At 44.2% G+C, this 57,671-nt stretch carries 40 protein-coding genes and 1 tRNA gene (1 of these 41 running past the window's edge); 19 read left to right on the plus strand and 22 right to left on the minus strand.

Features of this window, described 5'->3' with window-relative positions; all coding sequences use genetic code 11:
* Nucleotides 1–460: 460 nt before the first annotated feature.
* From PseudUWO310_RS11345 to PseudUWO310_RS11370, 6 genes are all read right to left on the minus strand, one after another.
* Nucleotides 461–1,588, minus strand: a complete 1,128-nt coding sequence (locus PseudUWO310_RS11345; RefSeq protein ID WP_142601254.1) for an ABC transporter permease — start codon at nt 1,586–1,588, stop codon at nt 461–463.
* Between the two features lie 114 nt (nt 1,589–1,702).
* Nucleotides 1,703–2,548: an ankyrin repeat domain-containing protein gene (locus tag PseudUWO310_RS11350; protein WP_142601256.1), complete on the minus strand. Its 846-nt coding sequence runs from the start codon at nt 2,546–2,548 to the stop codon at nt 1,703–1,705.
* Between the two features lie 63 nt (nt 2,549–2,611).
* The gene (locus PseudUWO310_RS11355; protein ID WP_142601257.1) at nt 2,612–3,718 is read right to left on the minus strand and encodes an ABC transporter permease; all 1,107 of its coding nucleotides are present in this window, start codon (nt 3,716–3,718) and stop codon (nt 2,612–2,614) included.
* 1 nt (nt 3,719) lies between these two features.
* A complete protein-coding gene (locus PseudUWO310_RS11360; RefSeq protein WP_142601260.1) occupies nt 3,720–5,693 on the minus strand; it encodes an ATP-binding cassette domain-containing protein in 1,974 nt (657 codons plus the stop codon).
* 5 nt (nt 5,694–5,698) lie between these two features.
* Nucleotides 5,699–6,445 carry an SMI1/KNR4 family protein gene (locus PseudUWO310_RS11365; protein ID WP_142601262.1) on the minus strand — a complete coding sequence of 249 codons (747 nt, stop codon included), beginning with the start codon at nt 6,443–6,445 and terminating at the stop codon, nt 5,699–5,701.
* A gap of 30 nt (nt 6,446–6,475) precedes the next feature.
* The gene (locus PseudUWO310_RS11370) at nt 6,476–7,807 is read right to left on the minus strand and encodes an HlyD family secretion protein (protein WP_142601265.1); all 1,332 of its coding nucleotides are present in this window, start codon (nt 7,805–7,807) and stop codon (nt 6,476–6,478) included.
* An 84-nt stretch (nt 7,808–7,891) separates the two neighbouring features.
* Here PseudUWO310_RS11370 and PseudUWO310_RS11375 point away from each other — a divergent pair, with 84 nt between their 5' ends.
* A complete protein-coding gene (locus tag PseudUWO310_RS11375) occupies nt 7,892–8,515 on the plus strand; it encodes a TetR/AcrR family transcriptional regulator (protein ID WP_142601267.1) in 624 nt (207 codons plus the stop codon).
* A 185-nt stretch (nt 8,516–8,700) separates the two neighbouring features.
* Here the strand turns inward: PseudUWO310_RS11375 and PseudUWO310_RS11380 are convergent, their stop codons facing one another.
* A complete protein-coding gene (locus PseudUWO310_RS11380) occupies nt 8,701–9,357 on the minus strand; it encodes an HAD family hydrolase (protein WP_223805630.1) in 657 nt (218 codons plus the stop codon).
* Between the two features lie 588 nt (nt 9,358–9,945).
* Here PseudUWO310_RS11380 and PseudUWO310_RS11385 point away from each other — a divergent pair.
* The 8 genes from PseudUWO310_RS11385 (at nt 9,946) to PseudUWO310_RS11420 (ending at nt 16,641) form a co-directional block, all read left to right on the plus strand.
* On the plus strand, nt 9,946–10,626 hold the full coding sequence (locus PseudUWO310_RS11385; protein ID WP_142601272.1) for a response regulator transcription factor: 681 nt from the start codon (nt 9,946–9,948) through the stop codon (nt 10,624–10,626).
* Between the two features lie 39 nt (nt 10,627–10,665).
* Entirely contained in the window at nt 10,666–12,243 is a 1,578-nt protein-coding gene (locus tag PseudUWO310_RS11390; RefSeq protein ID WP_142601274.1) for a sensor histidine kinase, read from the plus strand.
* Between the two features lie 333 nt (nt 12,244–12,576).
* Nucleotides 12,577–13,833, plus strand: a complete 1,257-nt coding sequence (locus PseudUWO310_RS11395; protein ID WP_142601277.1) for a metallophosphoesterase family protein — start codon at nt 12,577–12,579, stop codon at nt 13,831–13,833.
* Between the two features lie 400 nt (nt 13,834–14,233).
* A complete protein-coding gene (locus PseudUWO310_RS11400) occupies nt 14,234–15,001 on the plus strand; it encodes a DUF4337 domain-containing protein (RefSeq protein ID WP_142601279.1) in 768 nt (255 codons plus the stop codon).
* Entirely contained in the window at nt 14,998–15,201 is a 204-nt protein-coding gene (locus PseudUWO310_RS11405; RefSeq protein WP_142601282.1) for a DUF751 family protein, read from the plus strand. Before PseudUWO310_RS11400 ends, PseudUWO310_RS11405 begins: the two co-directional genes overlap by 4 nt.
* 93 nt (nt 15,202–15,294) lie before the next feature.
* Entirely contained in the window at nt 15,295–15,582 is a 288-nt protein-coding gene (locus PseudUWO310_RS11410; protein WP_142601284.1) for a DUF6464 family protein, read from the plus strand.
* Nucleotides 15,583–15,632: 50 nt separating this feature from the next.
* Nucleotides 15,633–16,016 carry a 30S ribosome-binding factor RbfA gene (rbfA, locus tag PseudUWO310_RS11415; RefSeq protein ID WP_009627305.1) on the plus strand — a complete coding sequence of 128 codons (384 nt, stop codon included), beginning with the start codon at nt 15,633–15,635 and terminating at the stop codon, nt 16,014–16,016.
* Entirely contained in the window at nt 16,009–16,641 is a 633-nt protein-coding gene (locus tag PseudUWO310_RS11420; protein WP_142601287.1) for a MotA/TolQ/ExbB proton channel family protein, read from the plus strand. Before rbfA ends, PseudUWO310_RS11420 begins: the two co-directional genes overlap by 8 nt.
* Nucleotides 16,642–16,683: 42 nt before the next feature.
* Here PseudUWO310_RS11420 and PseudUWO310_RS11425 read toward each other — a convergent pair whose 3' ends face one another.
* The 7 genes from PseudUWO310_RS11425 to PseudUWO310_RS11455 form a co-directional block, all read right to left on the minus strand.
* Complete coding sequence (locus PseudUWO310_RS11425) at nt 16,684–17,151, minus strand: chemotaxis protein CheW (protein WP_142601289.1); 468 nt, start codon at nt 17,149–17,151, stop codon at nt 16,684–16,686.
* A 45-nt stretch (nt 17,152–17,196) separates the two neighbouring features.
* Complete coding sequence (locus PseudUWO310_RS11430) at nt 17,197–20,652, minus strand: hybrid sensor histidine kinase/response regulator (RefSeq protein WP_190315989.1); 3,456 nt, start codon at nt 20,650–20,652, stop codon at nt 17,197–17,199.
* Between the two features lie 28 nt (nt 20,653–20,680).
* Nucleotides 20,681–23,275: a methyl-accepting chemotaxis protein gene (locus tag PseudUWO310_RS11435; RefSeq protein WP_142601294.1), complete on the minus strand. Its 2,595-nt coding sequence runs from the start codon at nt 23,273–23,275 to the stop codon at nt 20,681–20,683.
* Nucleotides 23,276–23,580: 305 nt separating this feature from the next.
* The gene (locus tag PseudUWO310_RS11440) at nt 23,581–25,944 is read right to left on the minus strand and encodes a methyl-accepting chemotaxis protein (RefSeq protein WP_142601297.1); all 2,364 of its coding nucleotides are present in this window, start codon (nt 25,942–25,944) and stop codon (nt 23,581–23,583) included.
* A 91-nt stretch (nt 25,945–26,035) separates the two neighbouring features.
* Complete coding sequence (locus PseudUWO310_RS11445; RefSeq protein WP_142601299.1) at nt 26,036–26,563, minus strand: chemotaxis protein CheW; 528 nt, start codon at nt 26,561–26,563, stop codon at nt 26,036–26,038.
* A 248-nt stretch (nt 26,564–26,811) separates the two neighbouring features.
* Nucleotides 26,812–27,177, minus strand: a complete 366-nt coding sequence (locus tag PseudUWO310_RS11450; protein WP_009627313.1) for a response regulator transcription factor — start codon at nt 27,175–27,177, stop codon at nt 26,812–26,814.
* Nucleotides 27,178–27,277: 100 nt separating this feature from the next.
* Nucleotides 27,278–28,468 carry a response regulator gene (locus PseudUWO310_RS11455; protein ID WP_223805631.1) on the minus strand — a complete coding sequence of 397 codons (1,191 nt, stop codon included), beginning with the start codon at nt 28,466–28,468 and terminating at the stop codon, nt 27,278–27,280.
* A gap of 1,367 nt (nt 28,469–29,835) precedes the next feature.
* Between PseudUWO310_RS11455 and PseudUWO310_RS11460 the strand changes: the two genes are divergently transcribed.
* Entirely contained in the window at nt 29,836–34,305 is a 4,470-nt protein-coding gene (locus PseudUWO310_RS11460; RefSeq protein WP_190315991.1) for a PAS domain S-box protein, read from the plus strand.
* Nucleotides 34,306–34,456: 151 nt separating this feature from the next.
* On the opposite strand, the gene PseudUWO310_RS11465 is transcribed toward PseudUWO310_RS11460, so the two are convergent.
* Both PseudUWO310_RS11465 and PseudUWO310_RS11470 read right to left on the minus strand, forming a co-directional pair.
* A complete protein-coding gene (locus PseudUWO310_RS11465; RefSeq protein ID WP_142601306.1) occupies nt 34,457–35,842 on the minus strand; it encodes a UDP-N-acetylmuramoyl-tripeptide--D-alanyl-D-alanine ligase in 1,386 nt (461 codons plus the stop codon).
* A 127-nt stretch (nt 35,843–35,969) separates the two neighbouring features.
* A complete protein-coding gene (locus PseudUWO310_RS11470; RefSeq protein ID WP_009629559.1) occupies nt 35,970–37,070 on the minus strand; it encodes a hypothetical protein in 1,101 nt (366 codons plus the stop codon).
* Nucleotides 37,071–37,484: 414 nt separating this feature from the next.
* Between PseudUWO310_RS11470 and PseudUWO310_RS11475 the strand changes: the two genes are divergently transcribed.
* A complete protein-coding gene (locus PseudUWO310_RS11475) occupies nt 37,485–38,309 on the plus strand; it encodes an MOSC domain-containing protein (protein WP_142601309.1) in 825 nt (274 codons plus the stop codon).
* 178 nt (nt 38,310–38,487) lie between these two features.
* Here the strand turns inward: PseudUWO310_RS11475 and PseudUWO310_RS11480 are convergent, their stop codons facing one another.
* Both PseudUWO310_RS11480 and psb28 read right to left on the minus strand, forming a co-directional pair.
* Nucleotides 38,488–39,003 (minus strand): molybdenum cofactor biosynthesis protein B, encoded by a 516-nt coding sequence (locus PseudUWO310_RS11480; protein ID WP_142601311.1) that lies wholly within the window; start codon nt 39,001–39,003, stop codon nt 38,488–38,490.
* A 14-nt stretch (nt 39,004–39,017) separates the two neighbouring features.
* Complete coding sequence (psb28, locus tag PseudUWO310_RS11485; RefSeq protein ID WP_142601313.1) at nt 39,018–39,359, minus strand: photosystem II reaction center protein Psb28; 342 nt, start codon at nt 39,357–39,359, stop codon at nt 39,018–39,020.
* Nucleotides 39,360–39,986: 627 nt separating this feature from the next.
* On the opposite strand from psb28, the gene PseudUWO310_RS11490 reads away from it, so the two are divergent.
* Both PseudUWO310_RS11490 and PseudUWO310_RS11495 read left to right on the plus strand, forming a co-directional pair.
* Nucleotides 39,987–41,012 carry an MBL fold metallo-hydrolase gene (locus PseudUWO310_RS11490; RefSeq protein WP_142601316.1) on the plus strand — a complete coding sequence of 342 codons (1,026 nt, stop codon included), beginning with the start codon at nt 39,987–39,989 and terminating at the stop codon, nt 41,010–41,012.
* Nucleotides 41,013–41,097: 85 nt separating this feature from the next.
* On the plus strand, nt 41,098–41,991 hold the full coding sequence (locus tag PseudUWO310_RS11495) for a M23 family metallopeptidase (protein WP_142601318.1): 894 nt from the start codon (nt 41,098–41,100) through the stop codon (nt 41,989–41,991).
* 238 nt (nt 41,992–42,229) lie between these two features.
* Here PseudUWO310_RS11495 and PseudUWO310_RS11500 read toward each other — a convergent pair whose 3' ends face one another.
* A complete protein-coding gene (locus tag PseudUWO310_RS11500) occupies nt 42,230–43,069 on the minus strand; it encodes a prepilin peptidase (RefSeq protein WP_142601320.1) in 840 nt (279 codons plus the stop codon).
* Between the two features lie 356 nt (nt 43,070–43,425).
* Between PseudUWO310_RS11500 and PseudUWO310_RS11505 the strand changes: the two genes are divergently transcribed.
* From PseudUWO310_RS11505 to PseudUWO310_RS11515, 3 genes are all read left to right on the plus strand, one after another.
* On the plus strand, nt 43,426–44,211 hold the full coding sequence (locus tag PseudUWO310_RS11505; protein ID WP_142601322.1) for a TrmH family RNA methyltransferase: 786 nt from the start codon (nt 43,426–43,428) through the stop codon (nt 44,209–44,211).
* A gap of 397 nt (nt 44,212–44,608) precedes the next feature.
* Nucleotides 44,609–45,292, plus strand: coding sequence for a two-component system response regulator RppA (gene rppA, locus PseudUWO310_RS11510; protein ID WP_142601324.1), 684 nt, complete (start codon nt 44,609–44,611; stop codon nt 45,290–45,292).
* 528 nt (nt 45,293–45,820) lie between these two features.
* The gene (locus PseudUWO310_RS11515) at nt 45,821–50,935 is read left to right on the plus strand and encodes a translocation/assembly module TamB domain-containing protein (protein WP_142601327.1); all 5,115 of its coding nucleotides are present in this window, start codon (nt 45,821–45,823) and stop codon (nt 50,933–50,935) included.
* A gap of 252 nt (nt 50,936–51,187) precedes the next feature.
* Here the strand turns inward: PseudUWO310_RS11515 and PseudUWO310_RS11520 are convergent, their stop codons facing one another.
* Genes PseudUWO310_RS11520 through PseudUWO310_RS11530 form a run of 3 tightly spaced genes read right to left on the minus strand, consistent with a single transcriptional unit; the run spans nt 51,188 to nt 54,170 of the window.
* Entirely contained in the window at nt 51,188–51,451 is a 264-nt protein-coding gene (locus PseudUWO310_RS11520; RefSeq protein WP_142601330.1) for a hypothetical protein, read from the minus strand.
* Nucleotides 51,452–51,477: 26 nt separating this feature from the next.
* Nucleotides 51,478–53,712 (minus strand): heavy metal translocating P-type ATPase, encoded by a 2,235-nt coding sequence (locus tag PseudUWO310_RS11525; RefSeq protein WP_142601345.1) that lies wholly within the window; start codon nt 53,710–53,712, stop codon nt 51,478–51,480.
* A gap of 44 nt (nt 53,713–53,756) precedes the next feature.
* Entirely contained in the window at nt 53,757–54,170 is a 414-nt protein-coding gene (locus tag PseudUWO310_RS11530; protein WP_190315992.1) for a heavy metal-responsive transcriptional regulator, read from the minus strand.
* 669 nt (nt 54,171–54,839) lie between these two features.
* Between PseudUWO310_RS11530 and PseudUWO310_RS11535 the strand changes: the two genes are divergently transcribed.
* From PseudUWO310_RS11535 to atpD, 3 genes are all read left to right on the plus strand, one after another.
* Nucleotides 54,840–54,912: transfer RNA gene (locus tag PseudUWO310_RS11535), tRNA-Ala, on the plus strand.
* Between the two features lie 57 nt (nt 54,913–54,969).
* Nucleotides 54,970–56,346 (plus strand): hypothetical protein, encoded by a 1,377-nt coding sequence (locus PseudUWO310_RS11540; protein WP_142601332.1) that lies wholly within the window; start codon nt 54,970–54,972, stop codon nt 56,344–56,346.
* Nucleotides 56,347–56,541: 195 nt separating this feature from the next.
* Nucleotides 56,542–57,671 carry the 5' portion of a F0F1 ATP synthase subunit beta gene (gene atpD / locus PseudUWO310_RS11545; protein WP_055076116.1) on the plus strand. The gene runs 304 nt beyond the window's last position, so the window shows 1,130 of its 1,434 coding nt (coding positions 1–1,130); it begins with the start codon at nt 56,542–56,544; its stop codon lies beyond the right edge, outside the window.

The following is a 57,671-nucleotide window of genomic DNA, read 5'->3' on the forward strand; positions in this document are numbered from 1 at the left end:
GTTCTGGATAGCTTTGCCATCTTGGTGGTGATGTTTGCCATTTTTGATGATCTTTTGGCTCTGGCAGTGGGGGCATTTCATTGCTTTCTCCTTGTCTCTGCCTCTATTTTCTCACATCACTAATTTACTGACCAGTGCCTGAATTCAAAACCAAACCCATTAAGGTTTTGAGATTCCCAAAATGGCGTTGCCATTTTGGGAATTGGTATAATACCAATTACCAAAAGTGTGGCTACACTTTTGGTAATTGAAAACAAAACCCAGTAAGGGTTTTAAAATCCCAAAATAGCGTTGCCATTTTGGGAATTGGTATAACGTGAGTTCGGGATAATTTGAAGCGGGCTTTGAGAAAGGGCTTGCACAGCAAACCCTTTCTCAAAGCCCCAAAATAAAAGCCTTGCGTAGCAAGGCTTTTATTTTGGGGCTTTTTTAAAATTTGCCAGCTTAACCCGAACTGACGTTAGCTTAGTTGGCTGCGGAATTTTCTGGCACTGATAGTTAGCAAGAGGACAGCAAAAATTGCAAGGGAAACCACATGCATCCATAGGGCTTCTAGCCCAACTCCTTTGAGCAAAATGCCACGCACGATCGCTACATAGTGTCGTAGGGGATTAAACCATGAGAGATAGTAAAAAAATTCAGGCATCGTCTCGACAGGGGCGATCGCTCCTGACAACTGCACCATAGGTAAATTAATGAAGAATGTAGTGAGTACCACTTGCTGCTGTGATTGGCATACGGTGGCTAGCATGATCCCCACACCAATACCCACAAAGAGATAAAGCCCTGACAAGATCAAGAAGAGTAAAAAGCTCCCTTGAAAGGGAATCCCAAACACAAATCTTCCTAAACCAAGGGCAAGAAAGACATCACCCATCAATAATACAAATAATGGCACAATTTTGGATAGGAGAATCTCCCAAGGCTCTGAGGGAGTCATGAGCAATTGTTCCAGCGTTCCCGTATCCTTTTCCCGCACAAGGGTTATGGAGGAAACAATCGAACCAATCAAGGTTAGTACCAGTCCGATTACGCCAGGAACAAAGAACCAGCTACTTGCTAAGCCAGGATTGTAGAGAAATGTAACATGGGAGTCAATTGGTGGTGTGGAGGATTGCCCTGATAGTTTGGCGCTATACTGACGGACGATTTGACTGACATAACCATTGGCAATCCCCGCCGTATTGGCATCGACACCGTCAATGAGTACTTGGATTTCTGAGGGATGATCTTTGGCAAGATTCCGATTTAATTCGGGGGGAATGACGATGCCTACGGTGAGTTTGCCGCGTTCTACTTGCTGTCCTAACTCCTTTTCACTAGATAGAACCTGCGCTAACGTGAAAATCCGATTTTCAGTAAAGGCGGATATTAGCTCTCGACTTTCATGCGATCGCGCATAATCCACGACACCCATTTTTAGAAAATGCACATCAGGATTGAGGGCAAATCCGTAGACTAGTAATTGAATTGTTGGCGGAAAAACCAATAAAATAATTAACTGTTTATTCCGTAAAATTTGATTGATTTCTTTCCGTACCAAAGCCCAAAAGCGACTTTCAAAGAACCAGCTAAAACCTATATTCATATATTTGGATTGTATTAAAGTTAGGACTCAAGAAGCTTGATAAGTTTTTGGAGTAAACGACTTCATTCGTCGTGCTATAAAAATATCTCTTTGTTGTTGCTTTGCGCTATAGTGTTAGTCTTCATTTTTGGCTCCAGCAGCAATTAAGAGTGCAGTAATGTCGTCTCTTCTAAAATAGTCTAGAGGCAAGTAACCCACATCATTTGCCTGATTTGGATCTGCTCCTGCTCTCAATAGCATAGAAACTATTTCCAAGTTGTTTTTGCAGACTGCTATATTTAAAGCGGTATTTCCAACTTCGTCGAAACCATTAACATTTACACCCTTTTCTAGGGTTTCCCTAATTCCATTTAGATCTTCATTATGAACAAAATCTGACAATTCTCTCACAAGTGGATCGACATTTTCTTCTAGCTCTCTTTCATGAATACCCAAAGGGAGGATCCTTTCAGCTTCAATTCGTAACTCTGGGCTAGTTAAAGGAGCTAAATAGTTGAAGACTTCTATATGTCCACTACCTGCTGCTGCATCTAGTGCATATTCTCCTGAACTTCGAGATATTTGATTAACATTTGCGCCAGCTTCGACTAAAAGCTTAACCATGTCCATATCGCCTTTACTAGCAGCTTCTGCTAAGGGATGAGAGACCTCTCCATATTCTGGCAAAGACATATCTGCCCCAGCTTCAATCAACATACGGGCAATTTCAATATGTCCTTCAGTAACGGCTTCTGTTAAAGTAGTTCCACCGCCATAATAATTATTAACATCAGCGCCTGAATCAATTAATATCCGAACCATTTTCTCCTGCCCATAACTAGCTGCAATTGATAGTGCATACGAAAGATCTTTCAGACTTACCAATTTTTTGGAGATCAGTGAGCATACTATATCTATATTGTTCTCACTGACTGCATCCTGTAGTGCCAACCTAGTAGTCTTCTCAGGTTTTTCAATCACTATGTTATCCTCCTGTTTTTACTTGCTTAAGGGAAAAATCAATAACTTGGAATTCAATAATCTTTAATCTGGAAGTTGCATTCTGCTTAAAACTCTTCGAGCGATATTAAAGAACACCATCCCGATCGCAAAAATCATAATCTCGGCAAACCAGACTCCAATCCAACCAGTGCCGCGCACATAGGCATCTCGAGTAATTTCAATAAAATATCGAGCAGGGATGACATTAGGCAGTAGAGAAAGCGGAAAAGGTATATTACTCAAAGGATAGATAAAGCCAGATAGGAGCAAAGCTGTTAAAAACCCGACAAGGGCAACCCCCTGTACGGCGGCGTTTTGATTGTTCGTTCGCGTACCTAACATTAATCCAAACATAACACTAGCCCATAGGTAAGTGGGAATGGCAAATAGTAAAGGGGTAGGATCTCCCGCAAAGCTTAAGCTAAAGACGATCGCCCCAATAGTCATTACCAAGAGCGCGATGCCCATACTGATGATCAGGTAGGCTAAGCCTTTGCCTAAAATTAATTCCGTAGAACTCATGCTCGAAGCATAAACCTGCAAAATCGTTTGACGCTCCTTTTCGCGAACCATGGCGATCGCCGATAGCAGGGAAGGGAAAATCCATAACACTACCGCATAGACTCCAGGAACGATGTAGAGAGATTCCTGTCTGCCAGGATTGAACCATAGACGAGAGCTAGTGGTTAGCAAATTATTGTCAGGAATTAAACCCTCGGCTTGCATAAAATCACTAGTTGTCGCCTTGATGCTATTTTTGATAACTCTGGCATTGTTGCTATCGGTTCCATCGACAAGGACTTGGACATCGGCAATTTTTCCTGCGGCAATGCGGCGACTGAACTCAGGGGGAATAATTACACCTGCCTTAGCGATCGCGTGATCAAGGGCTATTTCTACCGAGTCATTCACATTCCAAGGCACAAAGATAAATTGATTGGTGGCAAATAGCTTCGCGACATAGCGTTGACTAATCGGACTGCGATCGTAATCTTGAATCACAAGGGGAATATTCTTCGCTTCTAGACGTATGGCAAAGCCGAAAATAAATAGCGTAATCAATGGCAGTAAAAATGCTAAAGCCAAGGTCAAGCGATCGCGCTTAAATTGCGATAGTTCCTTACTACATTGAGAGAGAATTCTTTTCATATTATTCTGATAAATGAGATATCCCTGCCTCCGATCGCTGTACCGTGCCAATAAAAGCATCTTCAAGAGAGAACGGCACGGGACGATCGCTAAAAATTTGAATGTCATGCTCGGCAAGATGCGATCGCATTTGTGGCAACTCGACCAATGGATCGTCTAGCACCACATGGAGGCGATCGCCAAAGATGGAGACGCGCCAAGGTTCCAGAATTGTTTTTAGATAATTAGCGGCTTGTTGATTGCGATCGACCTTCAGTTCGATTAACTGCCCGACTTGGGCGGCTTTGACCTCCGTAGGCGAACCTTGCAAGACCACCTCACCCGCTACCATAAAGCCCATGCGATTACATTGTTCCGCTTCTTCTAGATAATGCGTGGTCACTAAAATCGCCGTTCCCTGCCGTGCAAAATCATTAATCGTGCGCCAAAACTGCCGCCGCGCCAAAGGATCGACTCCAGAAGTCGGCTCGTCTAAAAAGAGAATTTCTGGCTCATGCATCACCGAAGCCCCAAAGGAGACACGCTGCTTCCATCCCCCCGGAAGCTTACCCGTCAGCATATTTTCCCGCCCCATAAGTCCACAGGTTTCTAAGACCCAAGCAATTTTTTGTTGGCGTAAATGTTGAGGAACTTCGTAAACGCCACAATAGAATTCTAAATTCTGAAGGATGCTGAGATCGTCATAGAGCGTGAACTTTTGGCTCATATAGCCGATCCGTTTCCGTAACGCACTACTGCGCAAATTCTGACTCTGTCCTGCTAAGGTCATTTTGCCGCTCGTCGCTTCCAGCAAGCCACAGAGCATTTTAATCGTCGTGGTTTTACCTGCGCCATTCGCGCCCAGCAGTCCGTAAATCTCGCCATAGCGAATTTCCAGATTCACCTCTTTCACAGCGCGAAATTTGCCAAAGGTCTTTTGGAGATTTCTAGCAGCGATCGCCACATTATCCATTCTCGCCTCACTCAAATTCTGGGCTTTAGAGCGCGGAAACGGCAGGAATAAGGGATCAGAGCCTTGCTGTCGCAGTCTGGTGACAAAGACATTTTCAAGGGTTGCGTCGCTGGCTTGAATGCTATCAATCGGGACTAAACTCTCACTAAACGCCTGTCTCACGGCTCGCTCGTCCGCTTCTAGATTTTCTACCAGCACATCTAAGCGATCGCCAAAGGTCTGCACATCCGCAATACTCGATCGCCCCCTTGCCGTTTCTAAAAGCACTTCTTCCGCCGCCGCCAGTGCCGATGTGCGTACCTCTAAACGCTGCAATCCCAGATTGGCGCGTAATTGCGGTAATGTGCCGATTTCGCTAATTTGTCCTTCATACATCAGGGCGATGCGATTACATCGCTCGGCTTCATCGAGATAGGGTGTTGCTACGACAATGGTCATCCCATCATCGGCAAGGGCAGCTAACACATCCCAAAACTCACGGCGCGATACGGGATCGACTCCTGTAGTCGGTTCGTCTAGCAATAGCAAACGAGGCTGGGACACCAAGGCACAACAGAGAGCCAGCTTTTGTTTCATCCCACCCGATAATTGACCTGCAAGGCGATCTCCAATCCGCTCCAGACTCATCAACCGCAAATACTTATCGCGTCTTTGCTCAAATTGTTCTTCGGGAACCTGTCGCAGTCCTGCACTGTAGCGCAGGTTTTCATCAATACTTAAGTCTAAATAGAGCGAAAATTGCTGCGTGAGATAGCCAATATTTAAGCGAGCAGTGCGCGGAGTTTCTCCTAATACCAATACTTCGCCACCAGAAGATTCCATTACGCCACCTAAGATATGGAAGCAAGTGGTTTTCCCTGCGCCATCGGGACCAATCAAGCCAAATATTTCTCCCTGTTGAACTGCAAAATCGATACCTTTAATTGCTAAGAAATCTCCATAGCGCTTCGATAGATTTCGTACTGAGATTACAGAATCAAAAGAGATAGAATTTTCAACTGAGGGATTAGAAGTAAGCAACATTGTTTTTAGGGAGTATTTATAATTCGATCGCACTCATCCAAAAAGATTGAGGTAAATTCTTGGAGCATTTCAACTCTGGCTGAATTGTCCGAAGTTCCTCGAATTGCATTGAATAGTTCAGCTATATCTTGCCAAACAAATCTTTTCATACTCTTATATCCACAGGAAATGTGATTAAGTCGATTTTCTTTTACAGTTCTCAGTTGTTCAGTCAAGGAAATGATAATATCAGGATCTTTTCTCCACATAATCTCTAGGAATTTTTTATTGTCAGTTACTAAGTCATCATTATCAAAGTAATAGGCTCCCGTTTCATATGCCTCAGCAATACTCTCCATCATTTTTGTTAGACTTGTCCATAATATTTCAGTGCTTGTATCTTCCCAAAAGATATACCAAACAGGAGAGTCTTCTTTATTGCAGTCTACAAAGAGAAATTCAATTTCATCAAAGATAAAAGGAGAAAAGAAACTTAGTTCCCATGAGTCAGGAAAAGTAGATAATATCTCATACATTTCTACTGCGTCCTGTAATGAACTGATGTAATAATAATTATCCCAAATCGGACTATAGCCAGAGCCATTGTGCCATTTGTACAATTCACGTACTTCCTTGGAAAGAACACAAGGAATATCTTTAACCAAATCATTAATTTGTTCTTCGTTCAAACCTTCTCCTAATTTCGCAAACTGGGTGGGATAATTTTGAGATAGAAAAGTATCGATTCTTGATAGAGCATTAGTAAGTGACATAAAATATTGCAACTCTTTCAGTTAAATTAATTACTTCAAATCAATCTCAGCATCCGCAGGCATACCCGACTTTGCAAAGCCTTCAGGCTGATCGATCGCTAACTTCACTCCAAATACTTGCTTAACGCGATCCTGCTTGAAGTAAATGTTTTCGGGAGTAAAGGAAGCCTTGGTATCGATCTGCGACACATGGGCGATGAAGGGTTTATTGGGGCTGGAATCGAGAAATACTCTAGCGGTTTGTCCCACGCGAATCTTGCCAATTTGACCTTCGGGAATGTAGCCCCTGAGATAGACTTGATTGGGATCAAGAACGGTAAGCAGAGTTTTTCCTGTTGCTACCACTGCGCCCGACTCAAGGGGACGGCTCTGGACAATGCCATCGATCGGACTCTTCACCTTAAAGGAATCCAATCGTTTTTGAATCTGATCACGGGCAGCCTGAGCATTTTTGACCTTTGCCTGAGCCGCGACTAATTTCGCCTGTGCCTGACTCCTTTGCAAATAGTAGGTATCCAGTTGAGCGGTACGAATATCAGGATTTAAGCCCGTAGATTGCACCTGTATCGAACCACCTTGAGCAGCACGGAAGCGATCGCCTGCCGCCCTCACCGCCGCCTGACTCGCCACCAACTTGGCTTCGGCTGTATCGACATTCGCCATCGCTGTCGAAAAAGTCGTTTGTTTGAGATCGAACTGCTGCTGATTGACGGCTCCTTCTTTTACCAATTCGGCATAGCGATCGCGTTCAATTTTAGCTAACTTTAGCTCGGCTCGCGACTGCTGGACTTGCGCTTCCGACTGCTTAACCTGAGCTTCCGCTTGTCGTAAATCTGACTCGGTCGCAGAAACTGTAAATTGAGCTTGATCAATGCGTCCAACGGCATCACCCTCTGATTGTTTCAGGTTCAAGGTTGCCTCACGGATGCGACTTTCGGCAACAGCAACTTCAGCTTGGGCTTGCACTTCCTCTTGGCGTGCTGATTCAATTTGGGCATTTAAGCCACTGAGTTGAGCAGGAATTTCTTCATCTTCCATCTCAATAATGACTTGCCCTTTTTTGACAGGATCGCCCTCACGCACCAAAATCGTCGAGATTCTTCCGCCTGTCTTTGCGCCAATATCCGTTTCATCGGATTCCAATCGCCCACTAATATGTAAAACCGTTTCCGCAGGTTTCGGCAAAATTGACCATATACCATAGCCGATCGCTCCAATCGCCAGCACGATCGGAATCGCTAATCGAGGATTAAACTTTTTCTTCGGTGAATTTGAATTTGGAATAGCAGTTGAACGCTCAGAATTGTGCGAGTCGGGCTGGATCTGAGTCGCTTCAGAGGAATTTGGGGCAGCCTGTGACATATTTTTGCGATCGCCAAAGCCTAAAGTTTTTTACATCATACTAGACAGTCTAGTATAATAAGATTAAGTTTTTAGGCTAATTCCATGACCTTTACCGAAAGCCTCTCCCTGAATATCAACAACACTAGTAATCAGAAGCAAGAAAAAATATTGCAGGGAGCGATGCAGGTCTTTTTTCGGGATGGCTATGCGGGGACGAGCATGGATCGGGTGGCGATCGAGGCAGGGGTTTCTAAACAAACTATCTATAGCTACTTTCACGACAAAGAAGGTTTATTTAAGGCGCTAATCGAGCAAATTACCATCTCACGCTTCCAAACTCTATTTGATTCTGAAGAGTTGACTGGTGATCCCGAGGGACTATTGCGACAAGTAGCGGAAGCCTATCTCCTCAAGGTTAGCGACGATCACCAATATCTCAGTTTATTAAGAGTCGTCATTGCCGAATCATCACGATTTCCTGAAATGGCAAAACTCTATTATCAAACTGTAATGCAACGCGGACGACAACTATTAGGAAAGTATTTTGATGATCGTCCCGAATTAGGAATTCAAGACTCAGAAGCGATCGCTCAAATCTTTTTCGGCACGTTGGTTTCTTTTGTGGTGTCGCAGGAACTGATGTATGGTAAAGAGATTATGCCCCTCTCCTCCCAAAAACTCGTAGATAGCCTTGTCTATCTTATTTTAAGAAACAAATCGATCTAAATCAGAGACCCGTCGCCCGCATTGCGGGTGACAAGTCTCTGATTTAGACCAATTAACGAAAGTGTGACAACACTTTCGTTAATTAAAATCTGTGAATTAAAAACCAAACCTAGTAAGGGTTTTCTAGTAAAGAAATGGCGTAGCCATTTCTTTAGTTGGTATAACTAGCCCGATACTCTCAAACTCTATGCTCCCCAAAAACTTGGCAATTGCCGCATATCTTCAAATACCAGCTTGGCTCCTGCGGCAATTAAGTCCTCGCGATGGGAAGAATCACTGTGACTCGGAGCATACCCTAACACCGTCATCCCCGCCGCATAGCCCGCTTGCACACCCGTTACGGAGTCCTCAATTACTAGACAAGTCTCTGGGGCATATCCCATTTGACTTGCGGCATAGAGATAGACATCAGGAAAAGGCTTTGGGCGATCGACATGATGACAGCTATAGAGCTTGCCATCAAAATAGTCTAAAAGTCCCGTTAGTTCTAAGGCGAACCTTATATGACGAGGACTGCTATTGGAGGCAACACATTTTGGCAGGGTAAGCGCTTGTAAAATCTCGGTAATTCCAGCGATCGCTTTTAGTTCCTCCTTCATGGCAACGATGCCCCGTTCTCGATTGAGATCTAACAAATTAGATGGAATGGGTTTTCCATAAATTTGTTGGAGGATTTCAATAGAGGTTGCCACGGATTTCCCAACGAATAAACGAGTGACCTCTGCATAGGTAATGGGAAATCCACATTCAGTTAAAGTGTCGGCGAACACGCGATTGATAATTGACTCGCTATCAACCAATACGCCATCACAATCAAAAATCACCAGTTCTACATTTGTCATCGGTTTCATCATACTCAAGATACACTTCAAATATAGATTGGCGGATCGCGTTGGCGTTAGAGTCGTTGGCACTTTACCCAATAACAACAAAGATGGGAAATTATCCTATCCCTACTATTGGGCTGTGTTTGTCTTGATCGGTAATTTAATTTAATCGCAATAAATTGCGATATAGCAGTCCTAAATCATTTATGAAAAAGATAGGACTTCGATTTCGCTCAAATATCAAACTGGCTGAGCGGAGCCAAAGCCTCTCACAACCCATTTAGGATTGAGATACCTACGTTCTAAATATTACGAATTGAACCTAATTAAAATAACTAAATCCCCCGATTTTTAATTACAAATTTGTAATTTTGAGCTAGAGCCTCTCTAGCCCCTATGACCATAGAATATTTAAGTAAGTACCTCAGCATAATTAAAATCCAGAGCTAATACCAATTCCCAAAATGGCAACGCCATTTTGGGAATCTCAAAACCTTACTGGGTTTGGTGTTTAATCCGCAAAAGTGTTGTCACACTTTCGTGAATTGGTGTAAGTGGGCGGTACGCTCTGCTGAAATACTTAGAGCATAGAGAGGTCTACATATGAAAGTTCTATATATTGAAGATGAAGAAAAAATTGCTAATTTTGTATGTATTGGCTTAAAAGAACAAGGCTTTGTGGTGGACTATTGTAATAATGGAAATGACGGATATACCCATGCCCTAGAGCTTGAATTTGACGTGATCGTGCTGGATATTATGGTTCCGGGAAAAGACGGCTTAGCAATTCTGAAGGGGTTACGTAAGGAAGGAAATACTACGCCGATAATTTTATTGACAGCCCGTAATGAACTTGATGATCGTCTATCGGGCTTAAATCTCGGAGCAGATGATTATATTGCCAAACCATTTTTTGTCGAAGAATTAGTTGCGCGGATTCATGCCGTTGTCCGTCGGGTTTCAGGCGATCGCCAAAATATCCTCGTTGTTTATCCTCTCAAACTCGATCGCCTTACCCGCGAAGTTACCTGCAAACAAGTAGCGATCGAACTTACTTCCCGCGAATTTAATTTGTTGGAATACCTAATGCGATCGCCAGGACGAGTCTTTACCCGTACCCAGATTCTCGAACATGTTTGGGGCTATGACTTCAATCCGAACACCAATTTAATTGATGTTTGCATTCAGCGCATTCGCAAAAAAATCGAAAAGGTCGGCGGTGAAGAATGTCTGGAAAGTGTGCGCGGTGTCGGTTATCGCTTTCGCAAACCTCAAAACCCATGAGGATCAACACGCAGCCATAACGCTCATAATGAACTTCTAATGAAACTAAGATCCTTCCGTTTTCGCATTGCCCTCCTATCCGCCTTACTTGCGGGAACTGCGATCGCGGGTTTTAGTAGTGTGACTTATTTGTTATTCTATCAATCCAAACTCAACACCATTGATAATGAGATCAAAGATCAATTATTAAGAGAATCTTCCGCCCCCCGTCCGTTAAACCACTGGCAAATTTATGAGCAACGCCGATCGGCTTTTTTTGAAGATCGGATGCAAAATGCGATCGCCTTATTGGTGCAAGATCGCGATGGCAAAACTATCTATCAATCGAACAATTGGCAAACGGCTCTCAATCCTGCCCCCTTATTTGTAAATTTAACAGAACCACAACTATCTAATTTACCCAATAATTTATCCAGTTTACCACTGCCATCTTTAAACCCAACTTTGCCGACTCCGCCCTCCGATCGCCCTCCACCTCGCCTCCTCCAAAATCGAGAATCAACCAGTGGAACAACTGACAATCGATTTGCGGATCGTCTCCCTAATCGTCCCGCTCCCCGTCCATTGGAGGAGACATTCAAATCGCCTCAGGTTATCTCCAGCCTGATTACAAGCAAAACCCCCACGGGAATATGGCGGTTGGGAACTGTTTCCACTCCCTATATAAAAATTGCGATCGCAGTTAATTTGGGAATAATCGATCGCGAGATGAGCACAATTCAAAATGTGTTTCTGATTGCCATTCCCTTAACGCTGTTATTGATGATGGTAGGCGCGTGGTTTTTATCGGGAGGTGCTTTAAAGCCTGTCAAACATCTTACCGAAACTATTCGTCGGGTAAATGCTAAGGGTTTAAGTCAGCGGACATCGGTTACGGATCTGGATATAGAGTTTGTGGAACTAGCGCAAGTATTCAATCAAATGATGGAACGCTTAGAGCGTAGTTTCTTACAAGCTTCAAGGTTTAGTGCCGATGCCGCCCATGAACTGAAAACTCCTTTAGCAATTTTGCAAGGTGAACTAGAACTTGCTTTACAGAATACGGAAACAGGTTCGACTATGCAGCAAACTCTCAGTAATCTATTAGATGAGGTTTGTCGTCTCAGTTCGATTACCCGCAAATTACTATTGCTATCCCTTGCCGATGCAGGCAAAATGAGCATACAGAAAACCGAGTTAAACTTTTCGCAAATTCTCTATGAAATTACCGAAGATATCGAGATTTTAGCGCCCGAACTATCGCTAAAACTAGATATTCTTCCCGATTTAAAAATTTGGGGCGATCGCGAATTACTAACACAGGTTTTGCAAAACTTGACGAACAATGCCATTAAATACAATCTGACAGGTGGCTGGATTCGGATTGAGACTAAGGTTAAAAATAACTCTCTGTTAATAACTATCAGTAATAGCTCGCATGATATACCCTTAAGCGATCGCGATCGGCTATTCGATCGATTCCATCGAGCCGATCCTGCCCGTAACCGTGGGTTAGAAGGCTTTGGGCTGGGACTGAGCCTGTCGAGAGAAATTGCGCGCGCTCACAATGGCAATTTACAACTTGAACCCAGTACTCAAGGCTTTACAAGCTTCACGCTAACCATGCCCCAAAGATGAGTGGCGGCGCTTTGCGCCGCCACTCATCTTTGGGGTTTTATAGCTGCTGTCAACTGTATCAGGAAATAAAAATAGTGTTGCCGCGCGGAGCGCGGCAACACTATTTTGGGTTTTAATTTTGTCCTAACAAGACTGGCGGCAGCTATATGTCCTAAGCAAACCTTACGCTGCTATAAAGCCTTGATATAAAGCCTTACAGCCCGTACCGCAAGCTACGGGCTTTGATTCTGTTTTTTTATTATGCATAGTTCCTTAACGGTTGCAAGGCAATTGATTATATGCTTAATTTAACTTGAACCATTATGTAGTTCGTGCCGAACTTTCACTTTAATTATGTTGTCTTGGCAAATGTCGTTACGAATTTTTCTGGGTATCATCACTGGACTGGCAACGGCGTTGATTCTCCATGCTTGTCAAGCTGAACCGAATGCTCTGAATAATGGTTCTAATGTTTCCCCTAATATTTCCTCTAGTGCCGAAGCGAATAAAGTTGCCGTTGTCTCAAAATCTCCAGATAAATATCAAGATAAACCTAAAAAAACAGAATTGCCGCCAGCAACGAAAGCGATCGTCGATAGCGTTCCAAATGGTCTATACGATCCACCCCGAGGCGACATCCGACTGGCGGTAATTAGCGATTTGAATAGTTCCTATGGCTCGACCGATTACGAACCAGAGGTAGATAAAGGACTTGCCTTGCTGCCATTTTGGCAACCAGATATGGTAGTTTGCAGTGGCGATATGGTGGCAGGACAATATCCATCGCTGACTGAAGATCAGATAAAAGCAATGTGGGCGGCCTTTGACGATCGCATTGCAGCTCCTTTGCGAAAAGCGAAATTGCCCTATGGATTCACGGTGGGAAATCACGATGCCTCCAGCGCGAGAGGCATTGCTGGGAAATTTTTATTCGCGCGCGATCGCGATGTTGCCTCGAAGTATTGGAATGCTCACGATCCTGGGGTTGAATTTGTCGATCGCTTTGAGTTCCCTTTTTATTACACTTTTAAATATAAGGATGTTTTCTTTTTGACTTGGGATGGTTCATCCGATTTGATTCCCAAAGATAAATTGGAATGGGTAGAAAAGGCATTGCAAAGCCCTGCGGCAAAGGCAGCGAAGATCAAAATTTTATTGGGGCATTTACCTCTCTATGCGGTCACGGTCGGTCGGGACGAGCCTGGGGAAGTGATGGCAAATACCGAACAGTTACGTGCCATGCTAGAGCGCAATAACGTCCATACCTATATTAGCGGGCATGACCACGGCTACTATCCTGCCCATAAAGGCAAGCTGCAATTACTGCATACGGGGCTTCTCGGATCTGGTCCCCGTCCTTATATTGGTAGTAGTATGCCGCCACGCAAAACAATGACAATTATGGATATCAACTTCTCATCGCCTGAGTTGACTACCTATACTACCTACGACATGAAAACCATGCAAAAGATTAATTATGAAGAGCTACCGAAATCGATCTCAGCGCATAACGGCATCGTATTACGTCGGGATGTAAAGATGGAAGATTTGAGTGCTTCGGAGCGATCGAATTGCGAAAGTCGATTGGGAGCGAATCTGTGTAGTGCTTAAGGGTAGTGCTTAAATTTGATTTTTATAGCTACAGTCACTTGAATTAGGACAAATTAAACCCCAAGAATTGACTGGCGGCGCTTCGCGCCACCAGTCAATTCTTGGGGTTTATGTCCTAGTACATTTGGCGATCGCTATAATTCACAAAAGTGTTGTCAAACTTTCGTGAATTGGTATTAACCCAAACTGGTGTTAATACTTGTTTTTAGCTCGTCGAACTGACGTTAATACTAGAGGATTGCTACTATTAATTTGACAATTTAATCACTAATCACGTAAGAACTTAGTAAGTAGTTCAGTATAATTAAAAACTAAAACTAGAGAGCGTACCGCCCGCTGCGCGGGCAGTACGCTCTTCTAAATTTTAAGTTTACTTATGCTTAATTAGCCATCAAAAATCATGGAAATATCAGACATTTCTGAAGTTATTGAAGATAATAATGACGATGACGATGACGATCGCAAAACGTCGGGAGATGGAAAAAAATCTCCTGATTCATCCGATCGCCATAAAGATGATCGCCATAAAGACAAACACAAGAACAAACTCAATAATTATGTAGCCATCACAGTGGTGATGTTTGTCACCTTTATGGGAGTGTGCAAGGTCAAAAGCGATAATGTGGTACAGGCGATGCAAAAAGCTCAAGCCGATCGCATTGACACTTGGTCATTTTATCAAGCACGTAATTTAAGGGCTGAGGTAGCGAAATCCACCGTCGCCCAGTTGAAATTGCAAGCTCTGTCCCAGCAACCTAAAATTCGGGTTGAGTATGACAAGGAAATTGCTAGGTATGAAGCATTAGCCGTCAAGCAAGATACTGAAAAAGAGAAATTGCAGAAACAGGCTCAAGATGCGGAAAAGCTCTACGATCAGTTGAATATTCATGACGATCAGTTCGATCTGTCTGAAGCTGCCTTTGCCCTAGCGATCGCCTTACTTGCCATGACCTCGCTCACCCAAAAAGGTTGGCTATACGGTGCGTCAATGATCCCCGCCGCCTTTGGGCTATTTATGGGGCTAGCGGGTTTACTAAACTGGGATACCCATCCAGAAGCACTAACGAAGCTTTTGTCAGATAATGTAATTAACCACAGTCATCAACAAGTTACAACTCGACCAGACGAACAATGGTTTCCCCATTTGTCTCCTAGCAAAAATCTATGAAAAACTTTATTCAAAACCTACTCCGCTACCCTCAATTTTTAGTGTTAATTATTGGCGGTGTTTTGTCAGTAGCGATCGCCCCAATCATTCCCTTGCTTAAAAAACCCGTAACGGCGATCGCGATGATTACGGCGATCGTCAGTGGATTTATTGGCGTATCCCTAGTCTTAAGAGCAATGCTAGGACTGGACATCGCTTAGCATAGTCTCATGGCAGATCTCGATTGGGACTCATGCTCATCAATAACCCGCAGCTAAACAGCCTCGCAGCAATATGTTGGGTGAAGAAACAATATGTTAGACGTAATGATCATTCTATTAATAGGTATAGCACCACCAATCCTATCCCTATGGATACTTCATCGCACGCAATCGCACTATCGCCAAATAAATTTGGCGATCGCAACTCCCCTAGCCCTCAAGCTCACAGCATTGCCCCCCGCTGATCTGACCTACATTGATGGGTTTGGCTATGCGATCGGTCAAGTTAGTTGTAAATACAATGCGCGATCTGCATATCTTCGTTGTGCTGTCAATCCCAGTGGGGCTTGCCAAGATTGTTGCCATTACGACAGTCTATAATTGAAGCTCCTCAGATATCATGTCAAATCTGCCTATCAAAGTACAAATTTATGGCTACTACTAGAAGAGTCGCGCGAGTCGCCGAATTAATTAAGCGGGAAGTCAGCAACATGCTGCTCAAAGATATTAAAGACGATCGCGTTGGCATGGGCATGGTTAGTGTCACCGATGCCGAACTATCGGGCGATCTCCAGCATGTGAAAATCTTTGTCAGTATCTATGGTACTGAAGAAGCAAGACAACAAACGATGGAAGCTTTGGCTTCCGCAACAGGCTTTATTAAACGTGAAGTGGGTCAAAGGCTTGCCCTACGTCGTGTTCCCGAAATAGTCTTCCATGAAGACCGCTCCTTTGAACGGGGTGTTAAAGTCCTATCTCTAATCAATCAACTTAGCCGAGAACGCGAAGAAAAGGAGTCAACCCCAAGTGATTGAGTTGATTAAAGCGGGTGGGATAGTTATGTATCCCCTCATGCTTCTATCCGTATTTACTTTGGCTGGGATCATGGAACGCCTAATCTTTTGGTTTGGCATTCTGAGACAGGAGAAAAAAACTGCCGAAAATATTTTAACGATCGCTCGGCAAGATCTCAAACTCGCTGCGGTAGCGGCGGAGCAATCCTTAAAAGTGCCTGTAGCCCGATTTCTCTACGCGCCCTTAGCCCTAGAAGATCCCGATCCTGAGTTATTTCGCCTTGCCCTTGAGAGTACCGCCGATGAGGAGTTAGCGGGAATGCTCAAGGGGGAAAAACTGCTAGAAGCCTCGATTACCCTAGCACCCTTATTAGGGCTATTAGGAACGATTACGGGACTAATTGTTTCCTTTGGGTCTCTAAAAATTGGTGATGTGGCTGCCAATACAAAATCAGGCTCCCTAACCCAAGGGATCGGCGAAGCCCTGATTACAACGGCAACGGGATTGATCATTGCAATTTTTGCTTCCGCATTTCACCGCTTGTTCTTAGCCTTTCAAGATCAACAAAGTAAGCTATTTATAAAATTTGGTAACCAGTTAGAGTTAATCTACCGCCAACATTGGCAGCAGCAATCGCGATTGTAGAAAAAAAGGTTCGCCAAGCGAACCTTTTTTTCTACGGATTCTCTAGGGCTTGGTCGGTGATGCCATTTTGAGTAATAGCTCGGAGTCTAGGAGAAAAACCGTTTGCGGCTCGGATTTTTTGATAGGGACTTGCATGATGTGGCTAGAAATGCCGAGGGAATCGCGATCGCGATATTCGGGGGTTATTGCCTGCAAGGTATGGACGGGGACATCTGCCACATTGGGCAAAGAGGCGATCGTAATACCATACAAACTATTTTTGCCCGTAAAAATCACTAAAAAACCCTTGGAAATATTAGTTTCCGTAGCATAGATCTGCTTATATAAATCGATAACTAAAACTTCATGCTCCTCATAGGTGGTTATTCCCAAAAGCTTGTTACCGCTACGATGGATAGTCGGCAAGGGAATAATTTTCACCACGCTATCCAGCCCTAACGCTAAATTGAGATTTCCCATCGAGAAGATTAAAAATTTAAGCTTTTCTTCTTTTTTCTTGTTACTGAGCATAGTATTTGGTTGAGGATTGGGATTTTAGAGCTAGGAACCGAATTGCTAGACTGGTTTCTCTAATGGCTGATCCAAGGGTTTCTCCACGGTTAGCCTTTGAATAGTTTTAATTAATTCTTGTTCAAGATAGGGTTTGGTGAGATACCCTGAAGCCCCCAGCATCTGAGCAACACCGCGATGCTTAGATCCACTGCGGGAAGTTAGCATGATGATCGGCATGTTTTGATAGCGGCTATCTTTGTGACAGGCTGCTAAAAACTCAAATCCATTCATATTGGGCATTTCCACGTCACACAATACAGCCTGAATTTCCGCATGTCTTCCTAGCTGATCGATCGCATCGCGTCCATCGTTAGCTTGGATTACCTGATAGCCAAATTTGGTTAAGGTGAGATCGAGGGATTGGCGAGCCGTAAGGGAGTCATCCACAATGAGAATGGTTTTCCTCTGGAGTACATTTGGTCTCGCTTTTAAGGCTGGTGGCTCGAGGGTTTGCTCGCTGGTCAATGGCAACAAGGCAACGGGCACTTTTGCAGGAGTCAGGATATCAAGTAAAGCCGAACTATCAATGACTGGGACAAGTGTGCCATCTCCCAATACTGTACAGCCGTATAGATAGGGCGGTGGCGCGATCGCTTTACCAAAAGGTTTAATCGCTAATTCCTGCTCGTTTAAAACGCGATCGATTGGCAAAGCGACAATCTCCACATCATCGGAAAATAATAATAATGTGATCTGATTTTCATCGGTGAAAGTCTCGGTATTAAATATATCTAGGGATTTCTTAGGCAGTGGATATCCATCCGCAAAGATAGACACAGGATAGAGGGGAATCAACCGATCCTCAAAACGATAAAACTCTCTACCTTGAATAATTTGAATTTCATCGGGATCGATAATCACAATCCCTAGTAGGGTGTCAATGGGGATTGAGAGCAAGCGATCTTCAATGCTGAAGATCAACAACTTGGCAATACTGAGGGTAAGCGGCAATTTAATCGTAAAGGTTGTACCTTGACCGACCTCAGATTTAATGTCAATGGATCCTTTGAGACTACGAACTTGCTCATAGACCGTAGCTAATCCCATCCCTCGCCCCGACAGTTCGGAAACCGTATCTGCGGTCGAAAAACTGGGAGCAAACAGGAATTGATAGGTTTCTTCGTTGGAAATCAAATTGGCTTTTTCAAAATCCAATAGCCCTGCTTCAATCGCCTTAGCCTTGATATTGGCAGGATTAATTCCCTGACCGTCATCTTTAACTTCAATATAGGTTTGGTTACCGCGATAATAGGCTCGAATTTCAATGGTGGCAATGAGGGGCTTGCCGAGATCGATCCGTTTTTGGGTCGGTTCTGTACCATGATCGAAGGCATTGCGCACGAGATGCACAAAGGGATCGTAAAGCTTTTCGAGAATGGATTTATCAACTAACGTCCCCGTTCCCAATAGTTTGAGGTTGACTTGTTTATTATATTTATTGGACATCTCCCGCACCATGCGGGGCAAGCTGCTGAGAATATCGCCCAAGGGCAACATTCTTGCCCAGAGTAGGTCATACCGCAACTGCTTCAAGATTTGTTGTTTACGACGTTGGGTTTGCTGCGTTTGCTGCATGAGCATAGCCATGTCGCGCATCCCTTCATCCATCTGGGCAATATCTTCGAGAGCCTCTTGGATAAAACCATGCAAGCGGTTGTAAGAATCCATTTGTAATGGATCGAAATCAGCTAATAAATCGATGGATGTTTGGGGTTGAGATGAAGTTTGTATTTCTTGAGTCGCGACCTGTTTTCGTTGGGCTTTGTCAAGCCAATTTTGAAGATTTTTGGAAAGCAGCTCAAAACTTTTAAATTGTTTCTGAATACGGGCAATCTTGGAATGTAACTGCTGATTTTGCAGATGCGAAGCATTCTCTTGAGTCACTAATTCGCTGGAAACGTTATTGAGGCGATCTAGTCTGGGTAAATCAACCCGTATGGTTTCAGAGATATAGGGAGCGACATTTCTTTGAGAACTAATCGTATTTTGGGGAATAGCAATATTCGCTGTAGATTTCGGTGACGGCACAGGCATTGCCGATTTCTGTGGAGAAGTAACTTGTCTAGCTGATTTCTGTGGGGATACGACTGGCTTTGCGGGTTTCTGGGCTGATGGGGCTGGGTTTGCGGGTTTAACCTGTTGGGGCTCAGGTAATACTGACTCTTTTTGATTGAAAAAATCTTGTAAGTTTTCTAATGTTTGCTCATCGTCGAAATGCTCAACTGTATTTACGTTTAATGATTCATGTTCGCTAACATCTAAATTTGGGGTAAAGATATCGAAGTTCTGATCGATTTGATCGATATCTAAAGCGTCAAAGTTCTCAAATTCGTGAGGCTCGTCTAGGGGCTCAAAATTTAATTCTGAGGAAATATTATTTAAATCCTCAAAACTTGACGTTTCCCCAAAATCCTCTATATCCATTTCTGTAAATAGAGGAGGCTGTCCATTAACATTTTCAGGGTTTAGCTGCGATAGGAATTCGGACTGATCATCTAATTCTATGAATGAAATATCGTCGATTTGCTGTTCGAGGGATTGAAACCAATGTTCGGGATCGTTCGCATCTTCATTTGAATTTTCGCTTAAATCTATACTTAAATCTATACTTAAATCTATACCTAAATCTCCATTTAAGTTTTCACCAAAAACTATAGATTCAGCATGGTCTAGATCGGATTGCGCAAGGGTAATCAGCTCTCGACTCGGTTGACCGCCTTGGGTGCGATCGCCTGCTAAAACAGCCGCGCGAGCTGCTTCAAAATTGGCAACTGCAACCTTACCCACTAAAACGGGATATTCGGGGTTATGTTCTAGGGCTTGGAGAGTGGCTTGGGCGATCGCTTTAAAGCCCGATAAATTTAATAATTCCCCAATGCCATTAAATACCTCTATTTGGGCGCGAATTTCACCCTTTACGGGTACACCTTCAGGGTTGGCGAGGACATTTTGGAGGCGCAAGATGCCCTGTTGCACATCTCCTTCAAAGACAATTTGCACGATATCTACACCCAGCTCGGCGGCCGTTGGCAATTCAACCTCTTCGTCAGTATTACCTAGGTATAGTTTTAATACTTCAAACACTGGCTCCGCAGCGGCGATCGCTGATTCCGCTTCATAATGCCCCAATTGCAGTTGATCCATGAGTGGCAGGCGCAAACAATCGTAGGCTTGCAGCAGCAAACCCTCGACATCTTGATCGATTTCGCCTTCAAAGCGGTAAAGCGATCGAAAGACATCTTCTAATTGATGGGCGATCGTTTTAATTCCCTCAAAATTAAGGCTTGCCGCACCACCCTTAATCGAATGAGCCGCTCGCATAATTGCATGAACATTGGCGGTACTCCGATCCTCACGCAGAGAGAGCAAACCAGTTTCAATCGTCTGCAAAAATTCAGGTGCTTCTTGCTTAAAAAATTGATAGGCTTGATCATGAATTTCTGTGTCTGAACTGTACATGGTTGCTGTGTTGCTTCTCTTCAATAGGTTAGCTGACTTTAAACTGTGCGACACTGACTTGCAATTCCTCAGCAACCTGTAGCAGATCGCTAAAGGAATCATTCAGGACTTGGACGTAGCTAGAATTGGAATTAGCGATCGCGGCAACGTTTTGGATAGTGCGGCTTGCCTCATCCGACGTTTGTGATTGCAGAGAAGCGGTTTGCGTAATTTCTCGTACTAGTTGGTTGACGATCTGGCTGGAACTAGCAATGTCAGAGAGTTTTTGACGGGTTTCTTCCACCAGTTGCGAACCACTGTTGACCTGTCTTGTCCCCAACGCCATGGTTTTGATGAGGTCGTTAACTTGGGCTTGAATTTCTTCGATCAGTTGGCGAATTTCCGTAGTTGCTTTTGCCGAACGTTGAGCCAGCGCTCGCACCTCGTTGGCTACTACCCCAAATCCTTCTCCTTCCTCCCCCGCTCTTGCCGCCTCAATGGAAGCATTGAGCGCCAACATATTGGTTTGGTTAGCAAAGCCGCTAATCAGCTTCACAACCTTGGAGATTTTCTGGGAGGCTTCTCCTAGCTGTTGCACTTTTTTGGCTGTTTCGGCAACGGTGTCCCGAATGACGGTAAAACTTTCAACGGTAGTATTCATCGCGGTATCGCCTTCCGCGAGAGCCTGATTCGTCGATTTTACCTGTACTTCAGCTTGAGATGCTTGCATTGCCACCTTGGCGATGGAGTTGGTCAGCATTTGAATCCGCTCGAGGGTTTGGGCGATCGCCAATACCTGCTCTGAGGCTCCATGGGATACGTTTTGGATGGTTGCTTGGTTGCGATCAACGTTGTGAGATACCGATTGTGATGCCGACTGCACAGCTAGTACGAGTTTGCGTAGACTGCTAATTGTGGAATTATAAAAGTCAGCGATCGTGCCAATTTCATCCTCCGTCACCTTTGCGCGGATGGTTAAGTCCCCACGACTGATTGGATCGACCTCAATTAGTAGTTCTAAGGCTCGTTTTTGCAGGAATTCTTTAGCCTGACGTTGCTCCTGAATGCGTAGTTCTGCTTCAGTGCGAGCAGTTTCCTGCCGAGCTTCGGCAATGCGTTCCGATTCTAGTTGTTTTTCTGCAATCAAAACTTCTAGTTGCTCAGCCATCTTATTAAGCTCTTGCGACAAGGTACCGATCTCATCACGCCGCTCGCTATCTGTCAAACGTTCCCCCATTTCCCCCCTCCCGATCTTTTGCGTAAAGCCCGATAAGCGGCGTAAGGGACTGGAAAAAGAAACAGCGATCGCCAAACCCAGCGCACCTGCCACTACGATCGAAATTGCGGCAATCCCGTAGCCCTCAATGGACAATTTGGCTAAAAGCTCTTGAATTTCGGTAAAGGGACGCGCTACCGCCGCAATGCCTATGGGTTTAGCATTGGGGTCAATTAACTTCCGATGGTCGTAAAGAGGGCTATAGAATGCCGTCTCATTTATGCCTGCAACGTTAGTTTCACCGATATAATCCTGCCCTTGCTGAAGTACAATCTCCGATACTTCACGGGCGGCGCGAGTGCCGATCGCTCTAGTATTGTCAAGATTTTTCGTATTTACGTTAACGTAGGGAGTATTGGTGCTAATGCGCCAATCCTGAGCAAAGATCGATGCAATTGGCATGTTATATCGTTTAGAGAACTTATCGACAATGCCATAGTTGCGATTGAGTAAAGTTCCCACTACAGCCGTGCCAACTACGCGACCTTTAATCTTGATCGGGTATACTGCCATGCTCACCAATCCAGACTTGCCCTGCTCAACGTTATAGTTTCCTTCTGGGGCTGGTTGCTTCGGTTCTGGTAGCCCCTGAATGAGCTGAGGACGCAAGCCAATATTGGCGGGTTTCTCCAAGCCGAGAGTTTGCAATTCCTTGGATTTGAGCAATTCGATCCCATACATGGGCTTGCCTGTAGCGATCGCATCTTTGACAATGGGAAGATCCGCCAAATTAGTACCTGTGGGAACGACTCCCGATTTGTAGGATTGAACTATTAGCTCTGAGCCGCTGGGCGCAAGTGGTGGAAACTTAGAAAAATCTTCATCAAGAACGAGGATATTACCTTCAATACTGCGTCCGAGATTATCAGTAATTAACTTAACATGCTTGATTGACTCTGGATCTTTACCTTCACTACTAATCTGTAAAAGGGATGGGAGACTAGCCCGTTTAGTGGCGAGTTCCTGCGGATCACTCACATTCAAATTATTATCTTCAATGGCTTTAGCGATCGCCTCCGCATCCTGTTTGCTTTCAGAATTCGTCCACATTACGTACTCCGACACAAAAAACGAACCCTTTTCCTTCAGGGAAGTCCGTAATTCTTTGATCGCCGATTTTTCCGATGAACTAACTAGGGTTTGCGTCACAATTAATACAGGCAGCCCCGAAGCTAGCAATAGGACAATCGATAATTTCCATCTTACGCCTAGGTTATTCCAAGCTTGGGCTGGCCATTTCCAAAAAGGGACTTGAGGCTGAGGTATGGGTTCCTTGACTTTAATCGCAGTGATCGATCTTGATTGGGTTGGGATCGTTTTTGCCGTGGGATCGGATGGAGGAATATCGGGCTTGTCTTTTAATAACATAATGCTAGCTCTGGGACGATATATTGATTGGTTAGAAACTTGGAAATCTCAGTTTGATTTTCTATTGGAATTTCTATTTAACTTTCTATTGGAATTTCTATTTGACCCTCTAAGGAATGAAAATAAGCATCTTTTATCTCCATTCCTTTAAATTAATAATTGATAATTATTAATTATTAATTTAAGTAAGTGGGCTTAATTAAATATAAAATCCTAAAACCTGTGGCGCAGCTTGCGCCGAAGGTTTTAGATCGGAATTTTAATTATGCTGAGGTACTTAATAGTCATTGCGAAAATAGAAGATCTTAGACGACTTTGAACTGAGATACGCTCACCTGTAGATCTTGCGCAACTTGCACGAGTTCGGCAAACGATCGCGCGACATCTTCTGATTGCTTCGATGTATCTTCAGCAATCGTGGCAATATCCTGCATGGTAGCCCCCATGTGATCGGTGGTTTTAGTCTGATTATTAGCAGCGATCGCAATTTCACGAACGATGGAGTTAACCTGTTTGCTAACCATAGAAATTTGGGTGAGTTTTTCACGGGCATTCTGCACGAGCTTGGTTCCCGCAACTACCTGTTCGGTACCAGTTTCCATCGCCGCAACCACTTCGTTTGTTTGAGCTTGAATCTCTTCAACCAGTTGCTCGATTTCTGCCGTTGATGACGCAGACTGTTCTGCAAGGTCGCGAACTTCTTCCGCAACGACGCTAAATCCTCTTCCTTCTTCACCTGCTCGCGCCGCTTCGATCGCCGCATTGAGTGCTAGTAGGTTGGTTTGAGCGGCAAAGTTACTAATCAGGTTCACAATTCGTGAAATCTTTTGGGAAGTTTCCCCCAATCGTTTTACCTTCTTCGCCGTTTCCGATACCGTTTCCCGAATTTCGGAAATCCCTTCCACGGTTCGGTTCATGGCTTCATCGCCTTCTTGCAAAACCGCAACAGTTATTTGCATTGACTGTTCCGCCTGTTGCGCCCGACTCTCTACGCCTCGGCTCGACTCCGCCATTATCTTGACTTCTTGCAATGCTGAATTGATCGATTCGGACTGCTTAATTGCTTCCGTAGATACCGATCGCACCGATTGCTCACTACTCGTTGCGGTCTTCGTAACCGACTGTGATGCCCCCTGCACCTCAATTACCAGCTTACGCAGGTTACGAATAATCGCATTGTAAGAGTCGGCGATCGTTCCCACCTCATCGGCGGTAACATTTGCCCGAATCGTCAAATCGCCTCGGCTGACGGGATCCACTTCCATGAGGAGTTCTAGCGCCCGACGTTGCAGAAATTCCTTCTCTTGCCGTTGCTGTTCGGCGCGTACGTCAGCCTCGGTTCTTGCCTCATTACGAGCATTCTCTAACCTTGCTGCCTCCTGCTGTTGTTCATCAATCAGGGACTTGATTTGATCAGCCATCCCATTGATATTACTCGATAGCACGCCGAGTTCATCTTCACCCACAACCTCTAAGCGCGTCTCCAGATCGCCACTACCAATTTGAGCAACAACCTGTGCCGCGTCGCGGATCGGCTTAACAGCACGATTGGCAATCAAGGCTGCCAAAAGTCCTACTAATATGGCTGTGACACCTGTTCCTATCGCTAGGGTAATTACGAGATCCCGTTGAGACTTAAAAACCACATCAGCCTCAACCGTAACGATTACGCCTAAATTCAGATTAGGCATATTGAGATAGGTACTCAATGGCGCATAGGTCAATAGTTCTGTCTTATTAGTTATCTGATCAACGTGTATTTGGGTTTCTGGTGTTTTGTTAGAGATTGCTGTTGCTAGCTGAGGAAATAGTTCCTTAGATTGAACACTTTCTTCAGTTTTTTCCTTGGCTAGAAATACCTTGCCAGCCATATCAATCAAATGATACTCATCTTCTTCGCCCAAAATCCCTTGGATAACATTATCAAGGCTTTCGATCGGCATTCTTGTCCGTACCACGCCAATCAATTTATTCGAGCCAGTTTCTTTTACGGGAGCAGATATAAAAAAGTTAACCGTCTTATTGACTGTCGATTTACCTGGCTGACTGATAAAAGGTTGTCCCGTAGCTAGCGGAGTTTTAAAAAAATCACGTTCCTTAATGCTAGGAGCAGGATCTTGGGTGATGGTAGAACGGAGTGGTGTCGTTCCATCTAACTCAGCAAAGGCAACTAGACTATATACCCCATAGGTCTTAGCATATTCATTCAAAACTGCTTCGCGTTCTCCTTGGCTCATTACTGCCTGTACTTTACGATTAGCCAGAATTGGGTGTGCAGCTAATACTTGAATGTCCCCATAGCGGGCATACATAAAGCGATTAATTTTATCAGCGATCGCGAGGGCTTTCTTTAGCTGAGTTTCCCGAATACTCTGATCTAATGAACGACTGGAAAAGTAAGAGGCTACGCCGCCGATCGCCACCACAGGAATCGTACTGAGTAATACGGCTAATAAGGTGGTTTTAGTGCGTAGGGATAGCGATCGCCAACCCCATTTAGTAGGATTCGGGGCAAGGGGAAGCGGCGGTGGCGCTTCAAGTAAATTTTCGGGAGAATCTAGTTTGGTTCGATCAACATTTTGCCCATCAGCCCCATCATTATTATTAGTAATTTCCTTAGCTTCCAAGGATGGATCTTGATTTTTGGGTTGGTTATCTTGGGTCAACATTGCCGATTCTCCTTAAACTTTTTAAAACTTCTACAAAATATACAAAAGTACAAACCATCTAAGCGTCTACATAACCAAAACAAGTCTCAAACTAGGTCTGAATAACTTGCGCGATCGCATTGCCATCCAACACCAAAAACGTCTCGCCACTCGCACTTAACCAATAACCTTGGCAAGCCTGCTTCGTGGCTGGACTGGTAAAGGCGTGGGATGAGGTTTGAATTTTGGCGCGATCGCAGCGGATCATCTGCCCCACATTTGACACCACCAGTCCGATCGCATTGCCTTGGCTGCGTAAAAAGACAATATGGTATCGATCCTGAAACTTTTCTTGAGTAGATTCCTGCGCGTAAAGGGGCGTATAGCCTAAGAGACTGGCAAGATCGACAGCCCAAATGACATCGCCCCGCCAGTTATATATACCCATGACGTAGGGAGCCAATCCTGCGATCGCCGTAATCTGGGACAAACTAATTCTGACAATTTCAATTAGCTGATGGGTTGGTAATAATGCTTGCTGTTCTTTCACGAGAGAAAATGATAGAAACTGCTCGCTATCCGACCGTCCTGCATCTAACTGAGTTATCTTTTGCTGATTACCTATCATCTGATTTGCCACGGCGATCTCACTGCTACTTTCTAGGGGATATTATCGATTTTTGAGCGTTTGCCTTATTTCTTATTACTTTCTGGCTATTTTTTTGTTATTTTCTTTTTGTTGATTTATTTATTTCTTGCTATTTATTTTTTTGTTTTTCTTGTTATTTCTCTTGTTATTTCTCTCGTTATTTCTCTCGTTATTTCTCTCGTTATTTCTCTTGTTATTTCTCTTGTTATTTCCCTCGTTGTTTTACTTGTTATTAGGCATCAATCTTTTACTAATAATCTAATCGTCCGCACTAGCTCATCGATGTCAACAGGTTTGGTCAAATAAGCGGAAGCCCCTTGTTTCATGCCCCAAAATTTATCCATCTCTCCACTCTTCGTCGAGCAAAGGATAATCGGAATATCTTTAGTTGTCGGCTTATCTTTGAGATCGCGACATAGCTCAAAGCCGCTTTCATTGGGTAAAACCACATCTAATACAATGGCGCTGGGCTTCTGCTGACCAATTTTAGTTCTGGCTTCGTCCCCACTCATTGCCAAAATGGTATTAAAGCCAGCATTTCTCAAGCTGCCAATGATAATCTCAGCCTGAGTCATCGTGTCTTCAACCACTAAAATTGTACTCATATCTGGTTTTTTCCTCTTTAAAATTAATAATCAAATTAATAATCAAACTAATAATCAAGCTAATGATCAAGCTAATGATCTAAGTGAGAGCTATTGCAAATTAGTTGGTTTCAGGTACTTGCAAAAACTTACGCATTATCTGCATAACTTTTGCAGGATCTGGAGGCTTGCTCATAAAATCAGAGGAGCCCGCCATCTTTGCCCGCACCCGATCAATCATCCCATCCCGTCCCGTCAGAATCACGATGGGAATTTCTTGAAATGTAGTCGTTTTTCGCAAAAAAGTACATAATTCATAGCCATTGGTATTTGGCATGATCAAATCAAGAAAAATCAAATCGGGCTTCCGTTGTAATAGGGTGCTCACACTTTGTAAAGGCTCAGTAATTCCTAAAACTTCATAACCTAAGGGCTCAAGGATATGGCGCATTTCTACGGCTACTTGCGGACTATCATCGATGCAGGCAACCAGTCCTCGGCGCACCATTTCCTGAGACTTACTAGGCAATTTCCATTTCGAGGATGTCCAGTCAGGCACTTCCTGAAAAGCGACAATTCCATCAACAACTAACGGTAAAAGCGATCGCATGACAGCAATCATCGAGCAGTGCATGATGATCGACATGTCCCATAGAGTATTTTTGCCATTAACAATTTTTTTAAGCGTCCTATAGGTTTTAGAGGTGATAGCTTCCGCCTTTAGCATCACATCCAATTGATCGGGATTGTTAATGTAAGGAGCTAAGTCAAAGGAAAACCCTTGGATCATGTTTTGGACATGGGAAAGCCCCGCCTGTTGCCACCTTTGCTGAGCCGCCACGACACTATCTAGAGTTTGCCCCATAGATAGGGCAACTACGGGTTTAAAGACTAGGGATTCTAGCGGCTTCCAAGATGATTTGGGCTGTTTTTGATTGCTGAGACTATAAAACACCTCATGAATGCTGGACTGAATGACCGCTCTCACCTGTTCTGTGGTCAAAAGGTTGTCTTGAACAGCCTGCTCGATGACCTTTAACTCCCAAGCCTCAGTAGTGAGATCGGCATGTTCGAGCAGTTCTTGAATATTGATATTAGGTGAATGCTGTCGAATGGCTCTAGCCAATCTGCGAATGCGATGCTTGCCGCCAGTTGCATATACTAAACGCCCAAGATAGAAATATATGTTCCAAACAGGATCGGCTTCATTGTCGCCAGTCACCAATAATTCACCAGTAGCCTGTTGAAACAGAACATATAAATGCTTCAAATCTTGGATAAACTTAGGAAGGGCTTGTATTGATGTGTCCACTGGAGAAAGTTGGGTAAGTAGCATTTGTTTGCTGTATCGAAAGCCAAAGGGGCTAAATAGTATTTATCACTGACTATTCCCTTATTGCATAAATACCTTTTAAACTGACTGACTGCCTGATAATCACAAAACAACCATGTAAACAGCCGTATAAGCGGCTATGTAAACAGCTATGTATACGTTTACTATAATTGCATTTATTTATCTATAGAACAAGAACAATTCTTAGCTTAAGTGATTTTGTATAATTGGATAGCTTTGGAAGAGGTATCTTACCATAGTCCTCGTTTATTATCTCGCTTATTATTATGCTCCCAGAAAATGTTTGATAATTTTCATTGTTTGAATTTATTATTTAAATTTATTATTTGAATTTATTATTTAAATTTATTACTTGAGCCTATTATTTCAATAAGTTGTTTGCATTTCCATAACAAGCCTATCTCATAAATTCAAGGGTCAAATGTAGCAATTGTCGATACAAGAACTAAACCCTTATTTAGTAGGATTAGAAATTCGCCATGTCCAATCCTACGATCATTATGTAAAATTTTATAAATACAGAATAATTTAACAAGACCGATGGATACTCATGGGGACAGCTCTGTTAAATTGTTTAGTGGTTATTGAGGATTTAGATTCATTTACTTACCAATTAAGTCGATCTCAAGGCGACTTAATTCGATCTATTCTTAGGATAAACAAATATAAAATACATTGAAATACATTTAAATAAATTTGTTGATATATTTACTAAGATTCCAGATTTCAAGAGTCTTCCAGCAGTTAGTTTTATTCTTTGAATTTTAGTTTCAAATGTATTTAACGGTATGTAAACTTAGTTATCTTGTTAGTTGTTTGATTAGTTATCTTATTAATTGTTTGATTAATTGTTTGATTAGTTATTTTATTAGTTGTTTTAAATGTGCCGTAGCATTCCTAAATCATTTACGAGAAAAATGGGGCTTCGGCTGCGCTCAGCCAACGTATTCAGCCAACGTATATATATGCCTGAGAATAGTCGAAGCCCATCACACTCATTCAGGATTTCTATATGAGAATCCCAAGCAATTTTGAGAATTACCTAGGCGCAGAAATATCCTTCTCAAATCTTTCCTGAATCTTTCCTAAAACCGAGGAAACCAAAAACATTTGCCAAACATTTCCCCAATATTTAGCAAACACTTGGCAAATGTTTGCTAAATGTTTGCTAAATGTTTGCCAAGTGTTTGCCAAGTGTTTGCCAAGTTGATAAAAATTGGGGCTTCACAGCCTAAACATTCAAAAATTAAAGTAAAATTTTATTAAGGGATGTTTGAGTAAAAAAAATATAAATTTTTTGCGGGTAAGATTTCGTGTTTCAACCTATGTACGCTGAAAATCAGCAATTCCTATTTGAACAAGCAATCATCCGCGATCCCTTGACAATTGCGGCAAGTGCAACAGTTGCTGAAGCGATCGCTTTAATGAGCAAAGGCGGACAGACCTGTAGTTTGTCCTGCGATATTGATACCGCGTTAAATTTGCAATTAGCTCATGCTCAAAACAGTTGCGTCTTAGTGACAGAGGGGAAAAAACTGATCGGGATTTTGACTGAGCATGACTTAATCAAGCTGGGAACAGAGACTGTCAATGATGGGGAATTCCCCCAAAAATCCGTAAGTAATTTACTGGAAACTGCGATCGCTGAAGTAATGACCTATCCCGTTCAGTCGCTGCTGGAATGGGAATTCATCGATATCCTCGTCCCCATCAATCGCTTTCATCGCTTTCATATTCGTCATTTGCCCCTAGTCAACGATCTAGGTGAAGTAGTCGGATTGATCACCCATGAGAGTTTACGGCAACTACTACGCCCCATCGATATGTTACGCCTACGTCGGGTAAAAGAGATAATGGTTACCGATGTGGTTTGCGCCCGACAGATGGATTCCGTTGCGAAGGTCGCTAACTTGATTTTAGAGAGTTCCGTTAGCTCGGTCGTGGTGGTTGAAGAGCGAGAGAATGCTTTATTTCCCATAGGAATAGTTACGGAAGGTGATATTATCCAATACCTTGCCTTGGGATTAGATCTATTTACATCACCAGTACAGTTGGTGATGAGTTTCCCACCCCTATCTATCGATTCCGAAGAGACATTATGGGATGTGCGGGAATTAATGCAAGAGAGAATGATCAACCATGTGCTTATTACGAGTGCCGATGGCAGATTAGAAGGAATCGTCAGCCAAACCGATCTATTAGGGGCAATCCAACCAACGGAAATTTACAAATTAGTCTCGATATTGGAAACAAAAATGTCAAGGCTAGAGCAGGAAAACCTCGAACTACTCAAAAGTCGTAATAAGTTATTAGAAAGCCAAGTGCAGGAAAGAACGACCGCACTAGCCCATAGTAATGATATGTTTCGCCAATTTGCTGATAATAATCGCGGGGTGATTGTAATTCGCGAACTTTCTTCAGGCAAGTTACTTTATGTAAGTCCGAGATATGCAGAAATCTGGGGGAAATCCAATGAAAGTTTATACCAAGATCCCGATTCTTGGATGCAATCTATTCATCCTGACGATCAAGAGCGTATTGCTCAAGCCTATACTTTAACGGCTTTTAGTGGTTGCTTTAGTGAGGAATATCGCATTGTGCGTCCCGATGGAGATATTCGATGGATTTGGGGACGCTGCTTTCCTCTCAAGAATAGTCATGGCGAAATTGAACAAATTGCCGCTGTAGTTGAGGATATTAGCAATCGCAAGCGCCAAGATCTGCTCTTAGCAAAGCAGCGACAAATATTGGAGTTAATCGCCCATGGTGCGGAGTTATCGCAAATTCTGACTGCGATCGTGCAATTCATTGAATCGCAATCCCATCAAATGTATTGCTCGATCTTACGGGTGGAAGGAAAAAACCTAGTCTGCGGCATCGCCCCCAGCCTTCCTGAAAGCTATATAACAGCGATCGCAGGTATCGAAATCGGCGAATATGCAGGATCTTGTGGAACGGCGGTATATCGAAAAGCCTCCGTCATCGTGACCGATATTGCGACCGATCCCCTATGGCAAAACTATCGTGATTCCGCTCTAGAGGCTGGGTTGCTTGCCTGTTGGTCGATACCTATTTTTGCTAAATCAGGGATTGTCTTAGGCGCATTAGCGATGTATTACCCTGAAATTCGGACTCCTTCCAATGATGAGATGGAATTGGTGAGTCTGGTCGTTAATCTAGCTAGCTTAGCAATTGAACGCAAACAGGTAGAGACTGCTCTGAGGGAGAGCGAAAGCAATCAAAAAAATCTAATTGATGCTTTACCCGATTTAATTATACGGATGTCTGGGGATGGAACTTATCTGGACTTTTTCCCAACCGAAACCTTTAACATCTTTGATACAAAGGAAATTATTGGCAAAAATATTTATAATACTGATTTCCCCATAGATTTGGCAGAAACGCGAATGCAATATATTCGTAAGGCTTTGCTGACGGGTAAAAGGCAGATCTACGATCAAGAAATTATTATTGATGGGAATTTACATGTTGAAGAAGTCCGCATTTCTGTTTGTAGCGAGAACGAAGTTCTGATCATTGTGCGCGATATTAGCGATCGCAAATGGGCGGAGATGGCGTTACATCGTAGCGAGCAACTCCTGAGGACGAGTGAGTCTCTATTGAGTGGCATGTTCGAGCAGTCAGCGGTGGGCATGGCAATTACCGATCTTGACGGTAAATTTATCAGAACTAATCCCTGCTATCAAGAGATGATTGGCTATTCTGAACGGGAATTAGCATCAATGCGATTTACAGACAATATGCTGCCTGAGGATATAGAAGAGAATCTCCGATTGCGGAATCTTGTTCTTTCTAACGAACTTGAAAGTTATCACATGGAAAAGCGCCTCTTACACCGAGATAACAGGACGGTTTGGGTGAAGACAACCAGTTCCAAAATCGTTAATGAAGTCGATCATACTCCATTTTTTATTGGGATTATTGAGGATATCAGCGATCGCAAACAGGATGAAGCAGCCTTGCAAAGTTTAGTCGAAGGGGCGGCTGCTCATACTGGTGAGGACTTCTTTCCCACCTTAGCAGAATATATTGCCAAAGCCCTAGGAGTGAGTTATGTCATTGTCTCTAAACTTATGGAGGATCGATTGGAGACCATTATCTCTTGGATCGATGGAAAGCAACAACCAGTATCGATCATCCCTTTAAGTAATACTCCTTGTTCGTTGACAATTAAACAAGGAAAATACTGCTGTCCTGAGAAATTGAAAAGGTATTTTCCCGATTGCGAATCCGTCAAAAATTTACCAGTCGAATCCTATCTAGGGAGGGCAATCTTTAGCAGTAGCGATAAGCCCATCGGCAGCCTATGCATTCTTGATCGCAAACCGATCGCTAATTTGGAGAGAGCCGATGCGATGCTACGGGTTTTTGCCGCTAGGATTAGTGCGGAAATCGAAAGACAGGAGGCTATTGATGCCCTCTACCAGCTCAATCAACAATTAGAGCTAAGGGTCGAGCAGCGCACCAGTGAACTAAAAGCCGCGAATCAACAGTTGGGTGAAACGAATGCCGAACTCGCGCGAGCCACTAGACTGAAGGATGAATTTCTTGCGAATATGAGCCATGAACTCCGTACTCCTCTGAATGCAGTTTTAGGTATGTCTGAGGGGTTGATATCAGGAGTGTTTGGTGATGTCAACGATCGCCAAAAGCGATCGCTATCCCTAATTGAAACGAGTGGTAGACATTTACTGGAATTAATTAATGATATTTTGGATGTAGCCAAAATTGGTGCAGGGAAATTAGATCTCGAAATTAGTCCTGTAGCTATCGATTATTTATGCCAATCAAGTCTGAACTTAGTTAGGCAAGCAGCACAAAAGCGCAATGTCCAACTCCGCCTATCAATCCATCGCAACCTGAAGACGATCGCTGTGGATGAGCGGCGAATGCGTCAAGCCTTGATTAATCTGCTCAGTAATGCGGTCAAGTTTACGTCTAATGGTGGCAATGTCAAATTGGAAGTTAAGCTTCAAGATATCGAGGCAACAACCCTAAAGGCAAGTCCTGAATATTCCCATGTGATCGTTTTTTCTGTCACGGATACGGGCATCGGTATTTCTCCAGCCGATATCTGTAAATTATTTCAAGCCTTTGTTCAGATTGACAGTAGTTTAAATCGACAATATTCGGGAACAGGGCTGGGGCTTACCCTTGTTAAGCAAATTGCCGAATTGCATGGCGGCTGTGTGACTGTAAATAGCCAAGTTGGGCAAGGAAGTTGTTTTTCTATCTTTTTACCCTACAAGTTGGAGAGCAGATCTCTAGATAGGGAGCAGACTCATCCCGTAACGGAACATCATGGCGAAGCGGGACTAGCAAAGCTAGAGAACTTAGAGAACTTAGAGAACTTAGAAAATAACTTATTAGAGAATGGTTCTGAGCAAGATTTATTAATTAATCCTCTAATTTTGTTAGCCGATGATAACCCAATTAATATTGAAACCTTTGCCAATTACCTAACTAGTCGAGGATATCGGGTGATTTTAGCGGCTAATGGTCAAGAAGCAATCGATCTAGCGATCGCCCAAAAGCCCAATCTCGTGCTTATGGATATCCAAATGCCCGTACTCGATGGCATTGCGGCGATTGAAATTATCCGTGCTAATCCGTTTCTCAAACATATTCCCATTGTGGCGCTAACAGCTCTGGCGATGCAAGGCGATCGCGAGAAATGTATGGCAGTTGGAGCCAATGAATATCTAGCAAAACCCGTACAACTTTCCCATCTAACTGCAACTATCCAAAGGTTATTGAGTAGTTCCGTATTATAGCTATATTCACTTAAGTCAGGACAACAAACCCAATAGAGAGTTGCGGCGCTTCGCGCCGCAACTCTCTATTGGGTTTGTTGTCCGAATATAGCTATAAAAGATTTCTTGGGACTTCAAGGGCATGGCGGCGCAAAGCGCCGCCATGCTATCTCTAGTGCCAAGTTTCACGAAATGCTTTGACAACATGATCCATCCCAACCGATCGCGATGCTTTGAAAAGAATGCGATCGCCCTGTTCGACTTTTTGTAAGAGGGTTTGGGTAATGTCGTCATAAGACTGACAGGCGATCGCATATTTCAACGAACCATTGGCTCCAGACAGGATGGCATCAGCCTCACCATCGATCAAAATAATGGCACCTTCGATGCCTAATTTAGCGATCGCTTCGCCCACTTGACGATGCAATTGGGAAGACATAGATCCTAACTCTTTCATGGTTCCTAGCACCGCCCAATGACGCTTTGCGGGCATATCAGCTAATTGACGCAAAGCTGCTAGCATTCCTTCGGGAGAAGCATTGTAGGTTTCATCAAGAATCATCACATCCTGCGGTAATTCGTATAGCTGCGCTCTGCCAAAGGGCAGATCGAGCTTGCCAATGCCTTGCAATGTCTGAGCCCAATCAAGATTGAGGGCTTTGAGAACGGCTAAGCCTGCGAGAAAATTTAAAGCATTGTGGCGACCTGGCAAGGGTAATTCCCATATCAAACCTTCGACATGCAATTTGTTATTAATGAGTTCCCCATTAACATCGCCCATACCTAAGCCATAGGTAATGGTTTTGCCCTGCCAGACTTTGGTAGCTGTTTCTAGTAACAGCTCATTACTTGCATTGAGAATTGCCGTGCCATCGATCGGGGTTTCCGCAAGGAGTTCGCATTTAGCTTGGGCGATCGCCTCTCGCGAACCTAATCTACCAATATGAGCCGTACCCACATTGGTAATTACACTAACTGTGGGCAAAGTAATTTTGGCAAGTCGCTCGATTTCCCCTAAACCACGCATTCCCATCTCTACCACTACAAAATCATTCCGATCGGGGACGATCGCTAATAGGGTTTGGGCTACGCCAATATCATTATTATGATTGGCTTGACTTTTATGAACTTGCTTGTCGGGAGCCACATAGCAAGCCAACATACTCGCAATCATTTCTTTAGTGGTGGTTTTGCCAACGGAACCTGTAATAGAAATGACGGGGCGTGAAAACTGCAATCGCCACCAACGCGCTAGCTCCTGATAGGCGGTAAGAGTGTCATCAACCGCTAGGAGTGGTAGCCCAGTTGCCGCATCTGAGTTAGCCCATTCCCGATTCACAATTGCGGCTACGGCTCCTTTAGCGATCGCTGCGGCAACAAAAACATGACCATCAAAATTTTCGCCAGTTAAAGCCACAAACAACTCACCAGTTTCAAGTTTGCGACTATCGGAAATAACGCCCCTTATTTCTATATTGTTTCGCGTATTTTCGTCAATATTGGCAACCGTTGCCGATGTAATGGCGATCGCTTGGCTAATCGTACAAATACAGGTCATGCTTGATTTTTTTCTGTTCTTAGCTTTTCTTTACTGAAGATATCAAGTCTCAACCTGTTAGAAAAGTCACGCTTTTGGCGTTTTTTCTAACAAGTTTATCGACTTAATCTGCTCAGCTTTATTATTATCAGGCTTCAGGCAGCACATCATCACCAAACATTTCATTCAAAGCCGTAAGATAGGGCTCAAATTCCTTGACATGCCTCTCATCGAGATGGGTATGCATTTCTTGAGAGAGGAGTCTGAGTAAAGTCCTTACCAATTCCCAACTCACCTTTAAAGGAGGATAGAGCATTATACAAAGGGGAAAAAGCTCTTGCTGAATCGAAGATACACTCTTTTCTAATACGCAAAGACAGAGATAAACTTGAAACATCTCAATGTCGCGCAAACTAGAAATACGAATTTGAGGCGAACTCAGCACGCCGCTATAGCATTGATAGTCCGAATGCATAATCAAGGTCTTTTGTGAGACTTGGCGGGCAATTTCACTGGTCAGGGAGAGTAAATGACGGACAGACTCAAGCGCGATGTCATCATATTCCAGATCTCCTGCGGCCTCGTAGCATCTTTGCAATGGCATATAAAGGTGATCGTCAATTACCTTGAAGTAAGAATTCACCATCAATTTCTCTAGAGGCGGAAGGGCATTCAGCAGCATCTGCCCGCTGTAGTGAAATTGCATACTGACAAAACCAATGGTGCGCGGATCGACGGATGTATATTTTTTGCGAATCTTGCCGACATTTTGTGCGATCGCCACCGATAACTGTCCAACTGTTGGTAGCTGAGTATAGGTTTCGAGTCGCTGATATTGTCCATCTTCAGGCAAATCGATTTCCAACAGGCGATTGTTAGCATTCTCGGTATAAACCTTGAGAGCCGAGTCCAACAAAAAACGCGAATCCGTAGCGATTTGCCAAGGATCGATTAAATCTGCGGATATACCGTGAGCTTGCAACTGTCCCATCAATAGGGTTTCAGTCTTTGCCCAAGCTTGTGCGCTAGAAAAACGCAGGGATTGTAAGAGATTGGCGGCTGTAGCTGCTCGCCGCTCTGATGATAAAATTTCCCCCAGATCATTAGATTGAATACTCTGCTTGGGTTTATCGACCTGTAAATTTTGAATATACTTCTTTGCCCAAATATTCGCGAGAGTCGAGATAGAAGTACTTGTAACGTTTTGGAAATCTTCTCTAAGATTATCTACAAGAGTATGTCCGATCATTGAGACTCCGAAAGAAAAATTTTTTGTTAAATTAGTAACATTATATTTCCTCCCTCTAACATAGTTAAGGTTTAGTTAAAAATACTTATTTAACTAGCTAAGGGACTTGCGGTTTAATGAAGTACCAAATATAAAACCAGAATCGGTGGCGCGACTCCGCCGCGCCACCGATTCTGGTAAATCTGGATTGGTATCTTATTTTCTCGCAAGTCCCTAAGCATAAGTAATCTTAAACCCCAGAAGAGTGTAACGCCCGCTGCGCGGGCGTTACACTCTTCTGGGGTTTGTTTTTGTTTAATGAGTGGCGGCGCAAAGCGCCGCCACTCATCTCTTGGGCTTTGATTTGTTCTAGCTATAGAGGAATATTTGGTAAGGTTTTTCCATCAACATCTACATTTCAATGTCATAGCTCCTATGGTAAGCCTCAGTAAAATTCTGATTTTTCCCATCAAATCCCTCGATCCTGTTTCCTTAAATGAGATAGAGATTTCCTCTGGTGGAGCCTTAAAGGGCGATCGCGAATTTGCCATAGTTGATCGCCATGGGAAATATATCAATGCCAAGCTATATCCCCAGATTCATTTAATTAGAGCCAATTACCACCTAAGCGATCGCCAAATCCATCTCCAAATCCATCACCAAAAAGATCACCAAAAAGATCACCAAAAACAGGAGCAAAACGAAGTATTTACTTTTCATTTAGATCGAGAGAGAGAATTGCTTGCCAATTGGTTGAGTGAATTTTTCGGTCAAACCGTAGAACTTCGCCAAAATGTTGCCAATGGATTTCCCGACGATCTTGAGGCTTGGGGGCCAACTGTGGTTTCGGAGGCATCTCTCAAAACTGTGCAAAGTTGGTATGAAGAGCCGAGTATTAACTTAGAGCAAATTCGGCGGCGCTTTCGTACCAATTTAGAGATCTCAGGTACAGCCCCATTTTGGGAAGATCGGCTATTTACAAAGTCGGGGGAAACAGTCCCTTTTCGCATAGGCTCGATCCAGTTTTTAGGCATAAATCCCTGTCAACGCTGCCCCGTTCCTACCCGTGATGCTGATACAGGCGAAATCTATCCCAAGTTCCAAAAAATATTTTCTAGTCAAAGAGCGGCAACTTTGCCAGATAACGTAGAGCGATCGCGCTTCAACCATTTCTACCGATTTACCCTGAATACACGCATTCCCGTAACTGAAGCAGGCAAAGTTCTCAAATTAGGAGATTCTCTGCTAGTCAGCCCTTAAGAAAAGAAGGTTGGCGCTTCGCGCCAACCTTCTTTTCTTCTTTTACCTTATTGCAGTTTTCATTTTGCCTACGGCAAAATGAAAACTCAAACCCCTTACTAGAATTGTTTTTTGTTTTCAAATGAGTACGCACTCCTTTGAAAACCGCAATAACATACGTAGCGACAGCTAGAGATCACTAATGTAACCCCTTTAATTGACGGACTAGATGAATGATTTCGGGCAAAATTAGTTGCTCGATCGCTAGTTTTACCGCATTACTCGATCCAGGCAGCGAAAATACTAATTTTCCTTGGTAAATTCCTGCTTCCGAACGCGAAGCGATCGCCCTCGAACCAACCTCTTGCCAACTCAAATAACGAAACATTTCCCCAAATCCTGGGAGTGTTTTTTCGAGTAATGCCGAGATCGCGTCATAGGTGGTATCCCTTGGCGCGATCCCCGTCCCACCGTTCAGGATAATAGCATCGAGATCGGCGATCGTTGCCAAATTAAGCATTTGCTCCCGAATTTCGTCGGGTTCATCCTTAACGAGGGCATAGTAATCCAAGATATGCCCAGCATTGGTCATCGATTGTTTGATGAAATTTCCGCTTTTATCGGTTTCAGGGGTACGGGTATCGCTAACAGTAATCACGGCAAAATGAACTTGATAGGATGGAGGATCGGGACAAGGGTTTTGAGATGGCTGCATAGTTTTTTTTAATTTTATGCTTTGTTTAAACTCATGCCGTTAGCTTCAGCATAGCGATTCATAAATCGCAAAAAACGTTCCCATTCGTTCTGTCCATTAAGTTTATGAATTGCTTCAATCCCTGCTGATTTACCATTGATGAATTTAGCATTGACGTTACGAGTCACCATTTCGCCTTCTTCATCAATCATGTACATTCCGAGGATCTCATTGTTACCTGCATCTGCACCAGCCATACAGTTGGGTGACTCGAAGATAAACACAGCAACACTGGTATCTCCGTCTTTAGACCTTGTGATTTTGACATCTGAAGCTTCTTCATCGATGCCGATCGCCAACTGTATTTTTGCTGTCATTTTAAAACCCTGAATAACCGTGAATAAAACTTTTTAAAAGTATATTCTTATTAACATAACCCAAAATTAACGCAAATCTCCTACCACCTTAATCTTCAATCTTCACTTGGGCTAGATAATGACCGTAATACGAAAGCTCAAAATGGCTACGCCATTTTGAGCTTTGAAAACCCTTACTGGGTTTAGTTTTTAATTCACAAAAGCGTCGTCACACTTTCGTGAATTGATCTAAAACCTGCGGCGCACGCTGCGCGTGCGCCGCAGGTTTTAGATCTGGATTGTAATCATACTGAGATACTTAGCTACTTAATTTGAGAAAGGGTTTGCTATGCAAACCCTTTCTCAAAGCCCAAAAGTAAAAGCTACAGTCACTTGAATTAGGACAAATCAAACCCCAAGAATTGACTGGCGGCGCGAAGCGCCGCCAGTCAATTCTTGGGGTTTATGTCCTAGTACATTTGGCGATAGCTATAAATACACTTGGTGACAAGGATCAGGCAACAGCGATAATTTTTCACCCAAAAGGGTTAGGCAAAGCCAAGCGATCCCTAGCCTTTCTAGGTTTTGATTTGGTTTACACTAGTCTGGAAGCGTTGCAGCTTCAAAATCTAGCTCCAAGGAATTAAGATGCTGAAAAAGCTAAAGATTAAATACCTTTTGGCATTCTTGTTGGCAGCGATCGCCACAATAATGTCCATACTGCTCGGATATGGTTGGAATTATGCGAATGCCCAAGCTCAAAAGCCAGATCCCACAGTGCTTCTGGCTCAGGGAAAACCCGTAGAAACAAGTATTACCACGGTAAGCTTGCAAGGAGCGGGTTTGCAACTGCAAGAGGTAGCTCAAGGAGTTTACGCCCTAGTGGCGAGTACCGATTTTCCGCCCATAGCACCGACAATAGCCATCTGTAATGGCGGCTTTGTGATTGGTAGTGATGGCGTGTTAGTAATCGATCCGTTTCAAACGCCCGAACTCGCTGAGTTAATGATCTCTACGGTAAAATCGTTAACAGATAAGCCCATTAGATATGTCTTAAATACGCATTATCATTTCGATCACACTGGAGGTAATGCTGCTTTTGTAAAGCGTGAAGTCCCAGTAATTGGTCGTGGGGTGATTCGTGAATATATTCAAAGTGGCAAAAATAATACGGGTGGGGTTACTCCACCAACGGTAGTGATCAATAGCCAAACCGATCTTTGGTTAGGCGATCGCCAAGTGCGGATCGAGCGGGTAGATGGACATTCCGCTGGAACCGACTTAGTTGCCTATATACCTGATGCTAAGGTTTTATTTTCAGGTGATATGGTCTTCAATAAGCGGATTCCCTACACAGGTGATAGTGATATTCGGCAGTGGCAGGGTAGCCTTTATCGCTTAATTGCTTCTTATCCAGAAGCAAAAGTCGTTCCTGGGCATGGAGATGTAACTGATGTGACAGGTTTACAGGCACAGCAAGCCTATTTCAGTGGATTAGAGCGTCTCGCACTGGAATGGAAGGGACAGATCTTGACTAAGGAACAAGTTCTTGAGAAGTTTGCCAAAGTACCTGATTTGTACAAAGACTACAAATTTAAAGGGCTATATTCTACTAATTTAGAGTCAGCTTACGAACAATTTACACGTAGCGCCACGATTCCTTTGATTCCCTAAAAACAATCTGCGGTCAATATGCGCCGCACTTTGTGCGGCGCATATTGCAAGCGGATATCTCAGTTCTTTACCCCTTGATGCAGTTATGGTTGCTCGTCCTTTCCCGTTTTCGATCAAATTACCATTACTAGTTAGTTTGATTTTGGTGTCGGCGATCGCGGCGGCGATCTTTGGTGCAGCGAGGGTCGATGCTTTGCAAGCAATTCTCAAACCAATGAATCCCCTCCTTGGCGATACGGTATCGGTTTGGATCGTGACGGATAAAACCACCAAGACCCCGCCGAAGGTATCGATGAATAACAAACAATTTCCTGCTTTTGCCATGTCAAGCAATCGTTGGCGAGCATTTATCCCGACAACGCCTCTAGATAAAGCAGGTGAACGTCAGGTATTGGTAACAGGGGATGGCTTGAAGCAAACCTTGCCTATGCGGTTAGGCGATCGCGAGTTTCCCACGCAAAGTATCTGGATTAATGATTCGGGGGGAGGTTCCGAGCCAACGGATTACGAGTGGGATAAGGTTTCCGCCTTTAAAAAATTAGTTACCCCTCAGAAATTTTGGAATGGCGCTTTTTTAAGACCCAATGATGGCGAGATTACAACAGGTTTTGGCGTACAGCGCTATTACAACGGGGTATTTGCCGATGATTATTACCACCGTGGTGTTGACTACGCAGGTGGATATGGTTCACCAGTAGTAGCGCCTGCGGCTGGCTATATTCGTTTAGTGGGAACGGTAGCTCAAGGCTTTCTTTTGCATGGCAATACCATTGGGCTAGATCATGGTCAGGGGGTGGAGAGCATTTTTTTACATCTCAGTAAGATCTATGTCAAGGAAGGCGATTTCGTAACGGCAGGTCAAACGATCGGTGCGATCGGCGCAACGGGCGCGGTGACGGGTCCCCATTTGCATTGGGGTTTGTATGTAAATGGGGAAGCGATCGATCCTGTAGCTTGGCGCTATGAAGGGGTGGAGTAACCAAATGTTATAGCTACCATCAACTAAAAAAGAGGGTTGCCGCGTGGAGCGCGGCAACCCTCTTTTTTATGTAAGTTACAGCAATTATCGATCAACCGAACCACAAGGAAATTTTTGAAAGCGTTGCTTCGCAACGCTTTCAAAAATTTCCTTGGTTTGGGGTTGAGCGCGAAGCGCGGTAAGAAATGGCGTAGCCATTTCTTACCTTGGTATTTATCCTGCAAGATTTTTGTCTTTTTTAGGCTAAGCCAAACCAACTGAGATAGGTGGAGAGAATTGTTTGCCCAAAAAACAGAGAAATTGCGCCACCAAGGGCAAGAAAGGGACCAAAGGGAATTGGTTGATGTTTGCCTCGTTTCTGGACGAGTAAAGCGATCGCCCCAACTAACGTACCGATCGCTGAGGCAATCAAAATCGCCAGCAACAGATTTTGCCAGCCCAGCCACATTCCGAGCATTGCGGCAAGTTTGGGATCGCCACCGCCCATCGCTTCTTTTTGGAGAAATATACTGCCAGCAACACGCATAATATCTAGAAGCCAGATTCCTAGCACTGCCCCACCGATGCCAAACATTAGCAAACGAGAAACAGCAAAGCGAGCATCACCTCCATTCGTTAAACTCATGGAGGCAAGACTAACTTGATAGATTAAACCTAGTAACAATCCTGACTGAGTTAAGCGATCGGGTAGGGTCATCGTATCGATATCAATTAAGGCTAGAACTAGCAGCCAACTGAGAAACGCAGCATAAAAGCACAGGATCGGGACTGACAGAGAATTGCCAAAGTATGCCGCCACACTCCAAAACAAGAAGGCGGTCAATGCTTCGATCGCTGGATATCGCCAAGATACAGGCGTGTGGCAATAACGACATTTACCTTTAATCAAAAACCAACCAATAATGGGAATATTGTCACGCGGGGCAAGCGATCGCAAGCAGTGAGGGCATCGCGATGGGGGATGCAGAATGGATAAACCCGCAGGAACGCGGTAAATTACCACATTCAAAAAACTGCCCACACAAGCCCCTAAAGCGATCGCTAAACTTTGTAAAAAGATAGATTCAATTAGTAACAAAGTATTTAAGAATTAGGTTTAAGAATTAAGTTAGTCAACTAGTTAGAAATTACGCAAAGCTGGAAATTATCTTAGCAGGCGTTACGATCTCTGATTTTGATTTTTATAGCTATAGTCAGTAATGTTAGGACAAAAATCAAACCCAATAGAGAGTTGCGGCGCTTCGCGCCGCAACTCTCTATTGGGTTTGATTTTCTGACTTACAGCGCTTTGCGCTCAAACCCAAACCAAGGAGATTTTTGAAAGCATTGCGAAGCAATGCTTTCAAAAATCTCCTTGTGGTTCGTTGTTTTTGAGAATCATTCGAGATTGCTATAATTTGAAGCGTATGTTGATTTTCATCGTAGGACTAAGACTTGCTCACCAGTACCAAAAATCCATTAGTCAAACAATTACGATCGCTTGGTGAAACAGCGAAGGATCGGAAAGAGCATGGGCTCTTTTTAGTGGAGGGAACCCACGCACTGACGGAAGCGATCGCTACAGCTTATCCCCTATCTATTGTCTGCTGTACCGAAAAGTGGATGATCTCTAATCCCGAGCTGTACGCTCGTATCGAAGCATCTGTGGAGGAAATTGACAGACTCGAAATCGTATCAGAAGAAGTAATCCAAGCGATCGCGACGACTAAAAATCCCGATGGAGCGATCGCGGCGGCATGGTTACCATCGCGAGAAACTGCCAAAATCCAGACTTTCGGTTTAGCTTTAGAAACAGTTCAAGATCCCGGAAATATTGGCGCGATCGTGAGATCAGCAGTCGCAGTGGGCATTGATGGCATCTTGGTGAGTAGCGATAGTGTTGATTTAACTAATCCTAAAATTATTCGCGCCACCGCAGGACAATGGTTTCGCTGTGCCATGCAAACAAGCACCCATCTTGCCGCAGATATTCGCCAATTGCAAGAACAGGGAATAAAAGTTATCGCGACACTCGCCCATGCCGAGAAAACCTATTGGGACTATGACTTCACGCAACCGACTTTAATTTTGTTGGGCAATGAAGGAAATGGCTTGTCGGCGGAATTAATCGAACTTGCCGATGAAGCTGTGGCGATTCCTCAAAGCGATCGGGTAGAGTCCTTGAATGTAGCTGTATGTGCGTCCCTGCTGCTCTATGAAGCAAAGCGTCAGCGCCGATAAGTATTGCAGTTTTCATTTTGCCGTAGGCAAAATGAAAACTCAAAACCCTTACTAGAATTGTTTTTTGTTTTCAAATGAGTACGCACTCATTTGAAAACCGCAATAGCTAGAAGAGCATACCGCCCGCGCAGCGTGCGGTATGCTCTTCTAGGTTTTAAGTTTACTTATGCCTAGCTACTTGTGCCATAGTTTTTTCTCATGTTGCGGTGATGTAATTAGGGAAAGTTTGATATGGAAAGTTTGACATGGAAAGTTTGACAAGCACTAGGAATTTACAGCGCTTTGCGCTCAAATCCAAACCAAGAAACTTTTTGAAATTGTTGCGAAGCAACAATTTCAAAAAGTTTCTTGTGGTTCTTTTGATCGAAAATTGCTGTAGGAATTTATGTAGGGATTTATGCGCATCTTGTTAGTAGATGATGAAGAAGAGCTCGCCGAGCCATTACAAAGGATTTTGACAAGTCAAGGCTATGTGGTCGATAGCGCTACTACTGGCGATCACGGCTGGGAATTAGCTCAGGCTGGGAATTATGACCTCTTAATATTAGATTGGATGATGCCAGAGAAGTCGGGAGTTGAGATCTGTAAGACCCTACGCCAAGCTGGATATCTTACCCCTGTGCTCATGTTGACGGCAAAAGATACCCTCGACGATCGCGTTGAGGGTTTGGATAGCGGAGCCGATGACTATCTCGTTAAGCCCTTTGAACTGCGCGAATTACTGGCTAGGGTGAGAGCCTTACTGCGCCGATCACTGCCGCCACTTACCCCGACCCACGAACCTGCAAAATTGAGTTATGGAAATTTGGAACTAGATCGTGATAATCAAGTCGTATATCGAGAACAAATTGCGATCGCTTTAACCGAAAGAGAATATCAACTTTTGGAATACTTTATGCAGCATCCCAATCAGTTACTCAGCCACGAACAAATTTCCCAATATCTATGGAAGGAGGAAGAAACTGCGCCAACGAGCAATGCCCTTGTGGCTCAGATCAAGTTATTACGACGCAAAATCGATCGCGATCGCCAAACCTCTCTGATAAATACTGTATACGGTAAAGGATATCGGTTTGGCTAAAGCCTTGAGTTAAGGACTTTAGTTAAACCATGTGGCTAATTATGCTTTACGTTATAAATAAATACTGATATTTTTTAAAGGCTTTAAGTAGCTAAGCATAAGTAAACTGAAAATCTCGAAGAGATTACCTCCCGCTACGGGGGCGGCACTCTCACTGATTTTGGATTTTAATTATGCTGAGCTGCTTACTTAAAAGCTTTGCAAGCTCTCAACTCTTGACTAATACCAATTCCCAAAATGGCGTTGCCATTTTGGGAATCTCAAAGCCTTACTGGGTTTGGTGTTTAATCCACAAAAGTGTTGTCACACTTTCGTGAATTGGTATAAGGGGGGAGTAAGTACCTCAGCATAGTTAAAATCCAGAGCTAAAACCTGCGGCGCACGCTGCGCGTGCGCCGCAAGTTTTAGGGTTTTATATTTAATTAAGCCCACTTACTTAGCAGGGCTTTTAAAATTGGCAGGTCGCTTCAAGGCGAACATAACATATGTAAAATGGTGTCGTGTGGGCATCAAACGGAGTGAAAAATTGTGGGACAGGCTCAACTACCGCCGCAGAGACCATCAAACTCTACCTTCGCCAAAAATCTCGGGCGAGTGGGGGTTGGATTTGCGATCGCCTTTACAGCAACGAGCTTAGGAGCTTTTTGGTATGGACGCTACTTTCTCAACGAGCAATTATCGCCCCTCCTTCAGACCGAGTTAAGCAAAGCCCTCAAACGTCCTTTACAACTGGGAAAAGTTGAAAGAGTAGGATTTTCGAGCATTAGGTTGGGTAAGTCCCTCGTACCACCGACAGATAAGGAGTCAAACTTTTTAGCCGTTGAGGCGATCGAGGTCAAGGTCGATTTGTGGAGCTACGTGACTCGTCGCCAGATTGGTCTAGATGCAATCATCGAGCAACCGCAAGTATTTCTTAAGCAGGACGTTACAGGCTTACTGCAATTACCCAAAATCACCCCACCAGAAAAACAAACTCAAGAAGGATTTATTGACCTTAAGACCATTACCTTTAGCGACGCACAGTTAACCATTCAGACGATCGCCAAAGGAGAATTGGTTTCTCTCAGTCAGGTGCAGATCGATAGTAATTGGAAAATTGTCGATCTCAACAATCAAAGCTTACAAATGAGTGGCAAAGGTCGCCTAACCCTGCCCAATATCGCGGCGATCAATGCTCCACCAGATCCCGAACTGCTTAAAAAAGCGATCGAAACTGCTAATGCCGATAAGGAGGGGAATAAGGGAAACATCACCTTTGCCGTTGATTGGGATTTGACTAGGGGGCAAGGGACAGTCGATCTGAAATCCATTGACCTGCAAATTGCGGCTGTACAGGGGTTTGCCGTAAATTTACCCATAGAAATCCAAAAAGGTAAACTCGATACCGATCTCAAAGTGACGATCGCCGCAGGCAAAGAAACTCCCACAATATCAATCGCAGCTCAACTTAGTGACGGGGCGATCAAATCCCCCCAACTGACCAAATCCATTACAGATATTTCGGGGCAATTTAGTTTTGATGGTAAAGACGCAACCTTAAAGGAACTATCGGCGAGCTATGGCTTATTCAAGGCAACGGTGGATGGTAGTTTTAGTCAGCAAAAAGGGTTTAACCTCAATTTTGCCAGTACAACCCTCGATCTGGGTAAAGGGATTGAAAGCTTTGGTGTGAAAACCCCCGTTGCGATCGCGGGTGAAGTGAAGCTCGATGGTAAATTCACAGGAACCTTGCAAAAGCCTTCTCTCAATCTCAATATCACTACGCCGAAAACCGTTAGTTTCGATCGGATCGTTGTTGATCGATTTTTAGCCTCCATCGAATTAAAAGACCTCAACACCTTACAAATCAAAAAAGTACAGGCCGCCTCCACAGGGGCGACACTTACAGGGGAAGGACAGATTCGCTTGCCCCAAAAAAATCAGCCTGCGGAGATTTTATTCACTACTAGCCTCGTAGGAGTTGCCGAAGATTTCACCAAGCTTTATGGGGTAAAGCTGCCAATTGCGATCGGACAGGTTACTAGTTCTTTACAAATTACTGGAGCCTTGGCGAATCCTCAAGTTTTGGCCCAGTTCGATGCACCTAGCGCCACCTATCCCGCGAAGGGAGAAGTTTTTATCGACGATGGCTTAGCCACCATTCGCAATACCAAGGTGCGGTTCCCCGTGGGCGAGATCGGGCTGTCGGGTAGTTATAATATTGTCAGTGGAGCTTGGAAATCGCAGTTAAATAGTAATGGCATTCCCTTAGCTGCCTTCCTTCTCAATCAAAAAGGCATCATCGAAGGATTAATCAATCTGCGTAGCGATCGCGGTGGGTTTTCCTTAGCCGATATTACTGCCGATGCGACGGTACGTTTGCCACAGGGATTAACGGAAGTTCCCGATGCGATTTCGGCGAATCTCACTTGGGATGGCAAAAATCTGCTGATTCCCTCTTTACAAGTCGGTAACTACTTAACTGCTAATGGGAAACTCGATCTCGCATTTCCCAATAATGCAACCAATCAGCTACCTACGGGTATTGCAGGGGTTAATCTTGATTTGATTTCCCGCAATGTCAATATCAACCGTTTGACGACGCTCTCAAGTTTGATTCCCACTCAAGCATCGGGAATTCTTAACTTTCGGGGCAATATCTCAGGGGCGATTGATAAGCTTAAAATTGCGGGAGCCTTACAGTTAGATAATGTTGATCTTGCTTCCCTTGGCTCTAGTTTTGCGAAACAGGGAATAGTTGCCCCCTCTCGCGGTTCTCTTGATTTTGATGGTTCGATTAATGGCGAACTCACGGCTCCTAGGCTGGCTGGCAACGTCCAGATCGCTGGCTTAAAGGTCAATCAAATCGAACTGGACAAGCTCACCTTTAATGGAACTTTAAATGGTATCGGTAGCGTGCTCCAAGCAACGGGGGATCTGTTGCTTGCAGGTTTGAGGGTGGATAAATTAGCCTTCGATCCGAGGCTCGAAGGCAACCTCAATTTTGATGGCAATCGCGGTTTGAATGTCGATCTGCGGGGAAAGCGCGATCGCATTGCCGCGAGGTTGGATAGTGCCTTCCGTCCCATCGATTTTAATGTGAATTTGGGTGAAGCGACAGCCTCGGGACGCAGACTGGAGAATAATCCCCGCCGCTTGCAAGTAGCGATCGCGAATATTCCCTTGGCAATGGCAGCATCTCTAGCAGGACAGAATGACGTTAGCGGTAAACTTTCCAGTAATTTAATCGTTGATTTCACAAATAATCCTACGGCGACGGGAGATATTACGGTGGAACGTCCGCGCTTTGGTCGCGTCGTAGCGGAAAGAGCGATCGCCAAAATCGCCTATGCCAACGGCATTTTAGACATTCGAGACGGAAACGTAAACATTCGTCAGGGAGAAGTTAATAACGAGTACAAGTTCAATCTGACCTATAACCCCAAGGCTGAAGATCCCATTTCTGGTGTGGCTGAGATTACTAAAGGTAGGGTACAGGATGTATTTGCCACGCTGCAATGGGCAAATATTGTCGATATCAGTCAAGGCATTACCTTTGCCAAAAATCGAGCTTCAGAGCTACAACCCCTAGAAGCAATTAGATTGATGGGAGAGCCTCTTTACAAACAGTTGCAATACATTACCCAGATCGAACTGCGACAGGAACAAATCGATACGGTGAATTCCGCCCGCAATTTCAACTTACCACCGCTTACGGATTTTCGAGGGGATATTAAGGGGAAAGTTACCTTTGGGTTCAATCAACGTAGGGGGATTCGCGTAGGATTTAATGTGGTCGGCAAAAAATTTGAATATGGGAAGTTTGCCGTTGACGACATTCAAGTAGAAGGGCGTTATGCCTATGGCGTATTCAACATTGCGAAGGCAAATTTCCAGTCAGACAAGAGTTATGGCAGAATTACCAAGGCAAGAATCAGGCTTACTCCTTCAACTAATCCATTGTTCCGATTCCGCGAGCAAAGTGGCGAGATCGAGTTAAAAGACTTCCCCATTGAATCTTTACGCCCTCTCCCATTCTTTAGCGCCATTCCCTTCGATTTGACAGGTAAGGTAAATGGCAATCTTTCTATTTCTGGAATTACCTTGCTCGATCTGGGCATTAAAGGTCAATTGAGCTTGACCAACGGTTCGGTCAATCGCCAGCCCATTGATTTTGTAGCTGTGAAGTTTAACTACGATAAGCTCAATATCAACTTCGATGCCAATATGAAAGTGGCGGGTAAGGAATCGGTAGTCGCGGTCGGTAATTTTGGACTATTTGGCAATTTTGACGTTAAGCTCGATGTCAAAGATGAAGGTATTGCTTTTATTAATATCTTTAACCAGCCCGTGCGCTGGATTGACGGAAAAGGCAATATTAATCTCAGGGCAAGTGGAACCACCAGAGATCCTAAAATAGCGGGCAAAATGGTGGTTGACAATGCCAAAGTTAAAATTGCAGGTTTGCCTGGTGACTTTACCGAGGTGCAAGGCAATATTGACTTCACTAGCGATCGCCTAGTTAGCAATATTATCAGTAACTTTAGTGAAGGGAAGCTTGCCCTAAAAGGAATTCTGCCGATCAGTAATCCCAACCTTCTCGCTGTTGATAGTCCAGAATATCAACAGGCTCTAGCGATTAATGCCGATAAGCTCAAGCTCAATATTCGCGATATTAGTTCTGATAACTTTAATACGCGCATCTTGGTGAGAGGGGCTTTGTTAGCCCCAGTAATTACAGGTGAAGTCGCCCTAGGCGATGGCAGATTTGTCATCGGTAATAGTGTCGAGAATGGTAATGCTAGTAGCAATGACACGGGAAGTCTAGCGGATGTAGCCTTTTCGCGACTTGCCGTTAAGGTGCAAAATATGCAGGTAACGCGCTTCCCTCTATTTAACTTCCTAGGTGAGGGAACCTTAATTGTTAATGGAACCCTCGCTAGCCCCGAACCAGAAGGGAAAATTGTTATTTCTCGCGGACAGTTTAATGCGATTTCAACCCGATTCCGTCTCGATCGCGCCTACGAAAACTTTGCCGAATTTAAACCCGCCCAAGGGTTGAATCCGACTCTCAATGTTCGGGTTACGGGAGCCGTTGCGGAGATTACGCGCGTACCGATCAGTTCCAATCGACCCAACGATTTATTTAGTCCGAATGAAGTCCCTGTAAGCAACTTGGGAGCGCAACGTACCCTTCGCGTTCAAGCGAGTGTAACTGGCACAGCCCTTGCGCCCGACATTCGCCTTACGAGTAGCCCACCACGCAGCCAAGCGGAAATTATTGCCCTGATTGGTGGTGGCGTTTTACAGCAACAGGGAGGCTCCGATCCTGCCTCTTCCCTTGCTAGTTTTGCGGGTGGCACGGTTTTGAATTTCTTGCAAGATGCGATCGGTGATGCGCTTAACTTGGCGGAGTTTAATCTCAGTCCAGTGACAACTAATGCCTCCAGTACCAGCAAGACTGGGACTTTAGGGCTATCGGCTGAGGCAGCGATCGATATCAGTAATAGTTTTTCGATCGCCCTCCAAAGAATTATCAATGACCCAACCCAACCCACTAACTTCTCGATCCGCTATCGTGTTGATCCGAATGTGCTTTTACGAGGCAATTACGGCTCTGATGGAAAAACAGGCATATCGATCGAGTATGAAAATCGATTTTAGTCTCCAAACCCAGAAGATAGTCCCGTCCGCTTAGCGGACGGGACTATCTTCTGGGTTTGAGTTTTTAATTTAGCCGCCGTCAACTGTATCAGGAAATAATACCAATTCTCAAAAGTGTGGCTACACTTTTGAGAATTGAAAACCAAACCCAGTAAGGGTTTTAAAATCACAAAATGGCTACGCCATTTTGTGATTTGGTATAAGCCCCAAAAGAGGGCTGCCACGCGGAGCGTGGCAGCCCTCTTTTGGCGTTTATTTTTGCCTTGATTGAGAAGAAGGGACTTCCAGTTTTGGGACTGATTGCTTTTTGTAACCGAGAAACCACCATAGCTGAGCGCTAATGAGCGCAATCCCTCCAGCGCTGAGACCAATTTTAAGCAAGAGAGGCTGTTCAATTTTTGGGAATTTAGGCGATCGCGCGGAATTTTCTGCCATCATTTCCCCAAATGCTGGGAATGGGTTGGCTGTTAAGAGACAGAGGCTAATGAGTATCCCGATCGCTTTTATATTGAGCATGATTTTTAGTGTGGGTGTCAGTTTTTTTAAAATTTTGGTCGAAAGCGGTTTAAGCGCAAAGCGTTGGAGACTACAGAAACGGAACTAAATGCCATAGCTCCGCCTGCAATAATGGGACTCAGTAACCATCCAAACCAAGGGAAGAGAATCCCTGCGGCAATGGGGATACCTGCAACGTTATAAATAAAAGCAAAAAAGAGATTCTGCTGGATATTGCGCATAGTGGCGCGGCTGAGTTGAATTGCAGTCACGATTCCCTGTAGATTGCCAGAAATTAGGGTGATATCGCTAGCGGCGATCGCCACATCAGTGCCCGTACCAATGGCGATACCAACATCGGCTTGTGCCAAGGCGGGAGCATCATTGATGCCATCGCCAACCATCGCCACAACTTTTCCATTGGACTGCAATTCATGGATTTTTGCTGCTTTTTGGTCTGGACGCACTTGGGCAAATATCCGTTCGATTCCAACTTCGCGGGCGATCGCTTCTGCCGTGAGAAGATGATCCCCCGTGAGCATGATGACTTCAATGTTCATCCGCTGCAAGCTATGGATTGCCGCATGAGACGAGGGCTTAACCCTATCGGCGATGCCAATTAATCCCCGCACTACGTGATCGATCGCAATTAAAATCACCGTTTTACCGCCCATTTCCCAAGCATTTTGATATGGATGGAGCACCTCAGTATCAATGTGAAGTTCATCCATCCACAACCTCGTACCAACTTGAACGGTGACATTTCCAACTTTGCCCTGCACTCCACTACCAGCGATCGCCTTAAAATCAACCACATCAGGTACATCTAGCCCCTGCTGTTTCGCGTGCGCCACCACTGCTTCCGCGAGAGGATGTTCGGAGTTGCGCTCGACCGCTGCAACCAGTTTCAATAATTCACTATTATCTCCATCGATCGTCCAGACATCCGTCACAGTCGGTTTACCCTCGGTGATTGTGCCAGTCTTATCGATTAAAATTGTCTGGATTTTATGGGCGAGTTCTAAACTACCTGCATCTTTAATCAAGATGCCATGCTCGGCTCCTTTGCCAGTACCCACCATAATCGAAGTTGGTGCAGCCAGCCCCAAGGCACAAGGACAGGCAATAATTAGTACGCCAATCGCGGAAATAGTTGCCAATGTTAAATTTCCCATCACATCGAACCAAATCACGAAGGTAACGATCGCAATGGAAATCACCACAGGCACAAACCAACCCGTTACCAGATCGGCTAATCGTTGAATTGGCGCTTTAGAGCCTTGAGCTTGTTGAACGAGGCTGACAATCTGCGCTAGCACGGTATCTTTGCCCACATGACTGGCTCTCATCTGGAGGCTACCGTTTTTATTAATAGTTGCCCCGATCAAGCGATCGCCGATTTGCTTTTCAATGGGTATACTTTCACCCGTAATTATGGATTCATCTACCGTGGAACTTCCTGCGATCGCTTCCCCATCGACGGGGATTTTCTCGCCAGGACGGATGAGAATGATATCGCCGATCTGGACATTCTCAATGGGAATATCGGCTTCGGTTCCATCCTTAAGCACTCTAGCTACTTTGGGCTGTAAGCCGATTAACTTCCGAATAGCCTCGGAGGTTTCACTTTTGGCATGATTTTCCAATAACTTGCCTAATAAAATGAGTGTAATTACCACCACCGAGACTTCGTAGTAAACCTCAGGTTGCAGCCCTTGGACAATGAAAAAATTAGGATTGAAAGTGACCGTGAGAGAGTAGGAAAAAGCTGCCAATGTTCCTAAAGCAATTAGGGTATCCATCGTAGCGGTGTGATTTTGAAAAGCCTTCCAAGCGCCGATGTAAAAAGAGCTACCACACCAAATCTGCACGGGTAAGGTGAGGCAAAGCTGGAACCAAGGTTGTGACATCCAAGCAGGAATAATCGGCAAGTTTAATCCTGTCATCATTGGAAGCGAGCCAATTACCAATGTCGCACTAACTGCACCACCTAGGACAACTTTACGCATGAGGGCTTGTGATTCCCTTAGGCGAAATTTCCTGTCGATCTCCACGGCATCAACCGAACGATCTGGCAAGATTGCTTCGTAACCGAGATTAGCGATCGCTTTTTGAATTGTATCGATGTTCGTCTTTTTGGGGTTGTAGGCGATCGCTATTTGCGCGATCGCAAAATTAACATTGCTACTGATTACGCCATCCATCGCACTGGTCATGGATTCGATGCTAGTGGCGCAAGCGGCACAATGCATCCCTCGCAGTTGCATGATCATCTTTTCCATTCTTTGCTTGACCCCTAAATTTTTAATTGGTGCGATAAAAATCGCTATAAAATCGGACAAATATCTCCAGCGATCGCTTGGGGTTGGGGTGTCCAGTCTTCTAGCAATTCACTAATTTCACTACGTAAAGTCATTAATTCTGTAATACGCCGATCTATCTCTAGGATCTGATGCTCTAGTTGCTGCTTAATCTCCGCACAAGGAGCCAAGCCACGATCATAAACCGCCAAGATCTCAGCAATTTCTTGCAGACTCAATCCTAATTTTTGTAATCTCTTGATAAAAGCAATGCGAGCGATCGTCTCAGGGGCAAACAACCGAAACTTTCCCTCGGTACGTCCCGCTGACTTTACTAAGCCGAGTTCTTCGTAATAGCGAATTGTTTTGATTGGAACTTGACTCTTCGCCGCAACTTGCCCAATTTGGAGTAATAGCTCCTGAGATGATGTAATCACCATAGTTAGGGCTTGACCTCCTAAAACCCACTAAAAATTCAAGTAAAAATTCAAGTGAAAACTCAATTAATCTACAGCCATCCTAAATGAGTTGAGATCGGCTTCAATTTTGCTACTTAGCGCTAAGTAGCGCTAAGTAGCTGGGCATAATTAATACCAAAACTAAAAATGGCTACACCATCTTAAAACCTAGAAGAGCGTACCGCCCGCTACGCGGGCGGTACGCTCTCTGGGCTTGGCTTAGCTACTTATTACTTATACAATCTCTAGTCAGGTGGAGAGTCAAGCTCTGGAGAAATTTAATTTTTATAGCTATTTGTAGTTAAGCCCCAAAGCCCAAAATAGAGTGGCGGCGCGTAGCGCCGCCACTCTATTTTGGGGCTTTGGGTTTGTCCTAACATACAGCGCTTTGCGCTCAAAATCCCAAACCAAGAAAAGTTTTGAAAGCCTTGCTTTGCAACGCTTTCAAAACTTTTCTTGGGGTTCGTTTGATTGATAATTGCTGTAACTGGCTACCGCTACAATAGAAATTTTGATAGATATGATCGCAAAGCAACTGGTTATGCCAATTTCCCAGTCCATAAAAATTTTTTTGCGATCGCATTTGACATATAACTCAATTTGAGCGATTATAGACAAGCTGATAAATTATTTAAGTTTTTTCAGTGGTTAGGGGCTATAGCGCAGTTGGTAGCGCATCTCAATGGCATTGAGAGGGCCAGCGGTTCGAATCCGCTTAGCTCCATACTAAAATGGGGAGAACGCATTGCGTTCTCCCTATTTTCTTGTGACAAGAATTTCTATGTATCAACTAACGTCCAGTGCTTTAGCGGCGATCGCTTTTTTTGTTGTTTCGGCAACTACCCCACCCATTGTAAAGGCTCAGACCCCAGCAATTCGCGCTTATCAACCCAAAGCTACTGAGACGGCTAGAAAATCCCAAATCCAAGATCAAATGCAAAAGGCGAATCCCAGCCGATTCGATCTCCAGAAATATCCTCTTACGGAAAGCAATGCCCCCCATTGGCAAGATTCTCTATGGGCGCTCGGCGTATTAGCCCCCGAAAAAGATTATGCCGTGCAAGCCTTAGAAAATATCCTACAAATGACGACAGCAGCCAATCTTAGCGATCCGCAAAAAGGGATTATTGATACGGCGATGCAGGTGGGCATGGAATTATATCGGATTAAGCCTGCGGTCTATGGCAGACTGCAACAGTCTTTTTTAAACACTGTAAACTCCAGCAATGACCCCCAATGGGTTGCCCTATCCCTAGTAGCCCTAGCAAAGACAGGTCAAGATAGCCCTAATCCTTCAATGGCAAAACTAAGTCTGAGGGTGCAACAACGCTTTCCCAATTGGTCACAAGATTTATACCTGAGAAATACATTACAAACGGTTCTAGGCGATCGCCAACTCAATGAAAATACACTTCCCAATCTCTCTGACCTCTTAAAATGGCAAATTGCACCGCAACAGGCTCATATGTACGTGCTCTGTCGCCCCAATCGCGATGTATTGTGTGTGGCGATTCTTAAAGATCGCAATGGTAAATTTGTCATGCAGGGCAAGCAACTATGGTCAAACCCCTTACTACTGCAATCCCTGCGCAATCTTGACTGGTACTTCACCAATGGGCGGACTCCGCAAGGGATTTACCGTATGGAAGGGGTTTCACTACAGCCCGATGACGAGGTGTTTCACGCTTACGGACAGTTTTCGCTGGTGAATCTATTCGTCCCTTTTGAGGATGGTGTTAACGCATTCTTACCCAATCAAAAAGGTAAATTCGCAGGCAATCTCCAAGCTTACCAAGCTCTCTTACCTCCTTCGTGGCGTAAATATACCCCGATCCAGCAGACCTTTTGGGCAGGTAATGTCGGGCGATCGGAGTTTCGGATTCATGGCAGTGGCGCAGCGATCGATTTCTTCCAAAGTAAGGCGATGCTGGTCAATCCCCAAAATTTTGATTGGAATGCCTCATTGGGATGCCTTTCCGCCCTAGAAATTTATGATAAGCGGGGAATCCTGATCGAGGCAGATATGCCGAAGATTCTTGATGCCTTAAATACCGTTGGCAAAGGTAAGGTAGATGGCTATTTAGTAGTTGTCGATGTGCCCAGCACCACCAATACCCCCATCACCCTCGCCGAAATTGCCAAATATCTCAGCCCGTAGGTTATTTGCGCAAACTTTTGCACAAACCCGCGATCGCTTGATCCCCATTAAATGATATTTTGAGAAGCAGTTAGCTTTATATGCGATCGCAAAAAAAGTTAAACTCTTATAGTTTGACCTACTGCATTTTCTTGCACGTCATTTCATTGCAAATTTTTTAGATTCTAAGTTAAGAGGCTGGAGTAAACAGCAAGCATGGTAACAACCGCAGAGAAAGTATCAGTCGGGCGCATCACCAAGATCATCGGTCCTGTGGTCGATGCCGAATTCCCCAGTGGCAAAATCCCCGAAATTTATAACGCCGTTGTCGTAACAGGCAGAAACTCCGCAGGACAGGACATCAATGTCACCTGCGAAGTACAACAATTACTAGGTGATAACCAAGTACGTGCTGTAGCGATGAGTACCACTGACGGTATCGTTAGAGGTATGGATGTAACCGATACAGGCGCACCGATTAGCGTTCCTGTCGGTCCTAACACCCTTGGTCGGATCTTCAATGTATTAGGCGAACCTATTGATGAATTAGGGCCTGTTACCACCGAAGAAAAATTCCCCATTCACCGTCCATCCCCTGCCTTTACATCTCTCGAAACCAAACCTAGCACCTTTGAAACGGGTATTAAGGTAATTGACCTTCTCGCTCCCTATCGTCGTGGTGGCAAAATTGGTTTGTTTGGTGGTGCTGGTGTCGGTAAAACCGTATTAATCCAAGAATTAATCAACAATATCGCCAAAAAGCACTCTGGTGTATCGGTGTTTGGTGGTGTAGGCGAACGTACCCGCGAAGGTAATGACCTCTACCATGAAATGAAAGAGTCGGGCGTACTTCAGTACCTCGCTCTCGTTTACGGTCAAATGAACGAGCCACCTGGAGCGCGTATGCGTGTGGGCTTAACTGCTTTGACCATGGCTGAATACTTCCGCGATGTGTCCAAGCAAGACGTATTGTTGTTCATCGACAATATTTTCCGCTTCACTCAAGCTGGTTCTGAGGTATCGGCACTACTCGGTCGGATGCCATCGGCTGTAGGTTATCAACCAACTCTTGCCACAGACATGGGTGCTTTGCAAGAACGGATTACCTCAACCACCGAAGGTTCGATTACTTCCGTACAAGCTGTGTATGTACCTGCGGATGACTTGACCGACCCCGCACCTGCAACCACCTTTGCCCACCTTGACGCAACCACCGTTTTGTCCCGTGGTTTGGCTTCTAAGGGGATTTATCCTGCGGTCGATCCTCTCGATTCCTCTTCGACCATGCTGCAACCCGGTGTGGTTAGTGACGAGCATTATCGCGTTGCTCGCGGTGTCCAATCAAT

This window comes from Pseudanabaena sp. UWO310 (assembly GCF_006861605.1).
GTDB lineage: Bacteria > Cyanobacteriota > Cyanobacteriia > Pseudanabaenales > Pseudanabaenaceae > Pseudanabaena.

Bases quoted from the DNA above. Each gene is read 5' to 3' on its own strand.
- PseudUWO310_RS11345 (WP_142601254.1), bottom strand. From the start codon at position 1,588: ATGAATATAGGTTTTAGCTGGTTCTTTGAAAGTCGCTTTTGGGCTTTG.
- rbfA (WP_009627305.1), top strand. From the start codon at position 15,633: ATGGCTACTACTAGAAGAGTCGCGCGAGTCGCCGAATTAATTAAGCGG.
- psb28 (WP_142601313.1), bottom strand. From the start codon at position 39,359: ATGACAGCAAAAATACAGTTGGCGATCGGCATCGATGAAGAAGCTTCA.
- PseudUWO310_RS11395 (WP_142601277.1), top strand. From the start codon at position 12,577: ATGTTGTCTTGGCAAATGTCGTTACGAATTTTTCTGGGTATCATCACT.
- PseudUWO310_RS11470 (WP_009629559.1), bottom strand. From the start codon at position 37,070: ATGATCGGACATACTCTTGTAGATAATCTTAGAGAAGATTTCCAAAAC.
- PseudUWO310_RS11380 (WP_223805630.1), bottom strand. From the start codon at position 9,357: ATGACAAATGTAGAACTGGTGATTTTTGATTGTGATGGCGTATTGGTT.
- PseudUWO310_RS11375 (WP_142601267.1), top strand. From the start codon at position 7,892: ATGACCTTTACCGAAAGCCTCTCCCTGAATATCAACAACACTAGTAAT.
- PseudUWO310_RS11520 (WP_142601330.1), bottom strand. From the start codon at position 51,451: ATGCTCAATATAAAAGCGATCGGGATACTCATTAGCCTCTGTCTCTTA.
- PseudUWO310_RS11355 (WP_142601257.1), bottom strand. From the start codon at position 3,718: ATGAAAAGAATTCTCTCTCAATGTAGTAAGGAACTATCGCAATTTAAG.
- PseudUWO310_RS11530 (WP_190315992.1), bottom strand. From the start codon at position 54,170: ATGGTGATTACATCATCTCAGGAGCTATTACTCCAAATTGGGCAAGTT.
- PseudUWO310_RS11435 (WP_142601294.1), bottom strand. From the start codon at position 23,275: ATGTTATTAAAAGACAAGCCCGATATTCCTCCATCCGATCCCACGGCA.
- PseudUWO310_RS11475 (WP_142601309.1), top strand. From the start codon at position 37,485: ATGGTAAGCCTCAGTAAAATTCTGATTTTTCCCATCAAATCCCTCGAT.
- PseudUWO310_RS11370 (WP_142601265.1), bottom strand. From the start codon at position 7,807: ATGTCACAGGCTGCCCCAAATTCCTCTGAAGCGACTCAGATCCAGCCC.
- rppA (WP_142601324.1), top strand. From the start codon at position 44,609: ATGCGCATCTTGTTAGTAGATGATGAAGAAGAGCTCGCCGAGCCATTA.
- PseudUWO310_RS11480 (WP_142601311.1), bottom strand. From the start codon at position 39,003: ATGCAGCCATCTCAAAACCCTTGTCCCGATCCTCCATCCTATCAAGTT.
- PseudUWO310_RS11425 (WP_142601289.1), bottom strand. From the start codon at position 17,151: ATGCTCAGTAACAAGAAAAAAGAAGAAAAGCTTAAATTTTTAATCTTC.
- PseudUWO310_RS11440 (WP_142601297.1), bottom strand. From the start codon at position 25,944: ATGTTGACCCAAGATAACCAACCCAAAAATCAAGATCCATCCTTGGAA.
- PseudUWO310_RS11540 (WP_142601332.1), top strand. From the start codon at position 54,970: ATGTATCAACTAACGTCCAGTGCTTTAGCGGCGATCGCTTTTTTTGTT.
- PseudUWO310_RS11405 (WP_142601282.1), top strand. From the start codon at position 14,998: ATGAAAAACTTTATTCAAAACCTACTCCGCTACCCTCAATTTTTAGTG.
- PseudUWO310_RS11365 (WP_142601262.1), bottom strand. From the start codon at position 6,445: ATGTCACTTACTAATGCTCTATCAAGAATCGATACTTTTCTATCTCAA.
- PseudUWO310_RS11525 (WP_142601345.1), bottom strand. From the start codon at position 53,712: ATGGAAAAGATGATCATGCAACTGCGAGGGATGCATTGTGCCGCTTGC.
- PseudUWO310_RS11460 (WP_190315991.1), top strand. From the start codon at position 29,836: ATGTACGCTGAAAATCAGCAATTCCTATTTGAACAAGCAATCATCCGC.
- PseudUWO310_RS11390 (WP_142601274.1), top strand. From the start codon at position 10,666: ATGAAACTAAGATCCTTCCGTTTTCGCATTGCCCTCCTATCCGCCTTA.
- PseudUWO310_RS11490 (WP_142601316.1), top strand. From the start codon at position 39,987: ATGCTGAAAAAGCTAAAGATTAAATACCTTTTGGCATTCTTGTTGGCA.
- PseudUWO310_RS11430 (WP_190315989.1), bottom strand. From the start codon at position 20,652: ATGTACAGTTCAGACACAGAAATTCATGATCAAGCCTATCAATTTTTT.
- PseudUWO310_RS11385 (WP_142601272.1), top strand. From the start codon at position 9,946: ATGAAAGTTCTATATATTGAAGATGAAGAAAAAATTGCTAATTTTGTA.
- PseudUWO310_RS11360 (WP_142601260.1), bottom strand. From the start codon at position 5,693: ATGTTGCTTACTTCTAATCCCTCAGTTGAAAATTCTATCTCTTTTGAT.
- PseudUWO310_RS11495 (WP_142601318.1), top strand. From the start codon at position 41,098: ATGGTTGCTCGTCCTTTCCCGTTTTCGATCAAATTACCATTACTAGTT.
- PseudUWO310_RS11450 (WP_009627313.1), bottom strand. From the start codon at position 27,177: ATGAGTACAATTTTAGTGGTTGAAGACACGATGACTCAGGCTGAGATT.
- PseudUWO310_RS11410 (WP_142601284.1), top strand. From the start codon at position 15,295: ATGTTAGACGTAATGATCATTCTATTAATAGGTATAGCACCACCAATC.
- PseudUWO310_RS11400 (WP_142601279.1), top strand. From the start codon at position 14,234: ATGGAAATATCAGACATTTCTGAAGTTATTGAAGATAATAATGACGAT.
- PseudUWO310_RS11465 (WP_142601306.1), bottom strand. From the start codon at position 35,842: ATGACCTGTATTTGTACGATTAGCCAAGCGATCGCCATTACATCGGCA.